At 65.8% G+C, this 57,671-nt stretch carries 49 protein-coding genes (2 of these 49 cut by a window edge); 13 read left to right on the top strand and 36 right to left on the bottom strand.

What is annotated here, in order from left to right:
- The 22 genes from AvAM_RS24650 to surE all read right to left on the bottom strand — a co-directional run.
- On the bottom strand, positions 1–1,068 hold the 5' portion of the coding sequence (locus AvAM_RS24650) for an adenylosuccinate synthase (RefSeq protein ID WP_137749538.1). It extends 309 nt beyond the left edge of the window; the window shows 1,068 of its 1,377 coding nt (coding positions 1–1,068); it begins with the start codon at positions 1,066–1,068; its stop codon lies off the left edge, out of view.
- Positions 1,069–1,095: 27 nt separating this feature from the next.
- Entirely contained in the window at positions 1,096–2,244 is a 1,149-nt protein-coding gene (locus tag AvAM_RS24645) for an ATP phosphoribosyltransferase regulatory subunit (protein WP_137749537.1), read from the bottom strand.
- Positions 2,245–2,333: 89 nt separating this feature from the next.
- Positions 2,334–2,516 (bottom strand): DUF2065 domain-containing protein, encoded by a 183-nt coding sequence (locus AvAM_RS24640; protein WP_137749536.1) that lies wholly within the window; start codon positions 2,514–2,516, stop codon positions 2,334–2,336.
- A 24-nt stretch (positions 2,517–2,540) separates the two neighbouring features.
- A complete protein-coding gene (gene hflC, locus AvAM_RS24635) occupies positions 2,541–3,449 on the bottom strand; it encodes a protease modulator HflC (RefSeq protein ID WP_137749535.1) in 909 nt (302 codons plus the stop codon).
- A 9-nt stretch (positions 3,450–3,458) separates the two neighbouring features.
- A complete protein-coding gene (gene hflK, locus AvAM_RS24630) occupies positions 3,459–4,829 on the bottom strand; it encodes an FtsH protease activity modulator HflK (protein ID WP_137749534.1) in 1,371 nt (456 codons plus the stop codon).
- A 53-nt stretch (positions 4,830–4,882) separates the two neighbouring features.
- Positions 4,883–6,058: a GTPase HflX gene (gene hflX / locus AvAM_RS24625; protein WP_137749533.1), complete on the bottom strand. Its 1,176-nt coding sequence runs from the start codon at positions 6,056–6,058 to the stop codon at positions 4,883–4,885.
- A gap of 63 nt (positions 6,059–6,121) precedes the next feature.
- On the bottom strand, positions 6,122–6,376 hold the full coding sequence (gene hfq / locus AvAM_RS24620) for an RNA chaperone Hfq (protein ID WP_124512060.1): 255 nt from the start codon (positions 6,374–6,376) through the stop codon (positions 6,122–6,124).
- A 106-nt stretch (positions 6,377–6,482) separates the two neighbouring features.
- Positions 6,483–7,826: a ribosome biogenesis GTPase Der gene (der, locus tag AvAM_RS24615; RefSeq protein WP_137749532.1), complete on the bottom strand. Its 1,344-nt coding sequence runs from the start codon at positions 7,824–7,826 to the stop codon at positions 6,483–6,485.
- A 13-nt stretch (positions 7,827–7,839) separates the two neighbouring features.
- Positions 7,840–9,006, bottom strand: coding sequence for an outer membrane protein assembly factor BamB (bamB, locus tag AvAM_RS24610; RefSeq protein ID WP_137749531.1), 1,167 nt, complete (start codon positions 9,004–9,006; stop codon positions 7,840–7,842).
- A 2-nt stretch (positions 9,007–9,008) separates the two neighbouring features.
- Positions 9,009–9,695 carry a tetratricopeptide repeat protein gene (locus AvAM_RS24605; RefSeq protein ID WP_137749547.1) on the bottom strand — a complete coding sequence of 229 codons (687 nt, stop codon included), beginning with the start codon at positions 9,693–9,695 and terminating at the stop codon, positions 9,009–9,011.
- Between the two features lie 25 nt (positions 9,696–9,720).
- Entirely contained in the window at positions 9,721–11,016 is a 1,296-nt protein-coding gene (gene hisS / locus AvAM_RS24600; RefSeq protein ID WP_137749546.1) for a histidine--tRNA ligase, read from the bottom strand.
- 123 nt (positions 11,017–11,139) lie between these two features.
- The gene (ispG, locus tag AvAM_RS24595) at positions 11,140–12,396 is read right to left on the bottom strand and encodes a flavodoxin-dependent (E)-4-hydroxy-3-methylbut-2-enyl-diphosphate synthase (protein ID WP_137749545.1); all 1,257 of its coding nucleotides are present in this window, start codon (positions 12,394–12,396) and stop codon (positions 11,140–11,142) included.
- 13 nt (positions 12,397–12,409) lie between these two features.
- Positions 12,410–13,357, bottom strand: a complete 948-nt coding sequence (locus tag AvAM_RS24590) for a RodZ domain-containing protein (protein WP_137749530.1) — start codon at positions 13,355–13,357, stop codon at positions 12,410–12,412.
- Positions 13,350–14,183 (bottom strand): type IV pilus biogenesis/stability protein PilW, encoded by an 834-nt coding sequence (gene pilW, locus AvAM_RS24585; RefSeq protein ID WP_137749529.1) that lies wholly within the window; start codon positions 14,181–14,183, stop codon positions 13,350–13,352. Before pilW ends, AvAM_RS24590 begins: the two co-directional genes overlap by 8 nt.
- Positions 14,184–14,219: 36 nt before the next feature.
- Complete coding sequence (gene rlmN, locus AvAM_RS24580) at positions 14,220–15,332, bottom strand: 23S rRNA (adenine(2503)-C(2))-methyltransferase RlmN (protein WP_137749528.1); 1,113 nt, start codon at positions 15,330–15,332, stop codon at positions 14,220–14,222.
- 87 nt (positions 15,333–15,419) lie between these two features.
- Positions 15,420–15,845 carry a nucleoside-diphosphate kinase gene (gene ndk / locus AvAM_RS24575; RefSeq protein ID WP_124512046.1) on the bottom strand — a complete coding sequence of 142 codons (426 nt, stop codon included), beginning with the start codon at positions 15,843–15,845 and terminating at the stop codon, positions 15,420–15,422.
- A gap of 89 nt (positions 15,846–15,934) precedes the next feature.
- A complete protein-coding gene (locus tag AvAM_RS24570) occupies positions 15,935–17,500 on the bottom strand; it encodes a pseudouridine synthase (RefSeq protein ID WP_137749527.1) in 1,566 nt (521 codons plus the stop codon).
- Positions 17,500–18,258, bottom strand: coding sequence for an SMC-Scp complex subunit ScpB (gene scpB, locus AvAM_RS24565; RefSeq protein WP_137749526.1), 759 nt, complete (start codon positions 18,256–18,258; stop codon positions 17,500–17,502). Before scpB ends, AvAM_RS24570 begins: the two co-directional genes overlap by 1 nt.
- Positions 18,259–18,409: 151 nt before the next feature.
- A complete protein-coding gene (locus AvAM_RS24560; RefSeq protein ID WP_137749525.1) occupies positions 18,410–19,450 on the bottom strand; it encodes an RluA family pseudouridine synthase in 1,041 nt (346 codons plus the stop codon).
- Positions 19,451–19,455: 5 nt separating this feature from the next.
- Complete coding sequence (locus tag AvAM_RS24555; protein WP_137749524.1) at positions 19,456–20,382, bottom strand: peptidoglycan DD-metalloendopeptidase family protein; 927 nt, start codon at positions 20,380–20,382, stop codon at positions 19,456–19,458.
- A gap of 12 nt (positions 20,383–20,394) precedes the next feature.
- Positions 20,395–21,177 carry a protein-L-isoaspartate(D-aspartate) O-methyltransferase gene (locus AvAM_RS24550; RefSeq protein ID WP_137749523.1) on the bottom strand — a complete coding sequence of 261 codons (783 nt, stop codon included), beginning with the start codon at positions 21,175–21,177 and terminating at the stop codon, positions 20,395–20,397.
- The gene (gene surE / locus AvAM_RS24545) at positions 21,177–21,971 is read right to left on the bottom strand and encodes a 5'/3'-nucleotidase SurE (protein WP_137749522.1); all 795 of its coding nucleotides are present in this window, start codon (positions 21,969–21,971) and stop codon (positions 21,177–21,179) included. The genes AvAM_RS24550 and surE overlap by 1 nt, the downstream gene beginning before the upstream one ends.
- Before the next feature lie 148 nt (positions 21,972–22,119).
- Here surE and AvAM_RS24540 point away from each other — a divergent pair, with 148 nt between their 5' ends.
- From AvAM_RS24540 to AvAM_RS25995, 5 genes are all read left to right on the top strand, one after another.
- Positions 22,120–23,094, top strand: a complete 975-nt coding sequence (locus tag AvAM_RS24540) for an NADPH:quinone oxidoreductase family protein (RefSeq protein ID WP_137749521.1) — start codon at positions 22,120–22,122, stop codon at positions 23,092–23,094.
- A gap of 138 nt (positions 23,095–23,232) precedes the next feature.
- Positions 23,233–24,765 (top strand): diguanylate cyclase, encoded by a 1,533-nt coding sequence (locus tag AvAM_RS24535; RefSeq protein ID WP_137749520.1) that lies wholly within the window; start codon positions 23,233–23,235, stop codon positions 24,763–24,765.
- Positions 24,766–24,912: 147 nt separating this feature from the next.
- Positions 24,913–26,499 carry an alkaline phosphatase gene (locus AvAM_RS24530; protein ID WP_137749519.1) on the top strand — a complete coding sequence of 529 codons (1,587 nt, stop codon included), beginning with the start codon at positions 24,913–24,915 and terminating at the stop codon, positions 26,497–26,499.
- Between the two features lie 235 nt (positions 26,500–26,734).
- Complete coding sequence (locus AvAM_RS24525) at positions 26,735–28,579, top strand: gamma-glutamyltransferase family protein (RefSeq protein WP_249368383.1); 1,845 nt, start codon at positions 26,735–26,737, stop codon at positions 28,577–28,579.
- 59 nt (positions 28,580–28,638) lie between these two features.
- Complete coding sequence (locus tag AvAM_RS25995) at positions 28,639–29,277, top strand: hypothetical protein (protein WP_249368381.1); 639 nt, start codon at positions 28,639–28,641, stop codon at positions 29,275–29,277.
- A 146-nt stretch (positions 29,278–29,423) separates the two neighbouring features.
- Here the strand turns inward: AvAM_RS25995 and AvAM_RS24515 are convergent, their stop codons facing one another.
- The 4 genes from AvAM_RS24515 to AvAM_RS24500 all read right to left on the bottom strand — a co-directional run bounded on the left by AvAM_RS24515 (position 29,424) and on the right by AvAM_RS24500 (position 33,806).
- Positions 29,424–31,373, bottom strand: coding sequence for a diguanylate cyclase domain-containing protein (locus tag AvAM_RS24515; RefSeq protein WP_137749518.1), 1,950 nt, complete (start codon positions 31,371–31,373; stop codon positions 29,424–29,426).
- A gap of 85 nt (positions 31,374–31,458) precedes the next feature.
- The gene (locus AvAM_RS24510; protein ID WP_137749517.1) at positions 31,459–32,214 is read right to left on the bottom strand and encodes a sulfite exporter TauE/SafE family protein; all 756 of its coding nucleotides are present in this window, start codon (positions 32,212–32,214) and stop codon (positions 31,459–31,461) included.
- A gap of 175 nt (positions 32,215–32,389) precedes the next feature.
- Complete coding sequence (locus tag AvAM_RS24505) at positions 32,390–33,019, bottom strand: pyridoxamine 5'-phosphate oxidase family protein (RefSeq protein ID WP_137749516.1); 630 nt, start codon at positions 33,017–33,019, stop codon at positions 32,390–32,392.
- 220 nt (positions 33,020–33,239) lie between these two features.
- Complete coding sequence (locus AvAM_RS24500; RefSeq protein WP_137749515.1) at positions 33,240–33,806, bottom strand: carboxymuconolactone decarboxylase family protein; 567 nt, start codon at positions 33,804–33,806, stop codon at positions 33,240–33,242.
- A 130-nt stretch (positions 33,807–33,936) separates the two neighbouring features.
- Here AvAM_RS24500 and AvAM_RS24495 point away from each other — a divergent pair, with 130 nt between their 5' ends.
- Positions 33,937–34,848, top strand: a complete 912-nt coding sequence (locus AvAM_RS24495; RefSeq protein ID WP_137749514.1) for an AraC family transcriptional regulator — start codon at positions 33,937–33,939, stop codon at positions 34,846–34,848.
- 320 nt (positions 34,849–35,168) lie between these two features.
- Here the strand turns inward: AvAM_RS24495 and AvAM_RS24490 are convergent, their stop codons facing one another.
- The 3 genes from AvAM_RS24490 to AvAM_RS24480 all read right to left on the bottom strand — a co-directional run bounded on the left by AvAM_RS24490 (position 35,169) and on the right by AvAM_RS24480 (position 39,682).
- Positions 35,169–36,815 (bottom strand): acyl-CoA synthetase, encoded by a 1,647-nt coding sequence (locus AvAM_RS24490; RefSeq protein ID WP_137749513.1) that lies wholly within the window; start codon positions 36,813–36,815, stop codon positions 35,169–35,171.
- 104 nt (positions 36,816–36,919) lie between these two features.
- Entirely contained in the window at positions 36,920–38,578 is a 1,659-nt protein-coding gene (locus tag AvAM_RS24485; protein WP_137749512.1) for a GGDEF domain-containing protein, read from the bottom strand.
- An 18-nt stretch (positions 38,579–38,596) separates the two neighbouring features.
- The gene (locus tag AvAM_RS24480) at positions 38,597–39,682 is read right to left on the bottom strand and encodes a PotD/PotF family extracellular solute-binding protein (protein WP_137749511.1); all 1,086 of its coding nucleotides are present in this window, start codon (positions 39,680–39,682) and stop codon (positions 38,597–38,599) included.
- 68 nt (positions 39,683–39,750) lie between these two features.
- Between AvAM_RS24480 and dnaG the strand changes: the two genes are divergently transcribed.
- From dnaG to AvAM_RS24460, 4 genes are all read left to right on the top strand, one after another.
- On the top strand, positions 39,751–41,823 hold the full coding sequence (dnaG, locus tag AvAM_RS24475) for a DNA primase (RefSeq protein WP_137749510.1): 2,073 nt from the start codon (positions 39,751–39,753) through the stop codon (positions 41,821–41,823).
- 264 nt (positions 41,824–42,087) lie between these two features.
- Positions 42,088–44,466, top strand: coding sequence for an RNA polymerase sigma factor RpoD (rpoD, locus tag AvAM_RS24470; protein ID WP_137749509.1), 2,379 nt, complete (start codon positions 42,088–42,090; stop codon positions 44,464–44,466).
- Between the two features lie 266 nt (positions 44,467–44,732).
- A complete protein-coding gene (locus AvAM_RS24465) occupies positions 44,733–45,761 on the top strand; it encodes a tripartite tricarboxylate transporter substrate binding protein (RefSeq protein ID WP_137749508.1) in 1,029 nt (342 codons plus the stop codon).
- Positions 45,762–45,810: 49 nt separating this feature from the next.
- Positions 45,811–47,409 carry a methyl-accepting chemotaxis protein gene (locus tag AvAM_RS24460; RefSeq protein WP_137749507.1) on the top strand — a complete coding sequence of 533 codons (1,599 nt, stop codon included), beginning with the start codon at positions 45,811–45,813 and terminating at the stop codon, positions 47,407–47,409.
- 409 nt (positions 47,410–47,818) lie between these two features.
- On the opposite strand, the gene AvAM_RS24455 is transcribed toward AvAM_RS24460, so the two are convergent.
- From AvAM_RS24455 to AvAM_RS24445, 3 genes are all read right to left on the bottom strand, one after another.
- A complete protein-coding gene (locus AvAM_RS24455; protein ID WP_137749506.1) occupies positions 47,819–48,856 on the bottom strand; it encodes a tripartite tricarboxylate transporter substrate binding protein in 1,038 nt (345 codons plus the stop codon).
- Between the two features lie 83 nt (positions 48,857–48,939).
- Entirely contained in the window at positions 48,940–50,157 is a 1,218-nt protein-coding gene (locus tag AvAM_RS24450) for a CaiB/BaiF CoA-transferase family protein (RefSeq protein ID WP_137749505.1), read from the bottom strand.
- A gap of 24 nt (positions 50,158–50,181) precedes the next feature.
- Positions 50,182–51,159 carry a hydroxymethylglutaryl-CoA lyase gene (locus AvAM_RS24445; RefSeq protein ID WP_171012394.1) on the bottom strand — a complete coding sequence of 326 codons (978 nt, stop codon included), beginning with the start codon at positions 51,157–51,159 and terminating at the stop codon, positions 50,182–50,184.
- Positions 51,160–51,278: 119 nt separating this feature from the next.
- On the opposite strand from AvAM_RS24445, the gene AvAM_RS24440 reads away from it, so the two are divergent.
- From AvAM_RS24440 to AvAM_RS24430, 3 genes are all read left to right on the top strand, one after another.
- Entirely contained in the window at positions 51,279–52,169 is an 891-nt protein-coding gene (locus tag AvAM_RS24440) for a LysR family transcriptional regulator (RefSeq protein ID WP_137749504.1), read from the top strand.
- A gap of 381 nt (positions 52,170–52,550) precedes the next feature.
- On the top strand, positions 52,551–52,859 hold the full coding sequence (locus tag AvAM_RS24435; RefSeq protein ID WP_063462008.1) for a helix-turn-helix domain-containing protein: 309 nt from the start codon (positions 52,551–52,553) through the stop codon (positions 52,857–52,859).
- Between the two features lie 109 nt (positions 52,860–52,968).
- The gene (locus tag AvAM_RS24430) at positions 52,969–53,328 is read left to right on the top strand and encodes an FKBP-type peptidyl-prolyl cis-trans isomerase (protein ID WP_056061897.1); all 360 of its coding nucleotides are present in this window, start codon (positions 52,969–52,971) and stop codon (positions 53,326–53,328) included.
- 150 nt (positions 53,329–53,478) lie between these two features.
- On the opposite strand, the gene AvAM_RS24425 is transcribed toward AvAM_RS24430, so the two are convergent.
- The 4 genes from AvAM_RS24425 to ppsA all read right to left on the bottom strand — a co-directional run.
- The gene (locus tag AvAM_RS24425) at positions 53,479–53,991 is read right to left on the bottom strand and encodes a hypothetical protein (RefSeq protein ID WP_137749503.1); all 513 of its coding nucleotides are present in this window, start codon (positions 53,989–53,991) and stop codon (positions 53,479–53,481) included.
- Between the two features lie 190 nt (positions 53,992–54,181).
- The gene (locus AvAM_RS24420; RefSeq protein WP_137749502.1) at positions 54,182–56,281 is read right to left on the bottom strand and encodes a VC_2705 family sodium/solute symporter; all 2,100 of its coding nucleotides are present in this window, start codon (positions 56,279–56,281) and stop codon (positions 54,182–54,184) included.
- Positions 56,274–56,618, bottom strand: a complete 345-nt coding sequence (locus AvAM_RS24415) for a DUF4212 domain-containing protein (RefSeq protein ID WP_137749501.1) — start codon at positions 56,616–56,618, stop codon at positions 56,274–56,276. Before AvAM_RS24415 ends, AvAM_RS24420 begins: the two co-directional genes overlap by 8 nt.
- Before the next feature lie 78 nt (positions 56,619–56,696).
- Positions 56,697–57,671 carry the 3' portion of a phosphoenolpyruvate synthase gene (ppsA, locus tag AvAM_RS24410; protein ID WP_137749500.1) on the bottom strand. Its footprint extends 1,419 nt past the window's final position, so only the last 975 of its 2,394 coding nucleotides appear in the window; the start codon falls outside the window, past its right edge; it ends in the stop codon at positions 56,697–56,699.

The raw sequence follows: 57,671 nt of genomic DNA, 5'->3' as shown, positions 1-57,671 counted from the left end.
AATGCACAGACCCGAAAGACCATTGACCTGGGCACTGCGCTTGAGCAGCGCTGCATCGAACCAACCACAACGGCGGCTGCGGCCCGTGGTCACGCCCTTTTCAGCACCCACCGTGCTCATGTGATAGCCAGGGGTTCCTGGCACTTCCCAATCCAGCTCCGTTGGGAAAGGTCCACCACCCACCCGCGTGCAGTATGCCTTGGTAATGCCAAGGATGTAGTGCAGCATGCCCGGCCCCACGCCCGAGCCTGCGGCCGCATTCCCCGCCACGCAGTTGCTCGATGTGACATAGGGATAGGTACCGTGGTCCACATCAAGCAGCGTTCCTTGCGCCCCTTCGAACAGCAGATTGGCACCCGCCTGATGAGCGTCATTCAACTCGCGAGAGACATCCGCCATCATGGGCTTGAGCAGTTCAGCATGGCGCATGGCTTCGGCATACACCACATCAAACTGCACCTTGCCATCCTGGATGTAAGGCCGGAGCGCATCGCCAAAGACGAATTTGGCAGACCCCAGATAGCTGGTGAGCACATGGTTGTGCAGATCCAGCAGCTCGCGCAGCTTGGATGCAAAACGTTCGGGGTACTTCAGATCCTGCACGCGCAGCGCGCGGCGCGCGATCTTGTCTTCATAGGCGGGGCCAATGCCACGGCCGGTGGTCCCGATCTTCTCGGTGCCACCTTGCTCCCGCGCAGCCTCACGGGCCACGTCAATCGCGGCGTGGAAAGGCAGGATCAGTGGGCAGGCCTCACTGATTCGCAGGCGCGAACGGACTTCGACACCCGCCTTTTCCAACCCTTCGATTTCTTCGAACAACTTCGCCGCAGACAGCACCACCCCGTTGCCGATGTAGCACTTGACCCCGGGGCGCATGATGCCGCTCGGGATCAGATGCAGCGCTGTCTTCACGCCATTGATCACCAGCGTATGCCCCGCGTTATGCCCCCCCTGGAAACGCACAACGCCTTGCGCGCTTTCCGTCAGCCAATCGACCAACTTGCCTTTGCCTTCGTCGCCCCACTGGGTACCGACCACCACTACGTTGCGACCTTTGGTTGCTTTCATCTCAAACCCAATTCAAATGACAATTGCTCAAACAGCCTGCACGACCCAGCGGCCCGCAACCTGGACCAGCTCACGGTCGCAGTGGAACTCATCCACTTCACTGCCGTGACCCGGCAAAACACAAACGACGGTTTCCCCTGCAGAGCGCAGCTCGGAAATAGCGGCATGCACGTCTGCACCTTCGCCCCAAGGGGCTCGAATGGCTGCTTTCAGGGGACGTGGCGGCACGACACCGACGACCTGTTTGATGTCCAGGCTGAATCCGGCAGCAGGCCGATTGCGCCCAAACACCGCACCGACCTCGTCGTAGCGGCCGCCACGGACCAGTGCATCACTGGCACCACGGGCATAGATCGCAAACCGGGCGCCGCTGTAGTAGGCGTAACCACGCAGATCTGCCAAATCAAACGTGACTGTGGCACCTTCCAAGCGAGCGCCAAGCCACTTCAAGTTTGATAGCACCTCAGGCACACCAGGCACGCGGTGAAGGGCTTTTTCAGCCTCAACCAACACACCAGAATCGCCATACAGCTGAAGCAGTGCCAGGAAACCCTCCCGCGATGCTGCGGGGAAGTCACGGGTCAGAGCCCTCAGTTCCTGAGCATCCTTGGCAGCCAGTGCTGCATGGATCGCACTGAGCAATTGCGGACCCACAGTAAGGCCAGCGAGAAGGCTGCGGACGATGCGAACATCCGCCAGGTCAACGGTGGTGTCACGAACCTCCGCAACACGCAGGCATTCACGGGCCAGCTGCAACGCTTCCAGATCAGCCTCAGCCCCCGGGTGGCCGTAAATCTCGGCACCAAATTGCAGAGGCTCACGGGTCGCATGGGGGCGGTCGGGGCGCGTATGCAGCACGGGGCCGCAATAGCACAGACGCGTGACCCCTTTGCGATTGAGCAGGTGGGCATCAATGCGGGCGACCTGGGGGGTTGTATCCGCCCGCAGCCCCATGGAGCGGCCTGACAACTGATCGACCAGCTTGAAAGTCTGGAGGTCCAGTGCTTCGCCTGTGCCGGTCAAGAGCGACTCAAGGTGCTCCATCAACGGCGGCATGACCAGCTCATAGCCATAACAGCGGGCTGTATCAAGCAGCCCGCGACGCAATTCTTCGATGTGCCGGGCTTCGGACGGCAAGACATCGGCAATGTGATCCGGAAGGACCCAAGCAGACATGGAGAAAAGGGGAGGCTGTTAAAACCGTGATTCTACCGGCACCTGTCGAAGGCACCCAAGGAATCTCTAGCGGCGCCAGATGACAAGCGTTAGAGCCAGAGCATCAGCAGGCCTGCAATGATGGCCAAAAACGCGAAAAAACGAATCTGACCATCTTGCAGGTGCGCAATCTGCTGGACTGTGCGTCGCCAGGTTTGTGGCGAGAAGAAGGGCAACAAACCTTCAATCACCAGGACCAGCGCCAACGCCGTCCAGAGACTTTCCCACGTCATGCAGCAACCCGGTGCCCGCGCAGACTACTTGCGTGGAGCCGCCTGGGCTGCGGCAGGCGTACCGCCACGGAAAACCTTGAAAAAATCAGACGAAGATGGATCCAGCACCATGACATCGCTTTTCTTACTGAAGCTGGATTTGTAGGCATCCAGACTGCGATAGAACTGCGCGAACTGCGGATCACGCCCAAAAGCCTCTGCATAAATGCGCGCAGCCTCGGCATCGCCCTCGCCCTTTACCTTCTGTGCATCTCGGTAGGCATTGGCAATAGCGATCTCGCGCTGACGGTCCGCATCAGCCCGGATTTTTTCCCCTTCGGCAGCTCCGGTAGAACGCAACTCGTTGGCCACTCGCTTGCGCTCAGCCTCCATGCGCCGATACACCGACTCCGTAATGGCTTCCACGTAGTCCACCCGGGTAATCCGAACGTCCACCACGTCCACACCCCAAGGCTTGGCTCCGCGCACCGTGTCGAGCACTTCACGCTTTACATCCGCCATCAAGGCCTCGCGTTTTACGGACAGCAGCTCCTTGACGGTGCGCTTGTTGATCTCCTCCTGGAAGGCGTTGCGCACCACGCGGTTGAGTTGCATAGCGCCTGCGCTCTCATCCAGACCCACATTGCGGATGTACTCGGTGGGCTCCGAAATGCGCCAGCGCACATACCAGTCGATCACCACACGCTGCTTCTCGGCGGTCAGCATGGGCTCGGTATCCGTGCTGTCCAGCGTCAGCAGACGCTTGTCGATGTATGTCACGTTCTGGAACGGCGGGGGCAGCTTGAAATTCAGGCCAGGCTCGGTAATCACCTCTTTGATCTGGCCCAGCGCATAGAGAACACCAAACTGCCGCTGGTCCACCACAAAAAGCATCGAGCTCATGAGAGCAAGCACCACCAGAATAGTGGACGCAATAAATCCGACTCTGTTCACGAACGGCTCCTAGCGAGATTCACGGTCACGGGTGCGGTTGGAGTCTCGCGCCCGGGGGTCATTGGAGAAATTGGCCGCAGGTGCCGCTGGCACCGCAGCAGGTGCAGCATTAGCGACAGGAGCATCCAGCGCAACCCCACCACTGGCCACGTTTTGCATGATCTTGTCGAGCGGCAGATACAGCAGATTGGAGCCTTGGCGAGACTCCACCAGGACCTTGGTCACATTGCCATAGATCTGTTGCATGGTGTCCAGGTACATGCGGTCCCGCGTGACCTGAGGAGCCTTCTGGTACTCGGCCAGCACCGAGGAAAACCGCTGTGCGTCACCTTGGGCCTGGGCCACGATGCGCGCCTTGTAAGCTGCAGCCTCTTCGTTCAGGCGCGAGGCTGAACCCACCGCGCGCGGCACGACGTCGTTGGCGTAAGCCTGCGCTTCGTTCTTGGCACGCTCACGCTCCTGCCCCGCTTTCAGAACATCATCAAACGATGCCTGCACCTGTTCGGGCGGGCGCACTCCGCCCTGCTGCAGATTGATACCTACTACCTCGACACCCACCTTGTAGCGATCGAGAATGGTCTGCATCAACGCGCGAACCCTGGGAGCAATCTGGTCGCGCTCTTCGGCCAAGGCCGTATCCATGCGCATCTTGCCCACCACTTCCCGCACCGCCGTCTCGGCAGCCTGAACTACTGCATCCGATGGATTCTTGCTCTCAAACAACCAGGCCCGCGCATCGCTCAAACGGTATTGCACGGCGAACTTGATTTCGACGATGTTCTCGTCTTCCGTGAGCATGGCGGATTCCCGCAGGCCCGTGCTCTTGATGACGGTATCGCGACCCACATCCGCAGAACGGATCTGGGTCACAAAAACCAGCTCGTGGCGCTCGATCGGGTAAGGCAGGCGCCAGTTGAAACCAGCCCCGACAGTGCTCTTGTACTTGCCAAACTGGGTGATAACAGCCTGCTGACCTTCCTGGACGATGAAGAAGCCCGTCCCCATCCAGATCACAAAAACAATGCCTGCGATCAGACCAACACCAACCCCGGCGCTCTTCATGTCGGGCTGAAACCCGCCGCCCGTTCCACCGCCATTGCCGGGACCGCGCGATCCGCCGTTCTTGCCACCAAACAGGCCACCCAACTTGCGATTCAGGTCGCGCCAGAGCTCATCCAGATCCGGCGGCTGCTGGCCGTTGCCAGGTCGCTGGTCGCCTCCCCGAGGCCCATTCTGGGACGAACCCGGCCGGTCGTCAGGACGCCCCCCCTCTTCCGATTTGTCCTCACCACGACCCCAGCGGGGATCATTCAGATTGAACATGCCCCGAATACGTTCTGGCAACGAAGCCCAGCGTAGGGTGCGATTTTGGAAATTCATGCGCAAAGTCTCTGGTTCTCGGATGGGGTCAGTCAATCCGTCATTGTGCCCAATCAAGGCATTGCATCTGGCAATTCAACGGCATCACCTGGGGTCATGTCCAAATGTGTGTCCAGCAAGCGGCTAGAAAGCGCATGGCGCAAGTTGTCAAGCCCTTCGCCCGAACGCGCACTCACGAACAACCGGGACAAGAGATGCCCAGCCACCTCGTATTGATCCTGCAGATCGGACGGGCGTCGCTCCTCGGTCAACGCATCCAGCTTGTTGAACACCAGAATCTGCGGGATGTCGGCAGCGCCAATTTCCTGCAGAACACGCTCGACCTGCGCCATCTGCTCGGGGAAGTCCGCATTGGAGGCATCCACCACGTGCAGCAGCAGGTCTGCATCAATCGCCTCCTGCAAGGTGGCCTGAAAGGCATCCACCAGCCCGTGCGGGAGATCGCGGATAAAACCCACCGTGTCGGACAAGGAGACCGACCTGCCCGCGTCAGCCAGATACAGCTGGCGGGTTGTGGTGTCGAGTGTTGCAAACAACTGATCGGCCGCATAGGCGCGTGCCTTGACCAGAGCGTTGAACAACGTGGACTTGCCCGCGTTGGTATAGCCAACCAGCGAGATATTGAAGGTGTCTCGCCGCTCACGCTGCCTGCGCTGCGTGGACCGCTGGCGCTTGACCTTGACGAGGCGCTCGCGCGTGCGCTTGATGGCATCGCCAATCATGCGCCGGTCCAGCTCAATCTGCTTTTCACCAGGACCGCCACGGGCACCAATCCCGCCAGTCTGGCGCTCCAGATGCGACCAGCGCCGCACCAGGCGGGTGCTCACATATTGCAGTTTGGCAAGTTCAACCTGCAACTTTCCTTCGTGGCTGCGCGCACGCTGGGCAAAAATTTCGAGGATGAGCAGCGTGCGGTCATTGACCGGCAGCTCAATGTGGCGTTCGAGATTGCGTTGCTGGGCCGGGCTCAGGGACTGGTCAAACAGCACTTCCACGGCGCCATGCATCTGGGCAAGGGCACGAATTTCATCGGCCTTCCCGCTGCCTATGAACAGGGCTGCGTCTGGCGCCTTGCGCTTGCAGGTGATGCGAGCCACAGGCTGCATGCCCGCAGTTTGGGCCAACAGGCCCAACTCTTCCAGCTCGCCATCGAAGTGGGGCAGACCGAAGTCCACCCCGACCAGCAATACCGGAGCGGCGCCTGCCTGAAGGGGCGTAGCCGAACTCAAAGTAGGCCGCCCTTGTGTACCACCTGACTCAGAAACGAAAACCGGCTAGCAAACGGCAACCATTCAAGGGTTGCTGCTGTCGGCATCAGGGGTATCTGCTGTGGAGAAATTGACCGCACGACCCGGGACGATGGTCGAGATCGCATGCTTGTAGACCATCTGGGTCACCGTGTTGCGCAGCAACACCACGTATTGGTCAAACGATTCGATCTGCCCCTGCAGCTTGATGCCGTTCACCAAATAAATGGAGACTGGCACATGCTCCCGACGCAGGGCGTTGAGGAAGGGATCTTGCAAAAGCTGGCCTTTATTGCTCACGATATTCTCCGTGTTCAAAAATGTTGTTGTAAACCAGCACCTTACCACAGCCAGGGCCCCACCCGGACAGGTTCGGGCATGGCCCTTCTCCACTCGCGACTTTGTCCTAACCCTCGTCCTTGTCGGCAAATGGGTTGTGGGATGTCTTCATCTCGATCCTGAGCGGCGTGCCCACCAGATCAAACTCTTTCCGGAAACGCCCTTCCAGAAAGCGCTTGTAGGCGTCCGTCACATGCTCCAGCGAGTTTCCGTGGATCACGATCACCGGCGGATTCATGCCCCCCTGGTGCGCATACCGCATCTTGGGGCGGAACATGCCCGCCCGCTTCGGGCTCTGGAACTGAACAGCCTCCAGAAGCAAGCGTGTGAGCACTGGCGTGGACATCTTGCAAGTCGCCGCCCGGTGGGCTTGGGCGATGGAGGTCCAGAGCGGCCCCAGGCCCTGGCGCTTCTTGGCCGAGATGAAATGCATGGAGGCGAATTTCAGGAACGCCAGCCGCGTCTCAATGGAGCGCTCCAGTTGCTGGCGCTGGTAGTCATCCACCGCATCCCATTTATTCACCGCCACCACCACAGCACGGCCACTCTCCAGGATGTACCCCGCGATGTGCGCGTCCTGGTCTGTGACCCCCTGGGTGGCATCCAGCAGGAGCAGCACCACGTTCGCCGACTCAATCGCCTGAAGCGTTTTGACCACCGAGAACTTCTCGATCGCCTCGAACACCTTGCCCTTGCGCCGCAAGCCGGCGGTGTCCACCAGCTCAAACCGCTGGCCATTGCGCTCAAACGGTACCGTGATCGCATCACGGGTGGTTCCCGGCATGTCGAACGCAACCAGCCGCTCTTCGCCCAGCCAGGTGTTGATCAGGGTGGATTTGCCTACGTTGGGGCGGCCCGCCACTGCGAGTTTGATGACGCTCTTGTCGGCTGCGGCATCCGACTCTTCGGGGTCGGGCAGATGCAGCGGCTCCAGCGCCAGATCCACAAGACCGCGGATCCCCTGGCCATGCGCTGCGGACACGGGATAGACCTCGCCCAGCCCCAGCTCATAGAACTCAGCCAGTTGAACGCCCTGCACCATGCCTTCGGCCTTGTTGGCCACCAGCACGCAGGGTTTGCCCAGGCGGCGCAGGTAGTTGGCAATGTCGTGGTCTTGCGCGGACAGGCCCGCACGGGCATCGACCACAAAAACGACTACGTCGGCCTCGGCCACCGCCTGCTGGGTTTGCTTGGCCATCTCGCGGTAAATACCGCTCGAAGCGTCGGGCTCGAAGCCCCCCGTGTCGATGACGATGTACTCGTGCTTGCCCTGCTTGCCATTGCCGTAATGCCGGTCACGCGTGAGCCCGGCAAAGTCGGCCACGATCGCGTCGCGGGACTTGGTCAGACGGTTGAAAAGCGTGGATTTGCCGACATTCGGACGCCCCACGAGGGCGATAACTGGCTTCATTGAATACAACCGATCAATCTGGACGGAATCCGTAAATACTGCCGTTGCGGGTCACGACCACCAAGGTGTCGGCAGCCACTGCGGGTGCCGCCGCAATGCCAGACCCATCTGTGGCAATGCGGTTGAGGGGAGCGCCATCGGTTCGGGACAACAGATGGACCACACCCGTGCTGTCGCCAATCACCACCGAGCGCCCCAGCAACAGCGGCGCCGTCAGCTTGCGATGCTTGAGCCGGTCACTGCCCCACAGGCGCGAACCATCGCTTCGGCGCCATGCGGCCACCGTGCCATTGCTTTCGACGCCAAAAAGTGCATCCGCATCGCCATGGACGCCTTCGGCGCCGCTGGCAGGCTGCGTCCATACGACGGAGCCCCGGGCCGTGTTCACACAGCCCACGGCCGCCTGGAACGAGCGCGCGCACACGCTGTCACCCACCCGGCTGGTGCGCCCCACCAGCTCAACAAGGCGTTCCACATCATTGGTTCCCCGCGCACTGGCCAGAGGGGCCTCCCAACGCACGCTGCCGTTGTCAGGGTTCAGGCCCACCAGGCGACCTGACAGACCGACCACCAGGGTGTCCCCCACGGCCAGCAGCACGCCCGCCTGCCGCAGCACCAGGGGTTCGCCGGGGCGCTGTTGCGCCCACAGGCGCCGCCCTGTGGTGGCGTCATACGCGGAGACCGAACGGTCTGCCGACAAAACAAAAACGCGCCCACCAGCCACCAGCGGCGGCGTAAACACCTGGGCGGCCAAGGTTTCACGCCAGCGCTCGCGGCCAGAATCCAGCACGATCAGGGCATTGCTGCGCGAGACCACGGCTGCCGACTTGCCATCGCTGCCGACAGCCGCCGACAGCGGCTCGCCCAACGCAGTGCGCCAGACATCCCCCCCCGTGCGCGCATCGATCGCAGCCACCACGCCATCCGAGGACGCTACGGTCACCACATTGCCCGCAGCGTGCACCTCCAGGGGCAGGCCGGCAACGTTGCCCACGCGGGCCGTCCAGGCCTGCCGCACCCCCAGGACCGCCACATTGGCACCCAGATCGGCGGGCACAGGCTTCGCGCTGCCACCGCCGCTCCACAGCGAGCAGCCCGCCAAAGACGCAGCCAACACCACCAACGCAGTGCCACGCAGGAAAGAAGAGCGGCCAGACACCGCATGTGGAGTCAATGTCATGTTTACTTGGTTTCTACGGAGGAAGCAGCCGCAGCCACGGTTGCCGCTTGGGGCGAAACACCCAGCGCATTCAGCTTGATCTCGACCAGGCGACGGTACTCGACGCCCTCTTCAAGGCCCTTGTAGGCCTTGGTGTATTCGGTGATCGCTTCCTGGCGCTTCTCCTGCAAAAGCAGGACGTCGCCCTTGCGGTCCGCAGCAATCGATGCAAATTCGGGCGGGAAGCTGTCGGACACTTGCTTGAGTGCCTCGTCATAGTTTTTCTGGTCCATCAGCACGCTGGCCAGACGCAGCTTCGCCAGCGCCTTGAGGCCATCATCCGACGACTTCTCAGCCACCCAACCCAGCGCGTCCTTGGCGGCATCGGCATTGCCGGTGTCCTGCATGGCCTTGGCAAAAGTCAACCCAGCCTGGCCCGCCTGCGTGGTGCCGGCGTACTTGGACTTCAGGTCGCCAAAAGCTTGTTCCAGGCGCGTCTTGTCACCCGAACGGGCTGCCACATCCACCGCGTCATAGAGTGCCGCGGCCTGGGTGGCCTGCCGGTTCTGCCAATACTGGTAGCCATTCCAGGCGGCAGCGCCGCCAGCCACCACCAGCACCACGGCGCTGATGAGGGTGCCCCAGGTGTTCCAAAAATGCTTGAGCTGGTCAAGCTGCTCTTGTTCTTCTAGATCGAGATGATTGGCCATAGAAATCAGCGGTTCTGTATTCGGATTAAGCGTTGGATTGTAGGGTGGCGGCCCATTGCGCCACATCGGCCAGGGCGTGCTCGGCCTGGGCGCCGCCGCCATCGCGCAAGGCCTTGACGGTAACCTGGCCGCGTGCGAGCTCGTCCTCACCGAAGATGAGCGCATGGCGCGCGCCGCTGGCGTCGGCCTTCTTGAACTGCGACTTCATGCTGCCCGCACCCTCGGCACCGCCCGCATGCTGCACCACGTTCAGCCCGGCGGTGCGCAGCGCCTCCAGCGTGGTGATAACGGGGGCCAGCGGCGTGCCGGGGGGCACGATGGCGTAGACATCTGCTGCAGCGGAAGGCATGGGCAGGTCCAGTTCATCGGCCAGCAGCAGCAAGCGTTCGATGCCGAGGCCAAAGCCCACGGCTGGCGCGCTCTTGCCGCCCAGTTGCTCGATCAGGCCGTCATAACGACCACCGCCACACACGGTGCCCTGAGAGCCGAGCTGGTCGGTCACCCACTCGAACACCGTGAGGTTGTAGTAGTCCATGCCGCGCACCAGGCGAGGGTTCACGCGGTACTCCAGCCCCACAGCCTCCAGCACGGCGCGCACGGCGTCGAAGTGGGCGCGCGAGGCGTCGCCCAGGAAGTCCATGAGCTTTGGCGCCGCCTCGATCAATGTCTGCATCGCCGGGTTCTTGCTGTCCAGGATGCGCAGCGGGTTGCTGTGCAGGCGGCGACGGGCTTCTTCGTCCAGCTGGTCCTGGTGCTGCTCGAAATAGCGGATCAACGCCTCACGGTGCTCGCGGCGCTCGGCGGGTTGGCCCAGGCTGTTGATTTCCAGCCGCACGTGCTCGCCTTCCACCAGGCCCAGCTCGCGCCACAGCGCGCGGGCGACAAGGATGATTTCCGCATCCACATCCGGCCCGGCAAAACCCAGCGCCTCCACGTCCAGCTGATTGAACTGGCGGTAGCGCCCCTTTTGCGGGCGCTCGTGGCGGAACATCGGACCCTGGGTCCACACGCGCAGCGGACCGTTGTAGAGCGCGTTGTGCTCGACCATGGCGCGCACGATGCCGGCCGTGGCCTCGGGGCGCAAGGTGAGCTTGTCGCCATTCATCGAATCGGTGAAGGAATACATCTCCTTCTCCACGATGTCCGTCACTTCACCCAACCCGCGCACGAACAGCGCCGTGGGCTCGACGATGGGTGTCAGCAGATATTGGTAGCCATAGCTGGCAAGCACCTTGCGCACCGCTGCCTCGAACCACTGCCAGCGCGCTGACGTCGGCAGCTTCTCGGTGCGCGGCACCGAGGCGGGCAGGATGTCGTTCATGCCTTTGACGGCGCTCAGCTTCTGCACTTTGCTCACTGCGGTATTTTCCTGGTACTTTTTTTGAACTAAATCAGGCCCTACCGCCTGATAGATATACGCTGATAGCTATTAATTTTATAGCAATCAATGACGCCCGTAGCGACGCTCGACATACTGCTCGACGAGGGCATGGAACTCTTCTGCAATGCGCTCGCCGCGCAGCGTCAGGGCCTTTTCGCCATCAATGAACACAGGCGCCGCCGGGGCTTCGCCTGTGCCGGGCAGGCTGATGCCGATGTCGGCATGTTTGCTCTCGCCAGGGCCGTTGACGATGCAGCCCATCACGGCCACCTTCATGCCCTCCACCCCCGGATAGCGCACACGCCACACGGGCATTTGCGCACGCAGGTAGTCGTCGATCTGCTTGGCCAGTTCCTGGAAAGTGGTGCTGGTGGTGCGGCCACACCCCGGGCAGGCCGTCACGCTGGGCACAAACACACGCAGGCCCAGCGACTGCAGGATCTCGGACGCGACCACCACCTCTTGTGTGCGCGCCTCGCCCGGCTGGGGCGTGAGCGATACGCGAATGGTGTCGCCAATGCCCTCCTGCAGCAGGATGCCCAACGCCGTGCTGGAAGCCACGGTGCCTTTGGTGCCCATGCCCGCCTCAGTAAGCCCCAGGTGCAGCGCATAGTCGCAGCGGCGCGCAAGCTCGCGGTACACAGCGATCAGGTCCTGCACACCACTGACCTTGCACGACAGGATGATCTGGTCCCCGCTCAGGCCCATGGATTCAGCCAGCCGGGCCGATTCGATGGCCGACGTGATCAGCGCCTCGTACATCACCTGGCGCGCCTCCCAGGGCTGCGCGCGCTGGCTGTTGGCATCCATCAGGCTAGCAAGCAGATCCTGGTCCAGGCTGCCCCAGTTCACACCGATGCGCACCGCCTTGTTCCAGCGCATGGCCGCCTCGATCATCTGGCCGAACTGCTTGTCCTTCTTGTCGCCCTTGCCCACGTTGCCCGGGTTGATCCGGTACTTGGAGAGCGCCTGCGCGCAGTCGGGAAACTCCGTCAGCAGACGGTGACCGTTGTAGTGGAAATCGCCCACCAGGGGCACGCTCTCGCCCATCCGGTCCAACTGCTCACGGATGTAGGGCACTGCGGCGGCAGCCTCAGGGGTGTTGACGGTGATCCGGACAAACTCCGAACCCGCCTGGGCCAGTTCCTTGACCTGGATTGCGGTGCCGATGGCATCCACGGTGTCCGTGTTGGTCATGGACTGCACACGCACCGGCGCATCGCCGCCTACAGTGACGATCCGCGAGCCCCAGGTAATTTTGGCCTGGCGCGAACGGCGGGGCAAAGGGGCAGCGACCGCAACAGGGCCAAAATCACGCAAAGGGTTTTGCACGTTACTTCACCTCGAAACGAGCGACGTTCTCGCGCGACACGGCGGCCAGGTCAAATGGCTTGCCACGCACCGTCACCTCCGTCGCATCGGCACGCCCCACCACCACCGCGAGCGGAGGTTGGGCCGACACTGACACGGACTCCCCTGCAGCCAGGTTGCGCTGCAAGGCCAAAGCGCCGGTGGCGTCTTTCACTTGGACCCAGGATTCGCTGCGGGCACGCAACACCAGAGTACCCGTCGGCGTGTCGGCTGCCGAAGCGGGCGCACTGGCAACCAGCGCAGGCACTGATGCCGGGGCAGCCACGGGCGCGGGTGCAGGAGCAATCAGTGGCGCTGCTGGGGCCGCCGTCACGACCGGAACGACTACAGAAGGTGCAGCGGCTGGCGCAGAAGTGGGCTCGGGAAGCCGCCCCGCCACCATGGGCGCTGCTGCGGCCACTGGTGCATCCGCAACACCAGACGGCACAGCGTCCGGCGGTGTTGCAACAGGCGCAGACGCAGTGCTGGAGGCCGCGCGGTCTTCGCCCCGAGGGAGAAAGTACAAGGCCAGAGCTCCCACCAGCAGGGCCAGCACCACAAACCCCACGGACCGCGACGCAGACCCGCCCCCGGCGAACGAGGAAGAGGACACAGGGGATTTGGCCGCACTGCCCTTGACCGGGGCATTGATGCCGGCGCTGTCCGCCGCCAGGCTCGGACTCGGGCTTTGGGGCAACAGGGCCAGAACGGGGGCCGCATCCACCTTGAGTGCCCGGCACACACTGGAGGCCAGGGCCCGCACGAACACGGTGTCGGGCAGCACCGTGAAGTTATCGGCTTCCAGCGCCTCCAGCTTGCTGACTGGCACCTTCAGCGCCACAGCCAGGGCCGCAATATGCATTCCAGATGCGAGACGGGCCTCCCTGAGCAAACCACCCGCTGTCAAACCACTCTCCACAACCTCACTCATTGAAAGCCCCGCGTTCGTAAGCACCCAACTCCCGCGAATCCGGGAACCGCTTGCGCAACTGGACCGCCAGCTGCCGCATTGCCACAGAGTCGCCCAAGGCGCGCTCCACCTTTATGCCCAGCCACAACGATTCGGAGTTGGCAAACTCGCTGTTGTTGAGGCGCCGGATGTAAAACTGCGACCGGGTCAGCTCGTTGCGCCGCAGCAGCAGCGAGGCCAGCTGGTACGCCACCACCGGGTTGGCAGCATCCATTTCGTAGGCCTTCAGAAACGACTGCTCCGCCTCGACAAGCTGGCCCGCCCGGGACTGGCACAGGCCACGCGCCATCAGGGTCTTGCCACGCGCCATGTAGGTCGGATTGGCAATCGCACGGCCAAAATACTGGTCTGCGTCTGCATATTTCTGCTGCTGGCACAACAGCCAGCCGTAGTTGTGCAGCACATTGGCATCATTGCTCCGCAACGCCAAAGCACGCCGAAAACTGTCGTCGGCCTGCGCCAGGTCATTCAGGCGCATGAAGATCAGGCCGCGCAGGTTGAATGCATCTGCGTAGGAGGGGTCGGCAGCAAGGGCCTGCTTGACTTCATCCAGCGCCACGGCAGTCTGGCCCATTTCAAAATAGTTGGCCGCCAGCTCCAGCCGGATACGGGCACGGCGGCGGGATTCAGGCTCGTCCGAAGGCGTCACCACATCAGCCTCTGCGTCAACCCGGGTGGCCGCGTTGTTGGCCGCACATCCTTGCAGTGCCGCGATGCAAACCAGTGCACTGCATGCCGCGAGTGTCCAGCGGCCAAAATGCTGCCAGCGTCCAACCAATCCCGCCATGTAGAGCCTCCTTGAAGTTTGCCGATCGCCTGCTGATCAAGTCACCGGTTTGAGCACGATTGTGCGCTGCTTTGCCATGCGTTCCGCCGCACGGGTGCGGTCCTTGACATCGCCCGCCAATTGCCCACAGGCCGCATCAATATCATCGCCCCGGGTCTTGCGCACCGTTGTGACAATACCGGCATCGCTCAAGACCTTGGAAAAAGCGAGGACCTGATTCTGCGCTGACCGCAAGAGACCCGATGCGGGAAACGGATTGAAGGGAATCAGGTTGAATTTGCAACGCACCCCGGAACGCTTGACCAGCTCGATGAGCTGCTGCGCATGCTCCAGCTGATCGTTGACGCCATCCAGCATGCAGTATTCGAACGTAATGAAGTCACGCGGCGCATGGGCGAGGTAGCGGCCACAGGCTTCCAGCAACTCTTGAATCGGGTACTTGCGGTTGAGCGGCACCAGGTTGTCGCGCAGAGGATCGTTTGGCGCATGCAACGACACGGCCAAAGCCACCGGGCAATCCTGCGAGAGCCGGTCCATCATGGGGACAACCCCCGAGGTGGACACCGTCACCCGCCGCCGCGACAGGCCGTAGCCATGATCGTCCAGCATCACGCGCAGGGCCGGCACCAAGGCCGCGTAGTTCTGCAGCGGCTCGCCCATGCCCATCATGACCACATTGGAGATCACGCGGTCTTCGGTGCCAAAGCGCTGGCGCAAAGAATGTTCGGCAAACCACAGTTGGGCCAGGATCTCGCCCGTGGTCAGGTTGCGGCTGAAACCCTGATGCCCTGTGGAGCAAAAACGGCATCCCACGGCACATCCAGCCTGGGATGAAACGCAGAGGGTTCCGCGGTCATCCTCGGGAATGAACACAGCCTCGACCGCGTTGCCATCCCCCACATCAAACAGCCACTTCACCGTGCCGTCTGCCGAGACATGCTCGGAAACGACAGGCAGGGCCTCGACCTTGGCACATCCCTTGAGCTTGTCGCGCAAGGCCTTGGCCAGGTCGCTCATGGCGTCGAAATTGCTCGCGCCACGCTGGTGAATCCAGCGGAACAGCTGGGTCGCACGAAAACGTTTCTCGCCCAGCTGCTCGCAGAAGGCTGCAAGGCCGTCGAGGTCAAATTCCAGCAGGTTGGTAGTCATTGCGCCGACCTTCCGAAGGGCCGGGCGCAACCGTCCCCATGGCGCAGACATCCCACAGTTGCGGGAACAGGCATGGGGATCACCATATCAACGCGAGTAGATGTTCAGGCCGGGGAAGAAGAAGGCCACTTCAACAGCAGCCGTTTCGGCGGCGTCGGAACCGTGCACAGCGTTGGCATCGATGCTGTCAGCGAAGTCGGCGCGGATGGTGCCGGCTTCTGCCTTCTTTGGGTCGGTGGCGCCCATCAGTTCGCGGTTCTTCAGGATCGCGTTTTCGCCTTCCAGGGCCTGGATCATCACCGGGCCGGAGATCATGAAGTCCACCAGGTCCTTGAAGAACGGACGTGCCTTGTGCACGCCGTAGAACTGCTCGGCTTCCAGGCGCGACAGGTGCACCATGCGGGCAGCCACAACCTTCAGGCCAGCGGCTTCGAAGCGGGCGTAGATCTGGCCGATCACGTTCTTGGCCACTGCGTCAGGCTTGATGATGGAGAGAGTGCGTTCGATAGCCATGTTGATTTTCCTGAATGAATAATGTTGCTGTGATTCGTTTGTCCACCGGACAAAGCCCTCGATTCTAACCGTGGAAGCCTGAGGCTGGATCAACGCCCGCCACCGCCACGGCGGGGGCCACCGCCGCCAGGGCGGCGTTTGTCCTGGCGGTGCCGCGACAGACTGTCCACACCGATGTAGCCCACGGATGTTTTCATGGGATCGGGCTGGGCAGCGCCGCGCTGGCGGTCACCCCCCGCAGCATTGTTGCCACGCCCCCCCTGCCCTTGCCCGCCGCCGTCACGCCGAGGCTTCTGCCCACGGGGCCCCGCCCCGCCGCCGCCCTGGGACATGTCGCGGCGCGGACCGTCGCCCGCCCGGGGGCCGCCACGACCACGGTTGCGCGCATTGCCATTGCCGCCGCGCCCACCCGCCCCGGGGCCGGCTTCTGCACGGCCTTCGCCCGATTCCGGGCGACCCGCACCCGCTGCCTGAACGAGGGCCCGGATATCGCTGTCGTCCAGCTCCAGCCAGGCGCCTCGCTTGAGGCCCCGAGGCAGCACCATGGCGCCGTAGCGGATGCGGATGAGTCGGCTCACCGCGTGGCCCACCGACTCCATCATGCGGCGCACTTCACGGTTACGCCCCTCAGAAATGGTGACCCGGTACCAGCAGTTGGAACCTTCGCCGCCGCCGTCTTCGATGGAGCCAAACGACGCCATGCCGTCGTCCAGGCGCACACCGTCCAGCAGCTTCTGCTTTTCTTCGTTGCTGAGCGCGCCCAACACACGCACAGCGTACTCGCGCTCCAGACCAAACCGGGGGTGCATGAGCTTATTGGCCAGCTCGCCCGAGCTGGTGAACAGCAACAGCCCTTCGGTGTTCAAGTCCAGCCGCCCCACGGACTGCCACTTGCCCTGCATCAGCCGGGGCAGCTTGCGAAAGACAGTCGGCCGGTTTTGCGGATCGTCATGCGTGACCACCTCGCCCACGGGCTTGTGGTACGCGATCACCCGGGCTGGCGGGGGATCAATGCGGTAGCGGATGGGCTTGCCATTGACCTTGACCTGGTCCCCGAACTGGATGCGCTGGCCAATATGGGCCGGCTCATTGTTCACGGAGATGCGCCCCTCCAGGATGAGCTGCTCCATTTCCAGCCGCGAGCCCAGCCCCGCCTGGGCCAGCACCTTGTGGAGCTTGGGCGTTTCCACCTGGGGCAGCAACACCCGCTTGGCGGGAGCCACATCGGCCGATGCGTCGTCCTGATCAAAACGGCCCGAGACCACATCTTCAAATTGATAGCCCTCGACCGCTGGCACGGGCTTGCGCTTGTCGCGGCCCATGCCTTCGGCGCGGGGAGCACGCCCCGAGGATTCGACCCGGGCCGGGCCCTTGGGCTCAGCGCGTGGCGCGGAGCCCTCGACCTCAACGCCCGCTGCGGGCTCCACAGCCACAGGGGCTTCAACCTGAGCCGAAGGCTCCGCGAGCGCCACCACGGCGGGCGCGTCTGCCGACACATCGGAGTCCGCCCCGACCGCATCAACGCCTTCAGCAGAAACCGGCGCAGCCTTCTTGCGTGGCGCGCGCTTGGCAGCAGGCTTTTTCGCTGCAGGAGCCACATCGGCAGCGCCAGCTTCTGGCGTTGCACCCGGATTGTCGGGAGTCGAATCGTTCATCAAGTGTTTCCCTGGACACCCCCCGGGGTGTCCATCTGGTCGTCACGGAGGTCCGTCTCCGTGTCATTAAAAAAATCATCCATAAGCGGCAGATTTCCGCTCACTGCCTCAGAAGAAACGGATACCGGCGGCTGCTCCATAGCAGGCTCCGCAACCACCACCTCGGGCTCCATTACCGGTTCCAGCTCTGGCTCGATCACGCCCTGGGCCGCTGCAGCCATGGCCTCCAGCACGTTCGCATTGCCGGTGGGGTCATCCAGCACCGGCAGTTGGTCCAGCGACTGCAGCCCCATGTCATCCAGGAACTGGCGGGTGGTGGCAAACAATGCAGGACGGCCCACGGTTTCCCGGTGCCCGATGACCTCCACCCAGCCCCGATCCTCCAATTGTTTGATGATCAGACTGTTGACGGTCACACCACGGATATCTTCGATATCCCCCCGCGTCACCGGCTGGCGATACGCAATGATGGCCAGCGTTTCCATGGTGGCCCGCGTGTAGCGCGGAGGCTTTTCTGGGTGCAGCCTGTCGAGGTACTCCCGCATCTCCGGGCGGCTCTGAAAGCGCCAGCCCGTGGCCACCTGCACCAGCTCCACCCCGCGCTGCGCCCAGTCCTGCTGCAGCTCCTGCAGCAGAAGCTTGAGCGTGTCAGACCCCAGCGCATCATTGAAAAGCACCCGCATCTCGCGCGCAGGCACAGGCTGCTGCGCACAGATCAGCGCAGTTTCGAGGACCCTTTTGGCATCCACCGTGTTCATGGTTCAGCGATTCCTGGAAAAAGTGCCACGCGTTGCAACGGGTGTCACATCAACAGCAGGGGGCAATCAAATTGGCGCGCAGTGCGAGGACGTTGGCGCGACGCAAGAGCCCGGCGGGATTCCGTCTTCGGGCAGGGGGCCGATATGGCCTTCAGGGCGCATTGTAGCCCAGCCCCCAGGAAGACAGTGCCTGCTGCATGTCCTCGGGCACCTGCGCATGGAGCTCCAGCGCCTTGCCCGTCACCGGGTGCACAAAGGCCAGGCGGTAGGCGTGCAATGCCTGGCGCTGCAGCCCCCCCGACGGCGCCCCGCCGTACAGACTGTCTGCCACCAGCGGATGCCTGAGCGATGCCATATGCACCCGGATCTGGTGGGTCCGACCCGTGTGCAAGGTGCATTGCACCCAGCAGCCTTGGTCGGTTCCGTCCAGCCAGAGCACGTCGGTGCGAGCCGTCTTGCCCGCATGCAAGGCCAGGTCCACCACCGCCATGCGCAGCCGGTTGCGCGGGTCGCGCCCGATGGGTGCATCGACCGACCGGCTCTTAGGGCCCGTCCAGGCGCCATGGGCGATGGCAAGGTACTGACGCTTGACCTTGCGCTCGGCAATCAGGGCGACCAGCGAATCCATGGTGGCGCGATTCCGGGCCACCACCATGAGGCCACTGGTGTCCTTGTCCAGCCGATGCACGATCCCGGCACGCGGGACCAGCAGGGCTTTTTCGTCCCGGGCCAGCAGGCCATTGAGCAAGGTCCCGCTCCAGTTGCCCGGCGCCGGGTGCACGACCAGACCTGCGGGTTTGTTCACGACCAGGAGATGTTCGTCCTCGTAGACCACATCGATGGCCATGGGCTCTGGGCGGAACGCCTGGCTCTGCAGGGTGGGCCGCATCTCCAGCACCAGCTGGTCACCGGCCTTGACGCGGGCAGAGGCCTTGAGCACCGGCTTGCCATTGAGGCTGACCAGCCCCTGCGCCAGCAACTGCTGCAGATAGCTGCGGGAGAACTCGGGCACCAAGTCCGCCAGCGCCTTGTCCAGCCGGGCGGCATGCTGCGGAGCCGCCACGAGCATGTGGCGCATTTCACTGCTGGCCTCGGCCAGCGCTTCCGACTCCTCGGCGAGCAGATCATCGCCCGCATCGGCGGGCGCCCCGGCCGCTCTGCCATCGCCGCTGTGCGGCAGCTCAGCCACCATCGGGATCAACGCGCCGGCAGGTAGCGCGAAGGGTCCACCGGCTTGCCTTGTCGGCGGATTTCAAAGTGCAGCTTGACGCGGTCTGCGTCGGTGTTGCCCATCTCGGCGATCTTCTGGCCCTTGCGCACGGCCTGGTCTTCCTTGACCAGCAGCGCCTGGTTGTGCGCGTAGGCCGTGAGGAAGGTGTTGTTGTGCTTCAGGATCACCAGGTTGCCATAGCCACGCAGGCCTGCGCCCGCGTAGACCACGCGGCCATCGGCAGCTGCCAGCACAGGCTCGCCCGCCTTGCCTGCAATGTCAAAACCCTTGTTACGCGCCTCGTCGAAGCCTGCAATCAGCGAACCCGAGGCAGGCCAGATGAAGGCCAGGTCGTCCTCTCCCGCAGGTGCCGCTGCAGGCGCCGGTGTGGCGGGCGCCACCGCGACCACGGTAGCGGGGGCCGCCGACGCAGGGGCCTTGGGCGTGCTGGCGGCCGATGTTGCAGGTGCAGGCGCACTGGCAGGTGCCACGGTGGACGAGGTCACGGGCCGCGTCACCACCCCATTGTCGGAGGCCACGGCCGTGGCGGCCACTGCGGCAGTGGGAGGCGCCACACGCAGCACCTGACCCACTTCGATGAGATTGGCGTTTTCAAGGTTGTTCCAGCGGGCGAGGTCTTTCCAGCTCTGGCCGGACTCCAGCCCGATGCGAATCAGGGTATCCCCTGGCTTGACCGTGTAGTAACCCGGCTTGCCTGCGTTCTCGGCCCCGGGCAACGGCTTGATGGGAGCGCCGACCACCACGCCAGGCTGGCCAGCCTGCGCAGGCGCAGAAGAGGTGGAGGTGCCCCGATCTTCCACAGGAGCCTTGTTCAGGCGGGTGCCACAGCCGGAGAGCACCAGCCCCGCCACTGCCACGGTAAACCCCATCACAAGACCACGCGATACGAACATAAGCAATTCCCTTTACGCAATCCCCGATTTTAGGGGGACAAAATGCACCGGCTCGAGCACGTTTTGTTTCAATCCGTGCGGGGTTTTGTCGATCACCAGCAACATCTGCTGCCCGCCCGACAGCGCCATGGGCGCCACCAGCCGCCCCCCCACCGCCAACTGATCGCACCAGGCCTGGGGCACGGCGTCGCCGCCAGCGGCCGCAATGATGGCCGCATACGGCGCCCCTTTGGCATAACCCAGCATGCCGTCGCCAAACAGCAGATGGACATTGGCCAGCCGGAACGGACGCAGGTTGTCGCGGGCCCTGTCGTGCAGGCCACGCAGGCGCTCCAGCGTGTAGACCTCGCGGGCCAGCAGGCTCAACACCGCCGCCTGGTAACCACAGCCCGTGCCGATCTCCAGCACCCGCCCCAAGCCCCCTGCACGAGCCCCTTCGGCGCCCAGCAGCAATTCGCACATGCGTGCCACCACGCTGGGCTTGGAGATGGTCTGGCCCAGCCCGATGGGCAGGCTGGTGTCCTCATAGGCCTGGTTGACCAACGCACTGTCCACAAACCGGTGGCGCTCCACCGCACCCATGGCCTGCAGCACGGCTGGCGACGTGATGCCCCCCGCCGCCAACTTTTGCACCATGCGCGCGCGCACGGCAGCAGAATCGAGCCCCAGCCCCACGGGTGGCGCAGCCACGGCTTGCCGGGCCGCTTGCACGAGGGGCGCAGGCCTGGCGGGCACCGAAGACGCTGACGGCGTCGAGCCCGGCAGCCGGGCCGGAAACCCAGGGCGGCGCTGCATCACACACCCGGGGCGGAACCCGCCCCTACCCCCGCAGCCCACCGGGACGCCGCCTGCGCCCAGATGCCCAGGCTGTCGTGATCGGTCAGGTCCACCTTCAGCGGCGTGATGGAGACATGACCCTGTGCCGTGGCGTGAAAGTCCGTGCCCTCGGCATCGTCCTTGGCAGCGCCCGCCCCGCCAATCCAGTACATGGCCTCGCCCCGTGGGCTCTCCTGCACGATGACACGCTCGGCCGCATGGCGGCGCCCCAGTCGGCACCACTTGGCGGGCCGCAGCGCATCCAGCGGCATGTTGGGGATGTTCACATTCAGCAGCCAAGGGGTCTCGTTCACCAGTTGCTGGCTGCGCATCTGCGCCACGATTTCCCGGGCCTTGGCAGCGGCGGCTTCCAGCTCGCCCCAGCCTTTGTCCACCTGCGAGAAGGCGATGGCCGGGATGCCAAACAGATAGCCCTCCATCGCCGCCCCCACCGTGCCCGAATAGATGGTGTCATCACCCATGTTGGCGCCATTGTTGATGCCCGAGACCACCAAATCGGGCCGGTAGCCCAGCAGCCCGGTCAGCGCGATGTGCACACAGTCGGCCGGGGTGCCATTGACATACCGAAAGCCATTGGCCGCCTTGTGGACGTACAGCGGCGAATGCAGGGTCAGCGCGTTCGACTTGGCGCTGTTGTTGTGCTCAGGCGCGACCACCTCCACCTCCACGCCCTCCAGGGTCTTGAGCGCGTCATGCAGGGCCACGATGCCCGGGGCCTGGTAGCCATCGTCGTTGGAAATCAGAATTTTCATGGTTGCAGCAGAGGTTGCAACGGATTGTAGGTGGGCGCTCCTGCCTGCGCTGCCCCGGCGGGGGCAGGTGGGGTCCGTCGCTCGTGGGACAACAGCCCCCGTGCACCCCGGCCTATCATGCGCCCCAACATTGACAGGAGACTTTTCCATGCACGCTTGGCTTTGCACCAACCCCGTCGGCGTTGACGCCCTGACCTGGACCGAACTGCCCACCCCCACACCCAAGGCGGGCGAGGTGCTCATCGAAATCAAGGCCGCCAGCCTGAACTTCCCCGACCTGCTGATCGTGCAGAACAAGTACCAGATGAAGCCGCCGCTGCCGTTCGTGCCCGGCTCTGAATACGCAGGCGTGGTGGCCGCCGTGGGCGAAGGCGTCACGCACCTCAAGGTCGGCCAGAACGTGGCCTGCCTGTCGGGCACGGGCGGTTTTGGCACCCACACCATTGCACCCGCAGCCCTGTGCATGCCGCTGCCGGATGGTTTTTCGCATGTCGATGCCGCCGCCTTCATCATGATCTACGCCACCTCGTACCATGCGCTGGTGGACCGCGCCCAGCTCAAGGCAGGCGAAACTGTGCTGGTGCTGGGCGCCGCCGGTGGCGTGGGCACGTCGGCCATCCAGATCGCCAAGGCCATGGGCGCGCGCGTGATTGCCGCCGCCTCCAGCGACGAAAAGTGCGCGCTGTGCACCTCCATCGGTGCCGACGCGACCATCAACTACAGCAAGGACAACCTGCGCGATGCCATCAAGGCGCTCACCGACGGCAAAGGCCCCGATGTGATCTATGACCCGGTGGGCGGCGACTTTGCCGAGCCTGCGTTCCGCTCCATCGCCTGGCGCGGCCGCTATCTGGTGGTGGGTTTTGCCTCGGGCCCCATCCCGGCGCTGCCGTTCAACCTGGCGCTGCTCAAGGGCGCGTCCATCGTGGGCGTGTTCTGGGGCGACTTTGCCAAGCGCGAGCCCAAGGCCAACGCCGCCATGATGGGCGAGCTGGCGCAGTGGTATGCCCAGGGCAAGATCAAGCCCGTGATCGACCGCACCATGCCCATGGCCGAGCTGCCCGCCGCCTATGCCCACATGGGCTCGCGCGGCGTGATGGGCAAGCTCGTGATGGTGAACTGAGCCCACCCCGCCCCCGGGGCGGGAAGCGCCCAGTGGCGGCGCCGGGAGGCGCCTGCAGGACCACGCGCCCTGCCCCAAAAAGCCGCGCCCTGTGTCACACTTGCGCACCCCCGCCCCTCCTGACACTGGTGCCCACCCATGGCCGACCGCCTCCCCTCCGAGATCGCGCGCGAGACACTCAAACAACTGGCGGCCCGCCGGTTGCAACCCACCCCCGACAACTACCTGGCGCTGTACGACGAGATTGCGGGCACCCGCAGTACGCAGCCCTTCCCTGAGGGGCCGCTGAGCAGCATTCAGCGGGTGCTGCCCGCCCAGACCCCGGCCCAGAAGCGCCTGCTCTCCCAGTTCGAGCGCGCCATCATTACCAAAGACTGGACCTCGCTGCAAAGCGTGATGGTGGGCTATGCCAACCTGGGCCTGCACCCCGCAGCCGCCACTCCCATCGAAACCGCCGATGCCCCCGCAGCCCTGGGCGAGCTGCCGCCCGAGCTGGCCGAGACGCTCGCACGCCTCATCGACAACACCCTGCCTGCGCTGGGCGAAGACGACGCCCGCGTGATAGAGATGGCCAAGCAGCTCGTCACCTTCCTGCGCGAGCCTTCGCCCCCCGTCGCCACGGCGCAGCTCATGCTGGGCAACTTCACCTACCGGCTGTCGTTTGCCACCGAAGACCAGGCCGCCATCCGCGCCAGCCTGCTGGAGCTGCTGCACATGATCTTCGAGAACATCGCGGTGCTCAGCGTAGATGACCGCTGGCTGCAGGGCCAGGCCGAGGCGCTGATGACCGCCTCCACCCCGCCACTCACCTTGCGCCGCCTCGACGATGTGCAGCGCCGCCTCAAGGACGTGATCTTCAAGCAGACCGAGGCCAAGGCCCGCACGCTCGAAGCACAGGAGCAGATGAAGGACATGCTCGCCACCTTCATCGAACGGCTGGCCAAGATCACCGCCTCCAGCACCAGCTACCAAGGCACTATGGAACGCTGTGCGGACCTGATTGGCAAAGCCAACACCTTGCAGGACATCGCCCCCGTGCTGCAAGAGGTGATGAGCGCCACCCGCGCCATGGCACTGGACAGCCGCGTGACCCACGACGAGCTGCAAGACCTGCGCGAGCGCACCGAGGCCAAGCGCGCCGAGGTGGCCAAGCTGCAGGAAGAACTCGATCGCGCCAGCGCCCAGGCGCGGCACGACCCGCTCACCGGCAGCCTCAACCGCAAGGGCCTGGACGAGGCCATGGAACGCGAGATCGCCCGCGCCCGCCGCCTGGGCTCCAGCCTGTGCCTGGCGCTGCTGGATGTTGACAACTTCAAGACCATCAACGACCGCCTGGGCCACGCAGGCGGCGACGCAGCCCTGGTGCACCTGGCCCAGGTCACGCGCGAGGTCATGCGCCCGCAAGACCTGCTGGCGCGCTACGGCGGCGAAGAATTTGTCATCGTGCTGCCCGACACCAACGTGGACAGTGGCGTGGCCGCCATGACGCGGCTGCAGCGCGAGCTGACCACCCGCTTCTTCCTGCAAGGCAGCGAAAAGGTGCTCATCACCTTCAGCGCGGGCGTGGCCCAGCTGAGCGACACCGAAACCAGCACCGACGCCATCGTGCGCGCCGACCAGGCCATGTACCTCGCCAAACGCTCGGGCAAGAACCGGGTGATGGCGGCGTAGTGACTCCCCCTGTGTCACCTTCGGCGCCTTCCCCCAAAAGGGGACGCCACCCGTGGCCTGGCAAAGCCAGCTCCACGGTGGCACTGGCCTGGGGCGTGACGGTATCGACGAGCGGCTGGCTCGGCATGCCGTTGGCGACCGCCTGAAATGCTCCCGATCTTGGTCCGCCGCACCTTTTTGCAAAACGCCGCCTGCGCGGCCACGGCGGCCGTCTTGCCGCGCTGGGCCTGGAGCACCCCGCCCACACTGCAAAGCAACCCCTTCACGCTGGGCGTGGCCAGCGGCGACCCCACGCCCGATGGCGTGGTGCTCTGGACTCGCCTGGTGCTGACCCAGCCCGCACAGATGTTGGCCGCCCACACCGTGCGCTGGGAAGTGGCACACGACGCCCGTTTTGCGCAGATCGTGCAAAAAGGCGAAGCCCCTGCGCTGCCGCAGCTGGGGCACAGCGTGCATGTGGAGCTGCGTGGCCTGCAGCCTGGGCGCGGGTACCACTACCGCTTCATGCTGGGCGATGCCGTGAGCACCGTGGGCCGCACGCGCACTGCGCCTGCAGCAGGCGACCTGCCCAGCGCTCTGCGCATCGCCTTTGCCTCCTGCCAGCGGTGGGAACACGGCCACTACGCCGCGTGGCGCCACCTGGCGGCCGAGCAGCCAGACCTGGTGCTGTTCCTGGGCGACTACATCTACGAATACGCCACGCCCAAAAACACCACCGACCTGGCCCGCACCCACAGCCTGCGCCTGGCCACCACCCTGGCCGACTACCGCGACCGCTACGCACTGCACAAAAGCGACCCGGCACTGCAGGCCGCCCACGCCACCTGCCCCTGGTCCGTGACCTGGGACGACCATGAGGTGCAGAACGACTACGCCGCCAGCACAGGGCTGGCAGGCCGGGGCGATGCCATCAGCTTTCTGGCACAGCGCGGCGCCGCCTGGCAGGCCTTTTACGAAAACATGCCCCTGCGCGCAGCCAGCCTGAACCGGCCTGCGCCCGATACCGCATGGGATGCCCTGCAGGTCTACCGCCGCCTGCGCTGGGGGCAGCTTGCACACATCCACCTGCTCGACAGCCGCCAATACCGCAGCTGGCAGGCCTGCCGCTCCCCCGAATCGCCCAGCGCAGGCGCCGTGCGCGGCAGCAGCTGTGCCGAACTGGCCGACCCCACCCGCACCCTGCTGGGCACCACGCAAGAGCAATGGCTGGACGCGGGCCTGGCCGCCGACGCCACCGCACAAGGCGCCACCCGCTGGAGCGTGATCGCGCAGCAGACCCTGTTCTCGCCCCGCCACTACCCCTCTGGCACCGTGACCACCGACAACTGGGACGGCTACCCCGCCGCCCGCGCGCGCCTGCTGCAATCGGTGGGCCGCCACGCCCCGCGCAACACCGTGCTGCTGGGCGGCGACATCCACCAGAACTACGTCTGCCGCGTGCATGCCGACGCCGACCGCCCCGACTCGCCCGTCATCGCCAGCGAGTTCTGCGGCACCTCCATCAGCTCCCGCTCGGGCACCACCCAAGACAAGGTGGACGCCGTGGTGCGCCACAACCCGCATGTGCTGCTGGCCCGCTGCGACCTGCGCGGCTACGGCCTGGCCGACATCACCCCCAGGCAGTGGACCACCACCCTGCGCGTGCTCGACGACCCAATGCAACCCGGGAGCGGCGTGCGCACCTTGGCCCGCTTTGTGGTGCAGGACGGCCACGCAGGGCCCGTGGCGGCGTAACCCGCCGGTGGTGGCCGCGCCCTGCCAGGGGCAATAGCTACTTTTTTGATAGCTACAAAGGCATACCCATCGCGCGCAAAGGCCTTAAAAACCTTTGAATCCGGAGGCTGTAGCGCAATGTAACGCCGCGCCCCCAAGCTGCGCGTCGCGCCGTACGATGGCCGCTTCTTGTGTCCTGCCTGCTCGTTCTTTCTCTTTAGCTTGTCACTTCTTGCCACCCAGGAGAAACCAGCCCATGCCCACCACCACGCCCTCCACCACTGCCGCTGCCCGCACATTCGCGCCACGGCTCCACCCTGTGGCCTACGGCGCACTCGCGGCCCTGCTGGTGGGCTGCGCCAGCAGCCCCACCCAGTTCGCCTACACCGTGCCCGCCCAGCCCGAAGGCGCGTCGGGCTACACCGAAAAACCCGGCTGGGCCACCGAGAAGTTCGCCGTGGCCGCCGCCAACCCGCTGGCCACCGATGCGGGCTACCAGATCCTCAAGGCCGGAGGCTCGGCGATGGATGCCGCCATCGCCGTGCAGATGGTGCTGACGCTAGTGGAGCCCCAGTCCAGCGGCATCGGTGGCGGCGCCTTTCTGCTGCACAGCAACGGCAAGGTGGTGGAGGCCTACGATGGCCGAGAGACCGCGCCCGCTGCCGCCGATGACAAACTCTTCCTGGGCGCCGACGGCAAACCCGTGCCGTTCTACGACGGCGTGGTGGGTGGCCGCTCGGTCGGCGTGCCCGGCACCGTGCGCATGCTGGAGCTGGCGCACAAGCAGCACGGCAAGCTGCCCTGGGCCACGCTGTTCCAGCCCGCCATCACGCTGGCCGAAGGCGGCTTCAAGGTCAGCGCGCGGCTCCACACCCTGGTCAAGGCCGACGCCCACCTCAAGAAAGACCCCGTGGCCGCCGCCTACTTCTACAAACCCGACGGCGACGCGCGCGACGTGGGCGTGAACCTGCGCAACCCCGAGCTGGCTGCCGTACTGCGCCGCATCGCCGCCGAAGGCAGCAAGGCCCTGCACGAAGGCGAGATCGCCCAGGCCATTGTGGACAAGGTGCAAAAGCACCCTACCAACCCCGGCAAGCTCAGCCTGGCCGACATGGCTGGCTACCAGCCCAAGAAGCGCGATGCGCTGTGCCACGACTACCAGGTGGCCAGCAAGGACTACCGCGTGTGCGGCTTTCCGCCGCCCAGCTCCGGGGCCATCGCCATCGGGCAGATCCTGGGCATCCTGAAAAACACCGACGCCGCTGCCAAGCCGCTGCAGGACGGCATCCCATCGGCCGACTGGCTGCACCTGTACACCGAAGCCGCCCGCCTGGCCTTTGCCGACCGCGCCCAGTACGTGGCCGACCCCGACTTTGTGCAGCCCCCTGCGGGCAGCTGGACCAGCCTGCTCGCGCCCGCCTACCTGGCCGAGCGCGCCAAGCTCATTGGCACGCAGAGCATGAAGGTCGCCCAGCCTGGCAACCCCGGCGCCGTCAAGACGGGCTTTGCGCCCATGCCTGACCAGCCCGAATACGGCACCAGCCACATCAGCATCGTCGATGCCTTTGGCAACGCCGTGGCCATGACCACCACCATCGAAGACCAGTTCGGCGCGCGGCAAATGGTGAAAGGCTTCCTGCTCAACAACGAACTCACCGACTTCAGCTTCGCCCCCGCCGACGCCCAGGGCCAGCCCATTGCCAACCGCGTACAGCCCGGCAAACGCCCGCGCTCGTCCATGGCCCCCACGCTGGTGTTCGACAAGGCCACGGGCGAGCTGCTGATGAGCGGCGGCAGCCCTGGCGGCGCGGCCATCATCCACTACACCGCCAAGACGCTGTATGGCGTCTTCAACTGGGGCCTGATGCCCCAACAGGCCATCAACCTGCCCAACTTCGGCTCCATGAACGGCCCCACGCTGCTGGAAGAAAAACGCTTCCCGCCCGCCACCGTCGAAGCCCTGCGCGCACGTGGTGCCGAGGTACGTGAGATGAACATGACCAGCGGCCTGCAAGCCATCACGCGCGGACAGGCACATGGCAAGAAGCTGTGGCTGGGCGGGGCTGACCCGCGACGTGAGGGTGTGGTGATGGGCGACTGAGAGCCTGCACTGCAACGCTTGCCCGCTGGCCTGCACGCACGCCAGCGAAAATCCCCACCATGAACCTCTACCGATTCATCCCCGCGCTACCGCTGACCATGCACCGGCACCTGTGGCGCAGCTTCCAGGGCGCAACCCTTGCCTGCGCCCTGGGCATAGCGCCCGCCCAGGCCCAGGTGCGTGCGACTGCGCCACCACCCGCGCAGTGGCCCGCTACGCTGGCCATGGCCGCGCCATCCCCATCGCACGCACCTGCCCCGCTACAACCGCTGCCCGCAGGCGTCGAGCTGGGCATGGGCGCGGACGCCCTGCGCGACGCGGTACCCGGAGCGGCCCGCGTGCCGCGCCCGCAGCGTCTGGCTGGAGGGCTGGCGGGCCTCTGGCGGCTGGAGCCTGTGGTGATCGCCGGGTTGTCCGGTGCGCAAACCTTCTTCTTCAGCGGGCGGGAGCTGCGGCGGGTCGAATTCGTCGCTGATGCCAGTGACCTGGCCGATGGCGGGGCGGCCGCATTTGGCGCCCTGCTCGCGTTTGGCCGCAACACCTATGGGCCGGAGACTGCCGCCAACGACCCCAGCGGCAGCTATGCCGCATGGACCCAAGGGGGCCTAGAGGTATACGCCCAGCGCGTGCCTGCACCGCGCGCCACGGTGCGGTGGGTGATCAAGCAGAGCGAGGGCAAGGACGCCAGCGAGCTGTGATGTGCGGCCGGGCCATCGCGCGCCCAGCTTTATGCGCCCGACGCGGTAATCTGAGCGAAAAAGGCTGCTAGCGCTTATGAATAAAGCGCTGATAGCTCCCAACTAAATAGAACCAGCATCAGCTGCAAAGCACCACCAGGCGCCTGTCAGCCCAACGGACCTGCAACACCCCCATCGGCCAGCGGGCTCAGTGCGGTATCGATGCTGAACCGGTTCTTGCCCGCCTGCTTGGCCGCGTACATCGCTGCGTCGGCCCGGGCGAGCAGCGCATCGGCATCGGCGCCATGGCGCGGGTAAAGCGCCGCGCCCACACTGGCCGAGATGTGGGCAACAGCCCCCTCCAGCACAAAAGGCTGCTCCATCGCCAACAGCACCTTGCCGGCCACGACCTCGCAGTGGTCTGCCCGCTCGATGGTGGCCAGCACGATGCCGAACTCGTCCCCGCCCAGGCGCGCCACGGTGTCTTCGGCGCGCACACAGTCTTCCAGCCGCCGGGCGACCTGCTGCAGCAACAGGTCGCCCGCTGCATGGCCCCACTGGTCGTTGACGGACTTGAACCCGTCCAGGTCCACGTAAAGCACGGCGGCATGGCGCCCGTAGCGGCGGGCCGATTCGAGCACGCGCTCAAAGCGGTCGTGGAACATCACGCGGTTGGGCAGGCCGGTGAGCGCGTCGTGCAGCGCATCGTGCGACAGGCGCATCTCCAGCTCCTTGCGCGCGCTGATGTCCTGCGTCACAACCACCAGAAAGTCGGGCTGGCCCTCAGAGTCCTTGACCACGCCCAGCGCTTCGTACACCCACAGCAGGCCGCCGTCCTTGCGCCGGTAGGCTTTTTCGATCTCGGGGGAGAACACGGGCGAGTGGGCCACCAGGCGCCGTGCCAAAAAGCGGCGCAGGGCTTCGCGCTCGCCCTCGTCGCTCAGTGCAAACAGGTCGCGCTGGCGCAGCTCCTCCAGCGAATAGCCCAGCATGCGGCAGAACTTGTCGTTGGCGCGCAGGATGCGGCCTTCGGGCGTGATGTGGGCGATGCCGGTGGCCGCCTGGTGGAAGGTGGCACGGAACAGGCCCTCGCTGGACGCGAGTGCATCAGCCACAGCCCGCTGGCGCGCCAGCACTCCGACGAGCAGTGCGCCAAAACACAGCAGTGCCACGCTGGCAGCCGCAGCCAGAACCAGGTAGTCAACGCGCCGCTGCATCACCGGCGCCAGCACCTCGTCGGAGGCCGAACCCACCGTCACCATCAACGGGTAGCCCGCCATGCTGCGGTAGCTGAGGATGCGCGGCACGCCGTCCACTGCGCCGGTGTCATCGATCAGTTCGCCTTCGGGGTCCTGCGTGCGGTGCTGAAACCAGGGCAGGCCCCGCGCATCGGCGCCAAAGCTGGTTTGCCCCCCCGCCTTGCGGCCACGCACCACGCCGTCCAGCCCCGCCAGCTCCAACAGCCCCTGCGCGCCCAGGTCGGCCTGGCGGTAAAAGTCGGTGAAATTCGTCGGGTCCACCGACATCACCACCACGCCGCCAAAGCGGCCCCCCTCGCTCACGATGCGCAGCGCCATCGGTATGCGCCACTGCCCCGACACACGGCCCAGCACGGGCTCGCTCACAAACAGGTCGTCGCGATCGCTGGCCTGCAGCGCCTTGAAAAAGGCGCGGTCGCTGTAGTTGACGGCCCCGGTCTCCTGGCTGCTGCTGACGATGTCGCCCTGCTCGTTGACCACGCTGATGATGGTGAACATGGGCTCGCGGATCACCCCCCGCTCCACCCAGTCGCGCAGGTCGATGTCGGTGCCCTGCTGCAGGTACTGCTCGCGTACAAAGGCGGCCACCTGCTCGGCCGCCTTGAGGGTGCGGAACACCTGCTGCTCGAAGGCGATCGCCAGGTTGGCGTTGGACTGCATGGCGGAGGCCACCGCCTGCTCGCGCTCGAACGCCACACGCTGCAGCGTGACCAGCCAGAAGCCCGCCACGGCAACGATGCAGCCCAGCGCGATCGCCAGGCTCAGCGGCGTGGCGAGGCGATAGCGGCGACGCTGCGCCCCGGCCTCAAGACGGTCGTTCGCGTCCGGTGGCCGCGTGGTGTCATCTTTTTGCTCCATGCCCCTCGAATGTAGCGGGGCATGGGCGCCAGGTCGATGAAAGGATGGCCACCGACGGGCGCGCCTGCAAATTCAGCGGGATAACCTAGCCCAGCCGCGCCAGCACCTTGGGCAGGCTGGCCACCAGCATCGCCACGCCCGACAAGGTCAACATGCCCAGCACGATCTGCCGGAACCGCACATCGCTGATGCCGTGGTACAGCCGCGCGCCCAGCAGCACGGGCACCAGCATGGCGGGTACCACGATGGCCAGCAGCGGCAGCGCCTCGCGGGTGACGAGGCCAGTGGCCAGGTAGGTGATGAAGGTCACCAGCAGCATGGCCAGGTTGAAGTTCTGGATGATGGCGCGCTGCACGTCCTTGTCCAGGCCGCGCAGGGTGCACCACAGGGTGGGCAGCACGCCGGTGAAGCCGCCCAGCCCGCCCATCACGCCGCCGGCCATGCCCACCAGCGCATCGGCCACGCGGCCGCCACGGGTGATGCGGGGCAGATTCTTGGCCATCAGCATCGCCGGGCACCACAGCACCAGCAGCGTGCCCAGGATGACCTTGAACGCGTCCATGTCCAGCCGGGGCAACACGGCCACGCCGATGGGGATGCCCACCAGGCCGCCCAGCACAAAGGGCAGCAGGTGCACCCGGTCAAAACCCCGGCGCACCGTGGCCGCCGCCACCAGCTGGCCGGTGAGCGCGCCGCACACGGCCAGCAGCGCGGCCAGGCGGGGTTCCAGCGTCCAGGCCCAGAACGACATGGCCACCATGCCAAAGCCGAAGCCCGACAGGCCCTGCACAAACCCGGCGGACACTGCGCCCAGGGCCACGATCAACAGCACGGAATCCATGTCTCCCCCTCACTCGGTGTGAACGCGCGCGGGGGCTGGCTTCACGCCCCACGGAGCCTCAACACATCCGCGTGTTCGGCCGGTGAGTCCATGAAGCGCAAGCCCTGCGCACCCAGCCGCCATTGTGTGCGCTGGCGGCAGGGGCAGCGCTGCGGCGGGGAGTCGCAGCGCCCGTTCAATACAGCGTGGCCTGCTGGCGCGCTGGCAGCTCGCGGTCGTATGCAGCGCCATCAAACGCGCCTTGCGTGATGGACGCCAGGATGGCGCCCGGGGTAGGCACGAGGCGCGGGGTGCCTGGCGGCACGGCATCCCACAGGCGCGAGCGCTGGATGGCGCGCGCGCACTGGAAGTACACCGCCTGCACATCGACCACGATCACACATTTGGGGGGCTGGCCATTGACCACAAACCGCGCCAGCAGGTCGGGCGCGACGCTGATGCGGGCGTGGCCGTTGACGCGCAGCGTCTCGCCCACGCCGGGGATGAGGAACAGCAGCGCCACGCGCGGGTCGGCCACGATGTTGCGCAAGCTGTCGGCGCGGTTGTTGCCACGGCGCTCGGGCAGCAGCAGGGTCTTGTCGTCCAGCAGCTGCACAAAGCCGGTCGGGTCGCCGCGCGGCGAGGCATCCAGCCCACCCGGGCCGGTGGTGGCCAGCACGGCAAAGGGCGATGCCGCGATCATGGCGCGGTAGGCAGGGTGCGCATACGGCAGCTCTTTGTGGATGGAGGCATCGCTCAGCGGGCCCAGCAGGGCCTCCAGGCGTGGCAGGGTGTCGATGGCGTGCTCGTCACAGGCGAGGGTCATGGGGGCGGCTTCCTTCGGGTGGGGTGGCAAGGGAGCGGCCATGGTGCAGCATGCCTGCAGGACTGACAAACGACTTTGCCGCCGGTGATGCGTGCAGAAAACGCACGCATCGTCGTCGCGCATAACTGACTGCGATTGCGCCGCCGCAGGACCGAGCGAGCAGCGGCGCCAGAAGCGGCGCGCATCCGGCCTGCGGGCCAGACACGCGCCGCTACGCCCTTTAACGCGCTGGGCGCAGCTTGACGCCAGGGAAGTCCACCGGCACGCCCAGTGCCACATTGACATAGTTGGTGAACAGGTTGAGCGCCACGTGGGCCACGATCTCGACGATCTGCTCGTCGTTCACGCCCTGGTCGCGCAGAGCCTGCACATCGGCCGCATCGACCTGGCCACGTTCGTTGACCAGTTGCAGCACAAAGCGCAGCACGGCGGCAGTGCGCGGGTCGGCCGATTCGCCCGCCTGCGCGGCGGCCAGGGCCTCGCCACTCACGCCCGCCTTGCGGCCCAGTGCGGTGTGGGCGGCCAGGCAGTAGTCGCAGGCATTGCGGTTGGCCACAGCCACGGCGATCTGCTCGCCCAGGGCGGCACCGATCACGCCGCCGCCCAGCGCGCCAAACGCGCCCCACATGCTTTGCAGCGCAGCGGGCGAATTGGCCACGGCGCGGAACATGTTGGGTGTGGCACCAAAGGCTCCGTGGACCTGGTCGAGCACATCCCGCACAGTGCCGGTGGCGGCGGTGCGGTCAACGAGGGGGACGCGGGCGACGGAGGAAGAAGTAGCGGACATGGTGTGTTCCTTGAAGGTCATGAAGGGTGGTTGAGAACTTGTGCCCGTTCTCGGCACCCCTGCAGTGTCCGGCGCCAGCGCGTACCATTTGGCACATAAAATCCATAATTCATACCAAATCATCCAAACCATGCCAACACCCGTCACCACACCCGCGCAGGCCTCCACCCCGCTCGACCGGTTGTCGCCGCTGCTGGAGCGCTTTCGGGTGCGGGCGCACCTGTTCCACAACGGGCCGCTGTGTGGCGTGACGCACTTTGCGGCGGCGCCGGGCCGGGGCTTTTTGCATGTGCTGCGCCGGGGCGAGATGGTGGTCACGCACCAGCCCCAGGCGGGCCCGCCCGAGCGGCTGGAGGTGTACGAGCCCAGCCTGCTGTTCTATGCGCGGCCGCTGGAGCACTTCTTTCACAACGCGCCTACCGAGGGCTCGGACTTCACCTGCGCTGCGCTGGACTTTGACGGCGGCGCCAGCCACCCGCTGGCCCGCGCCCTGCCCCCGCTGGTGGTGCTGCCGCTGGGCGCGGTGGACGGGCTGCAGCAGTCGCTGGACCTGCTGTTTGCCGAAACCGACCGCCTGCGCTGCGGCCACCGCGTGCTGGCGGACCGTTTGTTTGAAGTGGTGCTACTGCAGCTGCTGCGTTGGCTGCTGGACCACCCGCAACAGGCGCAGATGCCGCCGGGCTTGCTCACCGGCCTGGCCGACCCGGCCCTGGCGCGCACCCTGACGGCGCTGCACGCAGCCCCCGGTGAGGCGTGGAGCCTGGAGCAGATGGCGCAGCAGGCAGGCCTGTCGCGCAGCGCGTTTGCCGCGCGCTTCAAGACCGTGGTGGGCGAGACACCGGCGGACTACCTGGTGCACTGGCGGCTGACGCTGGCGCAGGCGCACCTGCGCAGCGGCCGGTCGCTGAAGTCGATTGCCAACGAGCTGGGTTATGCCAACCCGTCGGCGCTGTCACGGGTGTTTGCGCAAAAGCTGGGGTTGTCGGTGCGGGCGTGGCTAGAGGCGTTGGATGTGGTGGACGCGGCAGATGCAGAGTCTTGAAGCGCTTGGCTGCGAGGGGGTTTTGACTCCCTCTCCCCACGCGGGAGAGGGTTGGGGAGAGGGGCGCACAAGCGCTGCGCCCTCCGAACACCCCTCTCCCCCGCCCTCTCCCGCAAGGGGAGAGGGAGCCACAGCCGGGTGCAGCAGGGGTGTTGGGCGCATTATCGAAATCGCACCACCCAAGACACCTATTCATTCAGTAAAAAGGCCTTCTCCGCGCGACCATCAAGCATTTACAGCTATTAAATATATAGCAATCAACTCAATGAGACGCAAGCCTGGTGCGCGCCGGCAGGCGGCACCCGCCGCGCCTGCGCCGCTCACATATCAATCGCCGCGGCCGACCCGGCCTGCTTGCGCAGCTCGAACTTCTGGATCTTGCCGGTGCTGGTTTTGGGCAGCTCGCCAAACACCACGGCGCGCGGCACCTTGAAGCCCGCCAGATGCTTCTTGCAGTGCGCCACGATGTCTTCGGGCGTGGTCTGCGCGCCGGCCTTCAGCTCCACAAAGGCGCAGGGCGTCTCGCCCCACTTGGGGTCGGGCTTTGCCACCACGGCGGCGGCCAGCACGTCGGGGTGGCGGTAGAGCACGTCTTCGACTTCGATGGAGGAGATGTTTTCGCCGCCGGAGATGATGATGTCTTTGCTGCGGTCTTTGATCTTGATGTAGCCGTCGGGGTACTGCACGGCCAAGTCGCCGCTGTGAAACCAGCCGCCCGCAAAGGCTTCGTCGGTGGCCTTGGGGTTCTTGAGGTAGCCCTTCATGGCGATGTTGCCCTTGAACATGATCTCGCCCATGGTTTCGCCGTCCTGCGGCACGGGTTGCATCGTCTCGGGGTCGAGCACGCGCACGTCGCGCTCCAGGTGGTAGCGCACGCCCTGGCGGGCGTTGAGGCGGGCGCGCTCGCCGATGTCCAGGGCATCCCAAGCCTCGTGCTTGGCGCACACGGTAGCGGGACCATACACCTCGGTCAGGCCGTACACATGGGTCAAATCGAAGCCCATCTTTTCCATGCCTTCGATCATCGACGCCGGGGGCGCAGCGCCTGCCACCATGGCCTTGACGCCTGCAGGAACGCCCGCCTTCATCGCCTCGGGCGCATTGACCAGCAGCCCATGCACGATGGGCGCGCCGCAGTAGTGCGTGACGCCGTGGGTGCGGATGGCGTCGAAGATGGCCTGGGCGTCCACCCGGCGCAGGCACACGTTGACGCCAGCGCGCGCCGCAATGGTCCACGGAAAGCACCAGCCGTTGCAGTGGAACATGGGCAGCGTCCACAGGTAGACCGCGTGCTTGGGCATGTCCCACTCCAGCACGTTGCTGATGGCGTTGGTGGCCGCGCCCCGGTGGTGGTAGACCACGCCCTTGGGGTTGCCGGTGGTGCCGGATGTGTAGTTGAGCGCAATCGCATCCCACTCGTCGGCGGGCAGGCTCCAGGCAAAGGAGGCGTCGCCGCTGGCTACAAAGGCGTCGTAGTCGGTGCCACCCAGGCTTTGCACGGCGGAGCCGTACAGCGCGTCCTGCACCTCGATCACGCGGATAGGCGTAGTGGCGGTGCGCAGGGCCAGTGCCTTGGCCATGGTGCCAGTGAATTCCGGGTCCACGATCACGGCCTTGGCCTCGCCGTGGTCCAGCATGAAGGCGATGGCCTCGGGGTCAAGCCGGGTGTTGAGGGTGTTGAGCACGGCACCTGCCATGGGCACGCCAAAGTGCGCCTCCACCATCGGGGGCGTGTTGGGCAGCATCACGGCCACGGTGTCGTTCTTGCCGATGCCCGCCTGGGTCAGTGCGCTGGCCAGCTGGCGGCAGCGTGCGTAGGTCTGGGCCCAGGTCTGGCGCAAGTCACCGTGCACGATGGCCAGGCGGTCGGGGTAGACCTCGGCCGTGCGTTCGATGAACGACAGGGGCGACAGGGAGGCAAAGTTGGCTTCGTTGCGGGGCAGGTGCTGGTCAAAGATGGAGGTCATGGGTGGGTGCAAGAAGGTGAACCTGAAGTGAACGTTATGGAGCCTAGCGCCGCAGGCTGACACGAAGGCAACACGGTGCGCAAACCCAGCGCCAGGGCGCCGACTCACAGCCTTCGGCGGTGACCTTGCTTGACACGGTACATGGCCGCGTCGGCGCTGGCCAGCAACGTGTGCGCGTCCTGGGCATCGCGCGGGAACAGGCTCACGCCAATGCTGGCGCGCACCGGGAAGGGCTGGCCCTCGATGTCGAGCGGCGGCGCAAAGGCCTGCTCCAGCTTGGCCACGATCTGCAGCGCGGCCTCTTCCGAGTCCACGTTTTCGCACAGCACGGTGAACTCGTCGCCCGCCAGCCGGGCCACGGTGTCGGCTTGCCGCACGGCACCCAGGATGACGCGGGCCACGGCCTGCAGCACCAGGTCGCCCACGGCGTGGCCGCGCGTGTCGTTGATGGCCTTGAAGTCGTCCAGGTCCACAAACAGCAGGGCGCAGTCGCGGCCGCTGCGGCGCGAGAGTTCCAGCGCCTGCGCCAGGCGCTGCTCGAACATGCGGCGGTTGGGCAAACCGGTGAGGGCGTCGTGGTGCGCCAGGTGGGCCATGGCGTCGCGGCTGGCGTTCAGCTCGGTGATCTGGCGGCTGATCTGCTGCTCCATGTCATGGAAGCTGCGGGCCAGGTCGCCCACCTCGTCCTTGCGGTGCACGGGCAGCGCCCCATGCGTCTGCCCCCGCGAGAACGCCTGCGCGGCCGCCACCATGGCCTGCAAGGGCTGCGTGACCACACGCGATACCCCCGCCGCCAGCGCCACGCCCACCAGGCTGAGCACCAGCAGTATCTTGAGGATGCTGCGGCCCAGGTCCAGCACCTCGCCCTGCACGGCGGCCAGGGGCTGCGACAGGCCCACCACCATGAAGCGCCCTTCTTCCTCACCACCAAAGGGCATGCGCACGAAGGAGAACACGCGTGCCTCGTCCTCGGTGGTGGCGGGCCGACTGAGCACGGCCTCCTGGGCACGCCCATCAACCAGTGCCGCCACTGGAGCAAAAGCCTCCTGGATCAGGATGCGCTGGCCCCGGTCAAAGCCAAAGGTCTGGGTGGCATCGGGATGCACCAGAAAGTCGCCCCAGCGGTTGCTGAGGTAGAACCCATAGGGCGTGGGCAGCGCGGCGTCGAAGTTGCGCAAGAACGGCTCCGCCGCCACGCGCACCACCACCACACCCTGCACCTGCCCGCCCATCACCACGGGCGAGGCCATGTTGAACACCGGCACCGCGTCCTCGCCGGGCGAGCTTTCGTGGTTGATACCGAATTCGGACACATAGACTTCGCCCGCCGCGAGCGCCAGGGCCTCGAAAACAAACGGGAAGTGCGCCTTCTCCTGCAGTGCGTCGTCGGCAATCCGCACGGGCACTCCGCCCTGGCGGTCGATGCGCACCAGCTCCAGGCCATAGTCCCGGGCGCTGATGAAGCGGATCTGCAGGTAGCTCGGGTGCGCAACCAGGCTGGCGCGGAAGATCTCGGCCAGGCGGGCCTGGTCTGGCTCCTGGGCCGCCACGCTGGCCAGGAAGGAGGTATCACGCGCCACCGTGCCAAACCCGGCCTGCATGTGGCGCGCCAGCACCTGCGTGGTGGCCATGAGGGCGCGCTCGGCCCGCCCCTGCAGGCGGTCCCGGCTCGAATCGAAGGTGTAGTAGCCCGCCAGGATGGCTGCAAAAACGCTGAACGAGGCCAGCAAGGCCCCCAGCCGCAGGGCAATGCTCCATGTCATGCGCGGCAGGCCCATGCGTCAGAACCTCGCCGGGCGGTCGCCCGCCACAATGCGCTGCCACAGCTGTGCGCGCCGGGTTTCGTCCTCCACCGGCTCCAGCCAGACGATGGGGCCCATGGGAGCATCCCCCGACAGGGCAGGTGGCTCCTCCAGCGTGTTGGCCAGCCCCTGGCGCCGGGTGAATTCGCGGCTCAGCGCCGGGTCGAGCATGTAGTTGATCCACTCGGTGGCCAGGGCCACCTGGGTGGAGCGGCGGGTGATGGCCCAGCAGTCCAGCCAGGCCAGCGCGCCTTCCTTGGGCAGCACGTAGCCCACGTCCAGCCCCGCATCGCGCAGTTGCTTGAGCTGCTGCTGGCCGTAGTTGGCGTGCATCACGGCCACCTTGTGTTTGCGGAACAGCTCCACAGACTCCTCGGGCAGGCTGTAGAACGAACGCACGTTGCGGCGCAGGGCCACCAGGTCCTTGGCCAGCGGGCTGAAACGGTCGGTCTCGATGCGAAACGGCGCCAGCCCCCGGTACATGGCGGCCAGCGAAAACCCGTGGCTGCTGCCATCAAACGCCAGCACCTTGCCCTGCCAGCGCGGGTCCCACAGCATGGCAATCGAGTCCGGGGGCGTGCTGAACTGCTGGCGGTCGTAAACCAGCCCCATCTCGGAATAGGTGAAGGGCATGGCATACACCTCGCCCCCTGCCGTGATGCCTGCAATGGACTGCAGCTGCCGAAAGCGCGGCAACTGGCGTGCCGCGTTCGGAATGTTGCTTACAGGCAACGGTGCCAGCATCTTCTGGGCCACCAAACGCGCGATTTCGGCGGTATTGGCGGCCACCAGGTCAAAGCCGGGGCCACCCGGGCTGGCCAGCTTGGCGCGCAGGGTGTCGTCAGAGGCCACGGTGGTGATCTCGACCTTGACCCCGTGGCGCTTCTCGAACACGGCCACCAGGTCGGGGTCGGCATAGCCCGGCCACGCCAGCACGCGCAGAACGGTGGCGGCTTGCGCCGTGGCAGGCAAAAAAGCCCCCAGGCCCACGGCCAGCAGCGCTGCCGCCACACTGCGGCGCCGCGTCTGCTGCGTCCCAATGACTGCTGCCTGCTGCCACGCCATGCCTGCCATGCCGAAAGCCCCGTTTTGTAATAACTGGTAACAAACAGTTTACGCGGACAATACACCGCGTGACGATCCCTCAGTCTTTCATTCAGGAACTGCTTGCCCGTGTCGATGTGGTGGACATCGTGGGCCGCTACGTTCAGCTGAAGAAGGGTGGGGCCAATTTCATGGGACTGTGCCCTTTTCACGGGGAAAAGTCGCCATCTTTCAGCGTCAGCCCTGCCAAACAGTTCTATCACTGCTTTGGCTGCGGCAAAAACGGCAACGCCATCAGCTTCTTGATGGACCACGCAGGCATGGGTTTTGTCGAGGCGGTGCAGGACCTGGCCCAGGGCGTGGGGCTGCAGGTGCCCGACGACGACATCTCGCCCCAGGAGCGCGAACGCGCCGCCGCCGCCCGCCAGAAACAGGCCACGCTAAGCGATGTGCTCGAAAAAGCCGCCGATGCCTACCGCCGCCACCTGCGCGAGTCGCAGCGGGCGATTGGCTACTTCAAGGGCCGGGGCGTATCGGGCGCAGTGGCCAAGCGCTACGGCCTGGGCTACGCGCCCGAGGGTTGGCGCAGCCTGGCCAGTGTCTTCCCGCGCTACGACGACCCGCTGCTGGAAGAAAGTGGCCTGGTCATCGTGGGCGAAGAAGGGCAGGACAAGCGCTACGACCGGTTCCGCGACCGGGTGATGTTCCCCATCCGCAACGTCAAGGGCGAGTGCATCGGCTTTGGCGGCCGGGTGCTGGGCGACGACAAACCCAAGTACCTCAACTCACCCGAAACGCCGGTGTTCCACAAGGGGCGCGAGCTGTATGGCCTGTTCGAGGCCCGCACCGCCATCCGCGAGCATGGCTACGCACTGGTCACCGAAGGCTACATGGACGTGGTGGCGCTGGCGCAGCTCGGGTTCCCGAACGCCGTGGCCACCCTGGGCACGGCCTGCACGCCCGAGCATGTGCACAAGCTGCTGCGTTTTACGGATGCGGTGGTGTTCAGCTTTGACGGCGACAACGCGGGCCGCCGCGCCGCGCGCAAGGCGCTGGACGGGGCCCTGCCCCACGCCACCGACACGCGCAGCATCAAGTTTCTGTTCTTGCCCGCAGAGCACGACCCGGACAGCTTCATCCGTGCCAACGGTACGGACGCCTTTGCCCAGCATGTGGGCAACGCCGTGCCGCTCAGCCGCTTTCTGATCGAATCGGCCAGCGATGGCTGCGACCTGGCCACTGCAGAGGGCCGTGCCCACATGGCGAGCAACGCCCGCCCGCTGTGGACGGCCCTGCCCGATGGCGTGCTCAAGCGCCAGCTGCTGGGCGAACTGGCCGAACTCACGCAGCTCAACGCGCGCGACCTGTCGGAGCTGTGGAACTCCGGCAGTGGCCGCGAACCCGCGCGCACTGCGGCCCCCGCGCCACGCACCCAGGCGCCGCCGCAGGCATCCAACCCCTATGCCGACGAGCCCCCATGGGGCGAAACACCGCCCCCCGACCTGGACGGCTGGCAGCCTCACCACGAGCCCGAGTACGTGGGTGGCGGGGGCGGCGCATCTGGCGGCCACGAGCCCCCGGGCGCTGGAGGTTATGGCGGCGGCAAGCCCCCCTTCCGCAAGAACAGTGGCGGTGGCGGCTGGAAAAAGGACAGCAACGGCAAGTGGAGCAAGCGGGACAACGATGCCCCCTGGCCGCCACAGCCGCGCCTGCCCCGCACGCCCGCCATGGGCCGGGCCGACCACGCTGCGCGGCTGCTGCTGTCGCACATGGCGTTTCTGGAAGAGCTGACCCACGACGACCATACGGCCCTGTGCGCGCAGCCCTCGCCCCACGGCCCGCTGTTCACCTGGCTGGAGGCGCAGTTTCACGAACATGGCCCCCTGGCCTGGGCGGTGCTGCGCGAGAGCCTTCGTGACCACGAATGCGAAGACCTGGCGGTGAAGGTGATGACCGGAGCCCATGCCCAGACTGAGGGCGAGTTGGCCGAACTCCGGCTGGAGCTGCGCGACCTGCTGAACCGCATGCTCATCGAAGACATTGCCGAGCAGCAAAAGCTGCTGATGCTGCAAGCCGCCCAGGACCCCACGGCCCTGGAGCGCTACCGCGCCCTGGAGCAAAAACGCAAGATCTTGTTGGGCCTCCACCAGCCAAAGGCTTGAAAATTTCGGCACATGGCATAATGTAGGGTTAGGCAAGAGCGACAGCAGCACCTCCGAGCCGGGCCACCGTGACAAACGCGCACCTATGCGCTGATGGGCCCACTTATCGCAAGGACTGCACACCAAATGATCGCCCAGACATCTTGCCGCTGAGGGCCTCCCCTCGAAGTGCGAAGACCGTTCAGCTTCGCACCGCCACCCGCGCCGGGATCTGTGGCGCTTGCGATTTCTTTGTGTGTCCGTTTTTGATTCTGAGGTTGTTCCATGCCCGCTCAAAAGTCCGCGAAGCCGCCCAAGTCTGCTCCAGGCACTGCCGCAAAGGCTGTTCCCACCCCTGCTGCCAAAGCAACTGCGAAAGCTCCGGCCAAGAAGCCTGCAGCCGCCGCGCCCGCTCCAGCAGCCAAGAAAGTCAAAACTGTGTCCGTGAAAAGTACCGCCGAGCTGATCAAAGCTGCCGATGAGCTGCTGAAGAAAAAACCTGCCCGCGCCAAGGCTGTCGCCGCTGCCGCCGACGAAGAGGAAACCCCGAAGAAGCGCCCCGGCCGCCCTGCCAAGGCCGCAGGCACCGCAGAAGCCAAAGCCCCCGCCAAGCGCGGCCGCAAGCCCAAGGCTGCCGCCGCCGGTGACGAAGGCGGTGACGACACCGACCTGTCCGACATTGAGTCGGACCTCGAAGGCGAAGTCGAAGAGACCCCTGAAGCGGCCGCCACGGTCGAGAAGGTCAAGCCCCTGCGCATGAAGATCAGCAAGGCGAAGGAACGCGCCTTGATGAAGGAATTCGGTCTGGACGAAACCGTCCTGTCCGAAGAAGACATGCAAAAGCGCCGCCAGCGCCTGAAGGCCCTGATCAAGCTGGGCAAGACGCGCGGCTACCTCACGCACGTTGAAATCAACGACCACTTGCCCGACAAGCTGGTCGATGCCGAAACCCTCGAAGCCGTCATCACCACGCTGAACGACCTGGGCGTTGCGGTGTACGAGCAGACGCCCGATGCCGAAGCGCTGATCATCACGGACAACGCCCCCGCTGGCGCCACCGAGGAAGAAGCCGAAGAAGCCGCCGAAGCCGCTCTGTCCACCGTGGACTCGGAATTCGGCCGCACCACCGACCCCGTTCGCATGTACATGCGCGAAATGGGCACCGTGGAGCTGCTGACCCGCGAAGGCGAAATCGAAATCGCCAAGCGCATCGAAGGCGGCCTGATGGCCATGATGGAGGCGATCAGCGCATCGCCCGCCACCATCGCCGAAATCCTCAACATGGGTGAGGAAATCCGCGAAGGCAAGGTCGTCATCTCCACCATCGTGGACGGCTTCTCCAACCCCAACGAGGCCGACGACTATGTGGCCGAAGAAGACTTTGACGAGTTCGACGAAGCCGACGATGACGACGGCAAGGGCGGCAGCAAGGCGCTGACCAAGAAGCTCGAAGAACTCAAGAAGCAGGCGCTGGAGCGCTTCGACAAGCTGCGCGAGCTGTTTGAAAAAGTGCACAAGGTGTACGACAAGGAAGGCTACGGCACCCCTGCGTACGTGAAGGCCCAGCACGCCCTGTCGGCCGAGCTGATGACCATCCGCTTCACCGCCAAGACCATCGAAAAGCTGTGCGACATGGTGCGCGGCCAGGTGGACGATGTGCGCAAGAAGGAACGCGAGCTGCGCCGCATCATCGTGGACAAGTGCGGCATGCCCCAGGAGACGTTCATCAAGGACTTCCCGCCCAACCTGCTGAACCTGCAATGGGTCGAGAAGCAGGCCGCCGCAGGCAAGCCCTGGTCGGCCGTGATCGCGCGCAACATCCCACCCATCCAGGACCTGCAGCAAAAGCTGATGGACCTGCAATCGCGTGTTGTGGTGCCGCTGGCCGAGCTGAAGGGCATCAACAAGCGCATGAACGAAGGTGAAGCCACCTCGCGCGATGCCAAGAAGGAAATGATCGAGGCCAACCTGCGCCTTGTGATCTCGATTGCCAAGAAGTACACCAACCGTGGCCTGCAGTTCCTCGACCTGATCCAGGAAGGCAACATCGGCCTGATGAAGGCGGTGGACAAGTTCGAATACCGCCGCGGCTACAAGTTCTCGACGTACGCCACGTGGTGGATTCGCCAGGCCATCACCCGCTCGATCGCCGACCAGGCGCGCACCATCCGTATCCCGGTGCACATGATCGAGACGATCAACAAGATGAACCGCATCAGCCGCCAGCACTTGCAAGAGTTTGGTTTTGAGCCCGATGCATCCATCCTGGCGGCCAAGATGGAAATCCCCGAGGACAAGATCCGCAAGATCATGAAGATCGCCAAGGAGCCGATCTCCATGGAAACGCCGATCGGGGACGACGACGACAGCCACCTGGGCGATTTCATCGAGGACGGTGCCAACACCGCGCCCATCGAAGCCGCCATGCAGGCTGGCCTGCGCGACGTGGTCAAGGACATCCTGGACGGCCTCACGCCACGCGAAGCCAAGGTGCTGCGCATGCGCTTCGGTATTGAAATGACCAGCGACCACACCCTGGAAGAAGTGGGCAAGCAGTTCGACGTGACCCGCGAGCGCATTCGCCAAATAGAAGCCAAGGCGCTGCGCAAGCTCAAGCACCCCAGCCGCTCGGACAAGTTGCGCAGCTTCATCGACTCGCTGTAAGCCAGCACCAAGCCCTACCGGCCGCACTGCGGCCTGCCCAGGCGCCAACGCCCTGCCCCGCAACTGCGGCGCAGGGCGTTTCTTTTGGCTTTGCGCAGTACAGGCCTCCACGTTTACCCCCATGCCACCGACAGCAGACTGACAGCTTGGATGGTGACCATTGCCACACGGCTGAAGGAGACTGCCATGCAGTTCGGTTCTCTCCTGTCGCAATACGCACAGGCCGACCCAGCGATCTGCCCCTCCCCCCTTTTTTCAAAGACCGTATGACGACCTCCTTCAATCGCCGCCAGATCCTTGCCCGCGCCACTGCCACGGGCGCCATCGGCGCACTCGGCGCCCCGTTCGCCACCTCTGCCTGGGCCCAGGCAGGCGCGGCCGCGCGCAGCGCGCCGCCCAAGGCGCCCAGGCTGGCGGGCACGCTGCGCATCGTGATCCCCGCCAACCCCGGCGGCGGCTGGGACCAGACCGGCCGCGCACTGGGCGCGGCGCTGGTGGGCGCGGGTGCGGCCGACCAGGTGGAATATGAAAACATCGGCGGCAAGGGCGGCACCATCGGGCTGGCCAAGTACGCTGAAAAATACGGCAATGACGCCAACACCCTGCTCATGGGCGGCATGGTGATGGTGGGCGCCGTGGCACTGCAAAAACCAGCCGTGGACATGGCCCAGATACAGCCCATTGCCCGCCTGACCAGCGACTACCTGGTGGCGGCCGTGGCGGCCAAATCGCCTATCAAGAACACCAAGGACCTGACCGATGCACTGCGTGCAGACCTGCGCGGCATGCCGGTGGCCGGAGGCTCTGCCGGGGGCGTGGACCACATGTTTGCAGGCGTGCTGGCGCGCGCCGCCAAGGCCAAACCCGAGGAACTGGTCTACAAGCCATTCCCCGGAGGCGCCGACGTGGTCGAGGCGCTGGTGTCCGGCAGCGCTGCCGTGGGCCTGTCGGGCTACAGCGAGTTCAGCGACGCCATTGCGGCAGGGAAGCTGCGGGCCATCGGGGTCTCGTCCCGCCGCAGCGCGTTTGGCCTGCCGTCCTTCCGCGAACAGGGGCTGGACGCAGTGATGGCCAACTGGCGTGGCGTGTTCACGGGCAAAGGCGTGGCGCCCGCCCGCATGGCCGAGATGCTGACCGCCGTCGAGGCGGCCACGCACCACGAGTCCTGGACGCGCACGCTCAAGCAGAACCGGTGGGAACCCTCTTGGCTCACCGGCAAGGATTTGGCAGAGTTCATGGAGCTGGACCTCACCACCGCCCGCGTGATGGTGTACCTGCTCAAGTTGAAGGCCTGATCCCACCGCCAGGCCCTCCGGGCCCGCTGCAGAACCTTTGGAGCCTCTGATGAAAATGTCCAACCACTCCATCGGCGCACGCATGGCCACGGCCCTGGGCCTGGTGCTGGCGCTGCTGCTGGGTGCCGCGCTGTTCGGCATTGCCACGCTGTACCACACGCTGGGCACCTACGACACCACGGTGCTGGGGCGCGTGGCGCAGGAACGCGCCGTGAGCCGCATCGAAAGCGAGTTCAAGACCCAGGTGCTGGAGTGGAAGAACACCCTGCTGCGCGGCGAAGACTCGCGCAAGCGCGAGTTGCACTGGGCCGCCTTCCAGGCCAGCGAGAAGCGCGTGGCCGACGCCGCCAAGGCGCTGGAGCCCCAGTTGACCGACGCCCAGGAAAAGGCCGCGCTGCAAAAGTTCACCCAGGCCCACGCGCAGATGGCACAGGGCTACCGCAAAGGCTTCGAGGTGTTCCAGTCGCTGGGTTTTGTGCCCTCGGCCGGGGATGCCGACGTGGCCGACATCGACCAGGGCCCCGCCAGGCTGCTCGCCGAGCTGAGCCAGCAGGTGGCCGCCAGCAGTGCAGCGATTGCCGAGAAAGCTGCGCAGGACGCGCGGCGCGCGTTGGTCAGCAGCCTGGTGGCGCTGGCGCTGGTCACGGCGCTGGGCGCGTGCGCGGGCTGGCTGCTCACCCGCTCGGTGGTGCGCCCGCTGGGCGTGGCCGTGTCGCTGGCCCACAAGGTGGCGGCGGGCGACCTCACCACCAGCATCCGCGTGGAGGGCCGCGACGAGCCCGCCCGGCTGCTCGAAGCCCTGCGCGCCATGCAGGACAACCTGGAGACCGTGGTCGCCGGGGTGCGCAGCAACGCCGAAGGTGTGGCCAGCGCCAGCGCCGAGATTGCCCAGGGCAATGCCGACCTGAGCATGCGCACCGAAGAGCAGGCCTCGTCACTCGACGAAACCGCTTCGTCCATGCAGCAATTGCAGTCCACCGTGCAGCAGAACGCCTCGAACGCGCAACGCGCCAACGAACTGGCCAAGAGCGGCGCCACCGTGGCGCAGCGCGGCGGCGATGTGGTGACGCAGATGGTGGAGGTGGTGCAGGGCATCCAGGAGAGTTCGCGCCGCATTGCCGACATCATTGGCGTGATCGACGGCATCGCCTTCCAGACCAACATCCTCGCGCTCAACGCGGCCGTGGAGGCCGCCCGTGCAGGCGAACAAGGCCGGGGTTTTGCCGTGGTGGCCAGCGAAGTGCGCAACCTTGCCACGCGCAGCGCCAGTGCGGCGCGCGAGATCAAGGCCCTGATCCAGACCAGCGTGGAACGTGTGCAGGCGGGCTCGGACCTGGCGCGGGATGCCGGTACCACCATGACTGAAGTGGTGGCGTCCATCCGCGAGGTGAGCGCCCTGATGGAGGAAATCAGCCAGGCCAGCGCCGCGCAGACCTCGGACATGCAGCGTGTGACGCAGGCCATCGTGCGCATGGACGATGTGACGCAGCAAAACGCCGCCCTGGTGGAAGAAAGCGCCGCTGCCGCTGGCAGCCTGAGCGGCCAGGCCCGCCAGATGGTGGATGCGGTGGCTGTGTTCCGCCTGCGGCACCAGGCACATGCCCACAGCAACGCCGGTGCGCCTGCACTGCCAGCACCACGCGGCTGAAGGTTGCTACCGAAAGAATAGCTGGCAGCGCCTTCTGGACAGGCGCTGGAGCCCCAGAAGCAGCCCCAAAGCGCCCCACATGCAGCTCGGGTTGGCGCAGCGCAACCCGACAGAAAACGCCATCAGAAACAGTGTTCTGCGCCATGGGCAGCGCCGAGTACGCCCTTCAAACTGCCGCGGCCTGCGATTACTGCAAAAATAATAGCTACAAAGGCATATCCATCGCGCGGTAACGGCCTAAAAAGCTTCAAACTTTTGCTGCTCGGGCACCGGGCTGGCGGTCGCATGGCCAGGTGAGCGGGCGCTGCCCTCCCCTGCCCATCGACCGGCTCGCCGCTTGGCTGGCCCGCCCCAGCTCACTCCAGCCAACCGACTGGCCAACCGACCAGACAACCAACCCGACACCCGATCAGTCAATCTTCACGTGGGCGTTTTTCACCACCTGCGCCATGCGCGCGGCTTCGGTGCGGAAGAAGGCGGCGGCGGGCTCGGGCGGCGCGAGCTTGATCTCGTAGCCCTGGGCGATCAGCGCATCGCGCGCCTCGGGCATCTCCATGGCGGCCTTGAAGCCGTTGTACAGCCGCGCCAGCTCGGCCTTGGGCAGGCCTGCGGGCGCCACAGGGGCGATCCAGCCATCCAGCTCGTAGCTGGGCAGGCCCTGTTCGGCGATGGTGGGCACACCGGGCAGCAGGGGCACGCGGCTGGCCGTGGTCACGCCCAGCGCGCGCAACGAGCCTGCCTTGATGTGCGCCGCAGCGGGCGCCACCGCCACCACGCCCAGCTGCACCTGCCCGCCCAGGATGTCGTTCATCAGCGGGCCCATGCCCCGGTAGGGGATGTGTTTGATGTCGAGCTGCGCCTGGTCCACAAACATGGCAGCGCCCAGGTGCAGGATGGTGCCGTTGCCGGACGAACCGTAGTTGAGCACGCCGGGTTTGGACTTGGCCAGCGCAATCAGCTCCTGCACTGTCTTGGCGGGCACTGCAGGGTGCGCGACCAGCACGAAGGGCGTGGCGCCCAGGATGGTGATGGGCGTGATGTCGGCCAGCGAGTCGAACGGAATGTTCTTGTACACGCTGGGGTTGACCACGTGGTTGTTGGACACCACGCCGATCACCGAGCCATCCTTGGGCGCTCGCACGATCTGCGTGGTGCCGGTGATGCCGCCCGCGCCCGGCAGGTTTTCGATGACCACAGGCTGGCCCAGCGCCTTGGCCAGGCTGGTGCTGATGGCGCGGATGGCGCCGTCCGCCCCCGAGCCCGCCGACAGCGGCAGGATCACGCGCAGCGGCTTGCCGTCTCCTTGGGCGCGCGCCGTGCGGGGCAGGCCCCAGGCCGCAGCCGCCAGCGCGGCAGCGCCGGTGGCCAGGGCCTGGCGGCGCGTGGGCAGGCCGTGGGTGGCGGGCGCGGTGCTGGGCGAGTCAAAAGCGGGGGTGGGTTGGGGCACGGTTGTCTCCGGTGGTGGGTGTGGGGAATCCGGGGGGCCTGCGGTCTGTGCCGCGTGATGGGCCCCCGGTCGTCAAGGAAAAATCAGGCAATGGCCCCGCTGGCCTGCAGCGCGGCCACTTCATCGGCCGTGTAGCCCAGGCCCTGCAGCAGCTCGGCCGTGTGCTGGCCCAGGCGGGGCGGGTCGCAGCGCACATCCAGGCGCTGGCCGTCCAGGCGCAGCGGCATCAGCGTGATCTGCGCGGTCTGCCCGGCGCGCTCGCCGTCGGGCAGCGTGATGTCGGCCAGGCCACCCGTGGCTTGCAGGTGCGGGTCGTCAAACAGTTCTTCGGGCCGGCGGATGGGCGCAAACGGCAGGCCGTGGCGCTCGAAGATCGCGGCCAGTTCGTCGGCCGTGTGCTGCGCCAGCCGCTCGCGCAGCACGGGCATCAGCGTGGGGCGGGCGCGCACGCGGTCGTTGTTGGTGGCCAGGCTGGTGTCGGCCTTCAGGTCGGCATAGCCCATGGCATCGCAAAAGGTCTGCCACTGCGCATCGCTCACGGCGGCCAAAAAGATCTGGCCGCCGTCCTTCACGCTGAACACGTCGTACACGGCCCAGGACGAGATGCGGTCGGGCATGGGCGCCGCGGGTTTGCCGGTGACGGCGTACTGCATCATGTGCTGACCGACCAGGAAGACGTTGTTCTCGAACAGTGCCGAGTCCACCTCCTGCCCGCGCCCGGTGATGCCGCGCTGCATCAGCGCCGCCATCGCGCCAATCGCACCAAACATGCCGCCCATGATGTCGTTCACGCTGCTGCCCGCGCGCAGCGGGTCGCCGGGGCGGCCGGTCATGTAGGCCAGCCCGCCCATCATCTGCACCACCTCATCGAGCGCTGTGCGGTGCTCGTACGGGCCGGGCAAAAAGCCCGTGTGGTTGACGTAGATGAGGCGCGGGTTGACCTGGCTCAGCGCGGCGTAGTCCAGGCCATATTTCGTCATCACGCCGGGCTTGAAGTTCTGCGCCACCACGTCGGCCGATGCGGCCAGCTTGCGTGCCACCGCCAGGCCCTCGGGGCTGCGCAGGTCGAGCGCAATGCTCTTCTTGTTGCGATTGAACATGGGAAAGAAACCGGCGCCTGCGCCCAGCAGGTGGCGCGTGCGGTCGCCATCCACGGGTTCGACCTTGATGACCTCGGCCCCCAGGTCGGCCAGCACCATGCCGCAAGTGGGGCCCATGACCATGTGGGTGAACTCCACCACGCGCAGGCCTTCGAGCGGCAGGCGGGGGGACGGAGGGGTGGCAGGTGTGTGGTCGTTCATGTTCAGTGCGTTCCGAAAAGGGGTTCAGGCCGTTGTGGCTTCGCGCAGCGCGGCGGGTGCGGCATTCTGCGGCAGCCCGGCCTGCCACAGCGTGCCATGCAGGGTCTCGCCCGCCAACCATCCGGCCACCCGCTGGCGCAGCGCGAGCAGCGCGGTCACGTCGATGCCCGTGGCAACGCCCATGCGCTCCAGCATGAACACCAGGTCTTCGGTGGTGACGTTGCCGCTGGCACCCGGCGCGTGTGGGCAGCCGCCAATGCCCGCCAGGCAGGCGTCGAAGCGGGTGATGCCCGCCTGCCAGGCGGCATAGACATTGGCCAGGCCCATGCCGCGCGTGTCGTGGAAGTGCGCACAGGCCAGGCGTTCGCCCACCAGGGCGCGGGCCTTTTCAAACAGCCGGGCGACCGAAGCCGGGTCGGCAAAACCCACGGTGTCGGCCAGGCTCACGTGGTCGGCACCTGCGTCGAGCAGCGCCTGCATCAGGCGCAGCACTTCGCTCTCGGCCACCTCGCCCTGCAGGGTGCAGCCAAAGGCCGTGCCCACGCCCCCTTCGATCAATGTGCGGCGGCCGCTGGCATCGCGCAGCGCACGGATGCGCGCCACCTCGGCCACCACATCGTCGGGCGTCTTGCGCAGGTTGGCCAGGCTGTGGGCGTGGCTGGCAGACAAGGGCACCACCATCAGGTCGGCGCCACACTCCAGCGCGCGCTCGGCGCCCTTGAAATTGGGCACCAGCACCGAGGCCACCAGGCCGGGCAGCGTTTTGGCATGGGCCAGCACCTCGGCTGTGTCGGCCAGCTGGGGCAGCAGCCGGGCGGGCACGAAAGAGCCCACCTCGATCTCGCGCTGGCCGGCGGCGTAGGCGGCGTTGATCCATTCGATCTTGTGCGCGGTGGACACCACGGTGGCAATGCTTTGCAGGCCGTCGCGCAGGCCCACTTCGCGGACGATAGCGCGGACCACCGGGGGCTGCAGGTCGGACGGGATCAGGGAGGTGTGCACAGGATGTCTCTTTGGGGTGGGTCTGGGCAAGATTCTAAAAATTCCCGAATGAATCAGAAAATACATCTCGGAAGCTATAACATTCCCAAACGGAACATCACACCACCTGGAGGTTTGCCATGCGCGACCTGGACTTGCAGACCCTGCGCCTGTTTGCCGCCGTGTGCGAGCAGCGCAGCATCGCGCGCGTGGCCGAGCAGGAGTCCATCGTGGGCTCGGCCATCAGCAAGCGGCTGGCGCAGCTGGAAGACACCGTGGGCACGCCGCTGCTGCTGCGCAAGCGCCGGGGCGTGGCGCCCACCCCGGCGGGCGAGACGCTGCTGGAGCACGCCCGCACCATGCTGGCCAGCGTGGGGCAGATCGAGCGCGACATGGCGGCCTACGCCACCGGCACGCGCGGCCATGTGCGCATGCTGGTCACGGCGTCGGTCATGGCCGAGTCGCTGGCCGACGATGTGGCGGCCTTCTTGCAAGACCCGGCGCACCGCAACATCCAGATCAGCCTGGAAGAGCGTGTGAGCCCCGAGGTGGTGCTGGGCGTGCGCGACGGCAGCGCCTCCATCGGCATCTGCTGGGACGCTGCGGACCTGTCCGGCCTGGAGACCAGCGCCTACCGCAGCGACCACCTGGCCGTGGTGGCGCACGAGTCGCACCCCGTGGCCCGGCTGCAGAGCGTGCGGTTTGCCGACGTGCTGGAGCATGAATTCGTCAGCATGCCCGCGCTGAGTGCGGTGCAGGTGCTGCTGGCGCGCGCAGCGGCTGTCGAGGGAAAACTGCTGGCCCACCGGGTGCTGGTGTCCAACTTTGACGCCGCCCTGCGGGTGGTGCGCGCCAATCTGGCCATCAGCGTGGTGCCACGCGAGGTGGCCCAGCCGTTTGCCGATTCCGCCCCCGTGCGCATCGTGCCTCTGAGCGACCCCTGGGCCCAGCGGCGCTTTGCGATTTGCTACCGCAGCGCCAGCGCCCTGCCCCCGGCGGCGCAGTTGCTGGTGGGGTATCTGGCGCGCTAGGGATCCTCTGCACGAATCGAGCGGCAAGTGTGCGATGCGGATCGGGATGGACTGCAAGGCGCAAAACGCAGCAATAGCCGTAGCTATTGCGAGCATTTGCAACGCGGCAGACCGCCCGAGCCCGCAGATGCACACGGCGCGACGATTCGTGCAGAGGATCCCTAAGGCCACCCGCTCACGGCCCCCTGATCCGTGGCCGGTGCGCAACATTTTGGCAGGGAATAGCCCAAATTTCCCCCTCAGCGCATATGTGACGTACGTTCTGAGCTACCAAACTTGTAGCAAAACGGGTTCCGCGCTATAGTTTCAGCACATCACGGGCCCGGAAACCGTCCGCCCGATCCGAATCGAGATCCAATACTTGCGCGAGGAGAAGCGTCCATGAGCTCCAAAGAAAATGTCGCCATCAACCAACTGTTCGAGCGGCTTGAATGCCGTTACGCGCTGCGCGTGCTGTGGGCCCTGAAGGACGGCCACCCCCAGACCTTCCGCCTGCTGCAGGACAGCGTGGGTGGCATCACCCCCAACACGCTCAACACCCGCATCAAGGAATTGCGCGAAGCCGGTTTTGTGGACCATGGCAGCGACGGCTACACCGTCACCCCCTCGGGCGCCGACCTGCTCAAGCGCCTGTCGGACGTGCAGGCCTTTGCCACCCGCTGGGTCGCCGGCCGCGCCAAGAAAGCCTGAGCCCCCGCCCCGCACGGGGCATTCGCTAAAATAGCACTCTAAATAGCTTCTAGCGCGCGATGAGCAAGCGCTAGAAGCTATATTTTTAATAGCATCAAGGAATTTCACCATGGCACTGACCACCACCGCATCCGGCCTGCAGTACGAAGACACCACCGTGGGCGAAGGCGCCGAGGCCACCAAGGGCCAGAACGTGTCGGTGCACTACACCGGCTGGCTGTACAACAACGGCGAACAAGGCGCCAAGTTCGACTCCAGCCGCGACCGCAACGATCCCTTCGAATTTGCACTGGGCGCAGGCATGGTCATCAAGGGCTGGGACGAAGGCGTGCAGGGCATGAAGATCGGCGGCCAGCGCACGCTGATCATCCCCGCCGCCCTGGGCTACGGCGCCCGTGGCGCGGGCGGCGTGATCCCCCCGAACGCCACGCTCAAGTTCGACGTGGAACTGCTCAAGGTCGGCCGCTGATCGCAGCGCCTTCTGGCACCCCAACAGCAAAAAGCGGCCTTCGGGCCGCTTTTTGCTGTTGGGGTGCTGCAATCGCTGCTGGTCAGCGCCCGCAGGCTTGCAGGAGGCGGGGCAAGCCCCCGGGGCCGCCACGCAGCAACTCGGGAGAAGTCAGTCGAACAGCGCGTGGTCCAGCCGCTCGAACTTGTCGTCGCCCACGGCCTCACGGATCTTGGGGGCCAGGGCCGCCAGGTCGTCAAAGCTGCCGGCCCCCTCCACTGCCAGGTTCAGGCGGAACCCGCGCAGCCCCAGGCCCGCCGTCAGCTCCGTCGCAATGGGGTAAGCAGCCTGGTAGCGCTCCTTGGGCGAGCGCCCCGAACCTTCCATGGGCGAGGCAATGGTGCCCAGGTCGGTGCCCAGGGCCTCTGCGGCATCGGCAGACGCCGGACTGGCGGCCTTGGCAAACACCGGCATGGGCTGGCCTGACAGCGGGGCCAGCAGCCCTTGCGCAATCATGGCCTGGACATCGTCCTGCGTGATGCCCATGGCGGCCGTGGCTGCCAGAACTTCGCCCATGCTGCGCTTGCCGTCAAAAAGAATGAAAGCCGAACGCTGGCGCGAACTCAAACTGCCACGGCGATCCTTGAGCGCCTCTTGCCCGGCCTGGGTTTTGACAAGAACCATGCCTCTCCTAGGGAATAAAAAACGGTGGCCGCAGGGGCCAAACGGTCGCAACGGCCAAAGGACCGCGCACTGCAGACCAGAATCCCATGTTTTGATACCCGTGGAAATCGGGGTTTACACATAAATACAGACACAGGCGCTGACCGAGCCATCCGGGTCCATCCCCCGGATGCCAGTCACGCGGCGCTGCCTACATTTCCGAGCGGATGGGCGGCTGCGCCGGGGCCGGGCGCGTCACCCAGCTCAGGACCACCGTGACCAGCAGCCCGCAGGGCACGCCAAACACACCGGCCGAGATGGGCTGGATGCCAAACCAGAGCCCGTCCGCCAGCAGCCAGCGGGGCAGCACGCCCTGCACGGCGGGCACATGCGACAGCATGTAATAGACGGCGATGCCCAGCCCGGCCAGCATGCCCGCCACCACGCCCTGCCGCGTGGTGCCGCGCCAGAAGATGCCCAGCACCATGGCAGGCACAAAGGCCGATGCCGCCAGCGAGAACGACGCCGACACCATGGGCAGGATCTCGGAAGGCTTGAGCGCCGCCACAAAAGCCGCCGACAGGGCCACGGCCAGCAAGGCAAACTTGCTCAGAATCACCCGCTGCTCGGGCGAGGCCTTGCGCTGCGCGTCCTGGAAGTACAGGTCGCGCACCAGTGCATTGCTGATGGTGAGCAACAGGCCGTCGGCGGTAGACAGCGCCGCTGCCAGCCCACCCGCCGCCACCAGACCCGACACCACATAGGGCAGCCCGCCCAGCTCGGGCGTGGCCAGCATGATGAGGTCGGCCCCCAGCCGGATCTCGCCAAACTGGATCAGGCCGTCGCCATTCACGTCTTCCAGCGACAGAAGTGAGCTGTCCACCCGCGACCATTGGGCCATCCAGGTGGGCAGCGCCTCAAAACTGCTGCCCACCAAGTTCTGCATGACCTCGAACTTGACCAGCACTGCCAGCGCCGGAGCGCTGAGGTACAGCAGCGCAATAAAAAACAGCGACCAGCCCACCGACGCCCGCGCCGCCGACACCGTGGGCGAGGTGTAGAACCGGGTGAGCAGGTGTGGCAGGCCCGCCGTGCCCACCATCAGGCAGAACATGAGCGCCAGAAAGTTGCGCCGCGTCAGCTCATAGTCACGCTGTTCTTCGGGCGTGCCGTCGGGGTCACCCACATAGGCCTGGCTGTGGGGCGGCAGCCCGCCCAGGGGGCGTGCACGCTCGTAGTTCTCGCGCATTTCGCGGGTCCACCGCTCGCGCGCGGCGGCGGCGTCGCGCGGCAGTGCAGCCAGCTCGCGGCTGGCGGCCACGATCAGGCCCACGTCGGCATTCTGCGCACGCAGCGCCCGGATGCGCTCGCGCCCCTTCTCGCGCTCATGCTCAAGCGAGGCCTCCACGTTCTGCAGGCGGGCCTCGAAATCCTTGGCGCGCTGCAGGTAGGCCTGCACCACCTGGTGCTCGGCCGGGGAATCCAGAAGCTGAGCCTCCAGGTCGGCAATCTTGCCGATCTGCGCCCCATAGACCAGCGGCGCCAGCGGGTTGCCCAGCTGCTTGTACGCCAGCCACGACACCGGGATCATGAACGCCAGCAGCAGCACCACGTACTGCGCCACCTGCGTCCAGGTGATGGCCCGCATGCCACCCAGGAACGAGCACAGCAGCACCCCACCCAGGCCCAGCATGATGCCGATCTCGAACTGCACCCCCGTGAGGCGCGAGGCGATCAGCCCCACACCGTAGATCTGCGCCACCACATAGGTGAACGAGCACAGCACGGCCGCCAGCGCGGCAATCACGCGCGGCCAGCGCCCGCCAAAACGCACGTGAAAAAAGTCGGGCACGGTGTAGAGGCCCATGGCACGCAGGTGTGGCGCAATCAGCATGGCCACCAGGCAAAAGCCCCCCGTCCAGCCCAGCAGGTAAGCCAGGCCCCCGGCCTGCCCCGGCGTGCCCGAAAACCCCTGCAGGTAAAGCGCGCCCGACAGGCTGATGAACGACGCCGCGCTCATCCAGTCGGCCGCCGTGGCCATGCCGTTGTACATGGGCGGAATGCGCCGCCCGGCCACGTAATAGTCCTCGGGATCGGTGGTGCGGCCATACACGCCGATACCGGCGTACACCATCACGGTGAGAAACAGGAAGATCGGGCCGATCCAGTGGCGCGACAGCCCCTGGTGCTCGGCCCAGGTCATCAGGGCCAGAAAACCCAGAACCCCCACCACGTACAGCGCCAGAATGCGGTGCAGCCGCCACAGGTAGGCGCGGTCACCATCGGCAGGGCCCGGCTTGCGCTCAGCCATGGGGGCGGTCGGGGGCTTGTGCAGAAGGCGGTGGCGGGGCCTCGCGGCCCTCCAGGTCCTCCCGCTCGAAACGGTTCATGGCCCAGCCATAGACCACCACAATGCCAATGAACACCAGCACGGCGCCTTGGGCCGCGATCCAGTACCCGAGGGGCCACCCACCGAACACCAGCACCTGCAGGTCACGGGCGAAATAGGTGGCACCAAACGACACCACAGCCCACAGCACCAGCAGCCCCGCCTTGAGCTTGAGGTGGCGCACATCGTGCAGGTCGGGCGGGAAAGGCCCCGCCATCTCCGGCTCGCTCGGGTGGGGGCTGGGCTGCTGAGAACGCATCACGGTCACATCACAAACATATCACGAACTTTGGCGCGAGCGATGTGGTGACCCATGGCGGTACAGCAGCCCCTTGCGTCAGCCCGCAGCCAGTTGCTGCCAGGTGGCAATCACGCTGTCGGGGTTGAGCGAGATCGACGAGATGCCTTCCTGGGCCAGCCACTGCGCAAAGTCGGGGTGGTCGCTGGGGCCCTGACCGCAGATGCCGATGTATTTGCCCTGGGCCAGGCAGGCCTTGATGACCTTCTCGATCAACGCCAACACGGCCGGATCGCGTTCGTCAAAGTCTTGCGCCAGCAGCTCCAGGCCCGAGTCGCGGTCCAGCCCCAGGGTGAGCTGGGTCAGGTCGTTGGAACCGATGGAGAAGCCGTCGAAGAACTCCAGGAAACGCTCAGCCAAGATGGCATTGCTGGGCACCTCACACATCATGATGACCTTGAGGTCGTCCTTGCCACGCTGCAGGCCATGCGATGCGAGCAGTTTGGTCACGCGCTCAGCCTGGCCGAGCGTGCGCACAAACGGCACCATCACCTGCACATTGGTCAGGCCCATGTCGTTGCGCACGCGCTTGAGCGCTTCGCACTCCATGGCAAAGGCTTCGCCGAAGTCTTCGCTGATGTAGCGGGCCGCGCCGCGGAAGCCCAGCATCGGGTTTTCTTCCTCGGGCTCGTAGCGGCTGCCGCCGATGAGCTTGCGGTATTCGTTGGACTTGAAGTCCGACAGGCGCACGATGACGGGCTTGGGCCAGAAGGCGGCAGCGATGGTGGCCACACCTTCGGCGACCTTGTCCACGTAGAACGCACGGGGCGATGCATGGCCACGGGCCACGGACTCGACGGCCTTCTTCAGGTCGGCATCGATCTGGGGGTAGTCCAGGATCGCCTTGGGGTGCACACCAATGTTGTTGTTGATGATGAACTCCAGGCGCGCCAGGCCCACGCCCTCATTGGGCAGCTGGGCAAAGTCAAACGCCAGCTGGGGGTTGCCCACGTTCATCATGATCTTGGTCTTGATGGGGGGCATCTCGCCGCGCTGCACTTCCGTCACTTCGGT

The sequence above is a fragment of the Acidovorax sp. NB1 genome (assembly GCF_005405905.1).
Taxonomy (GTDB): Bacteria; Pseudomonadota; Gammaproteobacteria; order Burkholderiales; family Burkholderiaceae_C; genus Acidovorax.
Note: the sequence above shows the minus strand (reverse complement) of the source record. Positions and strands in the feature narration are given on the sequence as shown.

Excerpts from the sequence above, each read along its gene's own strand:
- AvAM_RS24645 (WP_137749537.1), bottom strand. The coding sequence starts at position 2,244 with ATGTCTGCTTGGGTCCTTCCGGATCACATTGCCGATGTCTTGCCGTCC.
- AvAM_RS24640 (WP_137749536.1), bottom strand. The coding sequence starts at position 2,516 with ATGACGTGGGAAAGTCTCTGGACGGCGTTGGCGCTGGTCCTGGTGATT.
- hflK (WP_137749534.1), bottom strand. The coding sequence starts at position 4,829 with ATGAATTTCCAAAATCGCACCCTACGCTGGGCTTCGTTGCCAGAACGT.
- der (WP_137749532.1), bottom strand. The coding sequence starts at position 7,826 with ATGAAGCCAGTTATCGCCCTCGTGGGGCGTCCGAATGTCGGCAAATCC.
- bamB (WP_137749531.1), bottom strand. The coding sequence starts at position 9,006 with ATGACATTGACTCCACATGCGGTGTCTGGCCGCTCTTCTTTCCTGCGT.
- AvAM_RS24605 (WP_137749547.1), bottom strand. The coding sequence starts at position 9,695 with ATGGCCAATCATCTCGATCTAGAAGAACAAGAGCAGCTTGACCAGCTC.
- hisS (WP_137749546.1), bottom strand. The coding sequence starts at position 11,016 with ATGAACGACATCCTGCCCGCCTCGGTGCCGCGCACCGAGAAGCTGCCG.
- AvAM_RS24590 (WP_137749530.1), bottom strand. The coding sequence starts at position 13,357 with ATGAGTGAGGTTGTGGAGAGTGGTTTGACAGCGGGTGGTTTGCTCAGG.
- pilW (WP_137749529.1), bottom strand. The coding sequence starts at position 14,183 with ATGGCGGGATTGGTTGGACGCTGGCAGCATTTTGGCCGCTGGACACTC.
- rlmN (WP_137749528.1), bottom strand. The coding sequence starts at position 15,332 with ATGACTACCAACCTGCTGGAATTTGACCTCGACGGCCTTGCAGCCTTC.
- ndk (WP_124512046.1), bottom strand. The coding sequence starts at position 15,845 with ATGGCTATCGAACGCACTCTCTCCATCATCAAGCCTGACGCAGTGGCC.
- AvAM_RS24570 (WP_137749527.1), bottom strand. The coding sequence starts at position 17,500 with ATGAACGATTCGACTCCCGACAATCCGGGTGCAACGCCAGAAGCTGGC.
- scpB (WP_137749526.1), bottom strand. The coding sequence starts at position 18,258 with ATGAACACGGTGGATGCCAAAAGGGTCCTCGAAACTGCGCTGATCTGT.
- AvAM_RS24560 (WP_137749525.1), bottom strand. The coding sequence starts at position 19,450 with ATGGTGGCTGAGCTGCCGCACAGCGGCGATGGCAGAGCGGCCGGGGCG.
- AvAM_RS24555 (WP_137749524.1), bottom strand. The coding sequence starts at position 20,382 with ATGTTCGTATCGCGTGGTCTTGTGATGGGGTTTACCGTGGCAGTGGCG.
- AvAM_RS24550 (WP_137749523.1), bottom strand. The coding sequence starts at position 21,177 with ATGCAGCGCCGCCCTGGGTTTCCGGCCCGGCTGCCGGGCTCGACGCCG.
- surE (WP_137749522.1), bottom strand. The coding sequence starts at position 21,971 with ATGAAAATTCTGATTTCCAACGACGATGGCTACCAGGCCCCGGGCATC.
- AvAM_RS24540 (WP_137749521.1), top strand. The coding sequence starts at position 22,120 with ATGCACGCTTGGCTTTGCACCAACCCCGTCGGCGTTGACGCCCTGACC.
- AvAM_RS24535 (WP_137749520.1), top strand. The coding sequence starts at position 23,233 with ATGGCCGACCGCCTCCCCTCCGAGATCGCGCGCGAGACACTCAAACAA.
- AvAM_RS24530 (WP_137749519.1), top strand. The coding sequence starts at position 24,913 with ATGCTCCCGATCTTGGTCCGCCGCACCTTTTTGCAAAACGCCGCCTGC.
- AvAM_RS24525 (WP_249368383.1), top strand. The coding sequence starts at position 26,735 with ATGCCCACCACCACGCCCTCCACCACTGCCGCTGCCCGCACATTCGCG.
- AvAM_RS25995 (WP_249368381.1), top strand. The coding sequence starts at position 28,639 with ATGAACCTCTACCGATTCATCCCCGCGCTACCGCTGACCATGCACCGG.
- AvAM_RS24515 (WP_137749518.1), bottom strand. The coding sequence starts at position 31,373 with ATGGAGCAAAAAGATGACACCACGCGGCCACCGGACGCGAACGACCGT.
- AvAM_RS24510 (WP_137749517.1), bottom strand. The coding sequence starts at position 32,214 with ATGGATTCCGTGCTGTTGATCGTGGCCCTGGGCGCAGTGTCCGCCGGG.
- AvAM_RS24505 (WP_137749516.1), bottom strand. The coding sequence starts at position 33,019 with ATGACCCTCGCCTGTGACGAGCACGCCATCGACACCCTGCCACGCCTG.
- AvAM_RS24500 (WP_137749515.1), bottom strand. The coding sequence starts at position 33,806 with ATGTCCGCTACTTCTTCCTCCGTCGCCCGCGTCCCCCTCGTTGACCGC.
- AvAM_RS24495 (WP_137749514.1), top strand. The coding sequence starts at position 33,937 with ATGCCAACACCCGTCACCACACCCGCGCAGGCCTCCACCCCGCTCGAC.
- AvAM_RS24490 (WP_137749513.1), bottom strand. The coding sequence starts at position 36,815 with ATGACCTCCATCTTTGACCAGCACCTGCCCCGCAACGAAGCCAACTTT.
- AvAM_RS24485 (WP_137749512.1), bottom strand. The coding sequence starts at position 38,578 with ATGACATGGAGCATTGCCCTGCGGCTGGGGGCCTTGCTGGCCTCGTTC.
- AvAM_RS24480 (WP_137749511.1), bottom strand. The coding sequence starts at position 39,682 with ATGGCGTGGCAGCAGGCAGCAGTCATTGGGACGCAGCAGACGCGGCGC.
- rpoD (WP_137749509.1), top strand. The coding sequence starts at position 42,088 with ATGCCCGCTCAAAAGTCCGCGAAGCCGCCCAAGTCTGCTCCAGGCACT.
- AvAM_RS24465 (WP_137749508.1), top strand. The coding sequence starts at position 44,733 with ATGACGACCTCCTTCAATCGCCGCCAGATCCTTGCCCGCGCCACTGCC.
- AvAM_RS24460 (WP_137749507.1), top strand. The coding sequence starts at position 45,811 with ATGAAAATGTCCAACCACTCCATCGGCGCACGCATGGCCACGGCCCTG.
- AvAM_RS24450 (WP_137749505.1), bottom strand. The coding sequence starts at position 50,157 with ATGAACGACCACACACCTGCCACCCCTCCGTCCCCCCGCCTGCCGCTC.
- AvAM_RS24440 (WP_137749504.1), top strand. The coding sequence starts at position 51,279 with ATGCGCGACCTGGACTTGCAGACCCTGCGCCTGTTTGCCGCCGTGTGC.
- AvAM_RS24435 (WP_063462008.1), top strand. The coding sequence starts at position 52,551 with ATGAGCTCCAAAGAAAATGTCGCCATCAACCAACTGTTCGAGCGGCTT.
- AvAM_RS24430 (WP_056061897.1), top strand. The coding sequence starts at position 52,969 with ATGGCACTGACCACCACCGCATCCGGCCTGCAGTACGAAGACACCACC.
- AvAM_RS24425 (WP_137749503.1), bottom strand. The coding sequence starts at position 53,991 with ATGGTTCTTGTCAAAACCCAGGCCGGGCAAGAGGCGCTCAAGGATCGC.
- AvAM_RS24420 (WP_137749502.1), bottom strand. The coding sequence starts at position 56,281 with ATGGCTGAGCGCAAGCCGGGCCCTGCCGATGGTGACCGCGCCTACCTG.
- AvAM_RS24415 (WP_137749501.1), bottom strand. The coding sequence starts at position 56,618 with ATGCGTTCTCAGCAGCCCAGCCCCCACCCGAGCGAGCCGGAGATGGCG.